Origin of the sequence: Vibrio owensii CAIM 1854 = LMG 25443, from assembly GCF_000817815.1 — a bacterium.
Lineage (GTDB): Bacteria > Pseudomonadota > Gammaproteobacteria > Enterobacterales > Vibrionaceae > Vibrio > Vibrio owensii.
Genome location: NZ_JPRD01000049.1, coordinates 1 through 57,671, shown reverse-complemented (window position 1 = coordinate 57,671; position 57,671 = coordinate 1). Strand labels below are relative to the sequence as shown.

Annotated in this window: 56 protein-coding genes and 2 pseudogenes (1 of these 58 running past the window's edge); 29 read left to right on the top strand and 29 right to left on the bottom strand. The window is 45.2% G+C overall.

The window, feature by feature from the left end:
• Positions 1-97: the 5' end (the start) of a nitrate/nitrite two-component system sensor histidine kinase NarQ gene (narQ, locus tag H735_RS23225; protein WP_020194138.1), read on the bottom strand. 1,640 nt of this gene lie to the left of the window's left edge; 97 of the gene's 1,737 nt are visible here — the first part of the coding sequence; it begins with the start codon at positions 95-97; its stop codon lies off the left edge, out of view.
• Positions 98-343: 246 nt separating this feature from the next.
• On the opposite strand from narQ, the gene napF reads away from it, so the two are divergent.
• The 6 genes from napF (at position 344) to H735_RS30435 (ending at position 4,956) form a co-directional block, all read left to right on the top strand.
• A complete protein-coding gene (gene napF / locus H735_RS23220) occupies positions 344-829 on the top strand; it encodes a ferredoxin-type protein NapF (protein WP_009704750.1) in 486 nt (161 codons plus the stop codon).
• 43 nt (positions 830-872) lie between these two features.
• Positions 873-1,181: a chaperone NapD gene (locus tag H735_RS23215; RefSeq protein WP_020194137.1), complete on the top strand. Its 309-nt coding sequence runs from the start codon at positions 873-875 to the stop codon at positions 1,179-1,181.
• Positions 1,178-3,667: a periplasmic nitrate reductase subunit alpha gene (gene napA / locus H735_RS23210; RefSeq protein ID WP_009704751.1), complete on the top strand. Its 2,490-nt coding sequence runs from the start codon at positions 1,178-1,180 to the stop codon at positions 3,665-3,667. Before H735_RS23215 ends, napA begins: the two co-directional genes overlap by 4 nt.
• A 76-nt stretch (positions 3,668-3,743) precedes the next feature.
• Positions 3,744-4,199 (top strand): nitrate reductase cytochrome c-type subunit, encoded by a 456-nt coding sequence (locus tag H735_RS23205; protein ID WP_033005082.1) that lies wholly within the window; start codon positions 3,744-3,746, stop codon positions 4,197-4,199.
• 28 nt (positions 4,200-4,227) lie between these two features.
• A complete protein-coding gene (locus H735_RS23200) occupies positions 4,228-4,806 on the top strand; it encodes a NapC/NirT family cytochrome c (protein ID WP_005435291.1) in 579 nt (192 codons plus the stop codon).
• Between the two features lie 15 nt (positions 4,807-4,821).
• A complete protein-coding gene (locus tag H735_RS30435; RefSeq protein ID WP_009704753.1) occupies positions 4,822-4,956 on the top strand; it encodes a TIGR02808 family protein in 135 nt (44 codons plus the stop codon).
• A gap of 297 nt (positions 4,957-5,253) precedes the next feature.
• Here the strand turns inward: H735_RS30435 and phaC are convergent, their stop codons facing one another.
• The 4 genes from phaC to H735_RS23180 all read right to left on the bottom strand — a co-directional run bounded on the left by phaC (position 5,254) and on the right by H735_RS23180 (position 9,448).
• The gene (phaC, locus tag H735_RS23195; protein ID WP_020194136.1) at positions 5,254-7,029 is read right to left on the bottom strand and encodes a class I poly(R)-hydroxyalkanoic acid synthase; all 1,776 of its coding nucleotides are present in this window, start codon (positions 7,027-7,029) and stop codon (positions 5,254-5,256) included.
• Between the two features lie 66 nt (positions 7,030-7,095).
• Positions 7,096-7,443 (bottom strand): phasin family protein, encoded by a 348-nt coding sequence (locus H735_RS23190; RefSeq protein WP_005435289.1) that lies wholly within the window; start codon positions 7,441-7,443, stop codon positions 7,096-7,098.
• A 44-nt stretch (positions 7,444-7,487) separates the two neighbouring features.
• Entirely contained in the window at positions 7,488-8,696 is a 1,209-nt protein-coding gene (locus H735_RS23185) for an acetyl-CoA C-acetyltransferase (RefSeq protein WP_020194135.1), read from the bottom strand.
• Positions 8,697-8,707: 11 nt separating this feature from the next.
• Positions 8,708-9,448 (bottom strand): SDR family oxidoreductase, encoded by a 741-nt coding sequence (locus H735_RS23180; RefSeq protein WP_005435287.1) that lies wholly within the window; start codon positions 9,446-9,448, stop codon positions 8,708-8,710.
• Between the two features lie 753 nt (positions 9,449-10,201).
• On the opposite strand from H735_RS23180, the gene H735_RS23175 reads away from it, so the two are divergent.
• Both H735_RS23175 and H735_RS23170 read left to right on the top strand, forming a co-directional pair.
• On the top strand, positions 10,202-10,822 hold the full coding sequence (locus H735_RS23175) for a LysE family translocator (protein ID WP_042980463.1): 621 nt from the start codon (positions 10,202-10,204) through the stop codon (positions 10,820-10,822).
• Positions 10,823-10,835: 13 nt separating this feature from the next.
• Entirely contained in the window at positions 10,836-11,102 is a 267-nt protein-coding gene (locus H735_RS23170; RefSeq protein WP_020194132.1) for a hypothetical protein, read from the top strand.
• Between the two features lie 92 nt (positions 11,103-11,194).
• Here the strand turns inward: H735_RS23170 and secF are convergent, their stop codons facing one another.
• From secF to H735_RS23150, 4 genes are all read right to left on the bottom strand, one after another.
• The gene (secF, locus tag H735_RS23165; protein WP_009704757.1) at positions 11,195-12,097 is read right to left on the bottom strand and encodes a protein translocase subunit SecF; all 903 of its coding nucleotides are present in this window, start codon (positions 12,095-12,097) and stop codon (positions 11,195-11,197) included.
• 2 nt (positions 12,098-12,099) lie between these two features.
• Positions 12,100-13,938, bottom strand: a complete 1,839-nt coding sequence (gene secD, locus H735_RS23160) for a protein translocase subunit SecD (RefSeq protein ID WP_020194131.1) — start codon at positions 13,936-13,938, stop codon at positions 12,100-12,102.
• Between the two features lie 166 nt (positions 13,939-14,104).
• Positions 14,105-14,584: a hypothetical protein gene (locus H735_RS23155; RefSeq protein WP_020194130.1), complete on the bottom strand. Its 480-nt coding sequence runs from the start codon at positions 14,582-14,584 to the stop codon at positions 14,105-14,107.
• Positions 14,585-14,728: 144 nt separating this feature from the next.
• Positions 14,729-15,397: an SH3 domain-containing protein gene (locus H735_RS23150; protein WP_020194129.1), complete on the bottom strand. Its 669-nt coding sequence runs from the start codon at positions 15,395-15,397 to the stop codon at positions 14,729-14,731.
• Between the two features lie 165 nt (positions 15,398-15,562).
• On the opposite strand from H735_RS23150, the gene H735_RS23145 reads away from it, so the two are divergent.
• Entirely contained in the window at positions 15,563-16,114 is a 552-nt protein-coding gene (locus tag H735_RS23145) for an ATPase (RefSeq protein ID WP_227741521.1), read from the top strand.
• 175 nt (positions 16,115-16,289) lie between these two features.
• Positions 16,290-16,520 carry a hypothetical protein gene (locus tag H735_RS32040; protein ID WP_078609136.1) on the top strand — a complete coding sequence of 77 codons (231 nt, stop codon included), beginning with the start codon at positions 16,290-16,292 and terminating at the stop codon, positions 16,518-16,520.
• Between the two features lie 56 nt (positions 16,521-16,576).
• Here the strand turns inward: H735_RS32040 and H735_RS23140 are convergent, their stop codons facing one another.
• Both H735_RS23140 and H735_RS23135 read right to left on the bottom strand, forming a co-directional pair.
• A complete protein-coding gene (locus tag H735_RS23140; RefSeq protein ID WP_020194127.1) occupies positions 16,577-17,191 on the bottom strand; it encodes a class I SAM-dependent methyltransferase in 615 nt (204 codons plus the stop codon).
• Positions 17,192-17,235: 44 nt separating this feature from the next.
• Complete coding sequence (locus tag H735_RS23135; RefSeq protein ID WP_020194126.1) at positions 17,236-17,691, bottom strand: Lrp/AsnC family transcriptional regulator; 456 nt, start codon at positions 17,689-17,691, stop codon at positions 17,236-17,238.
• 149 nt (positions 17,692-17,840) lie between these two features.
• Here H735_RS23135 and H735_RS30425 point away from each other — a divergent pair.
• A pseudogene (locus tag H735_RS30425) lies at positions 17,841-18,152 on the top strand (EamA/RhaT family transporter); the annotation flags it as partial.
• A 16-nt stretch (positions 18,153-18,168) separates the two neighbouring features.
• Here the strand turns inward: H735_RS30425 and H735_RS23130 are convergent.
• The 5 genes and pseudogenes from H735_RS23130 to H735_RS23110 all read right to left on the bottom strand — a co-directional run.
• Positions 18,169-19,332: pseudogene (locus H735_RS23130) on the bottom strand (LuxQ periplasmic sensor domain-containing protein); the annotation flags it as partial.
• Complete coding sequence (locus H735_RS23125; RefSeq protein ID WP_027726543.1) at positions 19,332-20,429, bottom strand: autoinducer 2-binding periplasmic protein LuxP; 1,098 nt, start codon at positions 20,427-20,429, stop codon at positions 19,332-19,334. The pseudogene H735_RS23130 and the gene H735_RS23125, both read right to left, overlap by 1 nt.
• Positions 20,430-20,790: 361 nt before the next feature.
• Complete coding sequence (locus tag H735_RS23120; RefSeq protein WP_020194123.1) at positions 20,791-21,105, bottom strand: GIY-YIG nuclease family protein; 315 nt, start codon at positions 21,103-21,105, stop codon at positions 20,791-20,793.
• Positions 21,102-21,755: a YceH family protein gene (locus tag H735_RS23115; protein ID WP_009704768.1), complete on the bottom strand. Its 654-nt coding sequence runs from the start codon at positions 21,753-21,755 to the stop codon at positions 21,102-21,104. Before H735_RS23115 ends, H735_RS23120 begins: the two co-directional genes overlap by 4 nt.
• Positions 21,756-21,848: 93 nt before the next feature.
• Positions 21,849-22,052, bottom strand: a complete 204-nt coding sequence (locus tag H735_RS23110; RefSeq protein ID WP_009704769.1) for a hypothetical protein — start codon at positions 22,050-22,052, stop codon at positions 21,849-21,851.
• A gap of 238 nt (positions 22,053-22,290) precedes the next feature.
• Between H735_RS23110 and H735_RS23105 the strand changes: the two genes are divergently transcribed.
• Entirely contained in the window at positions 22,291-22,605 is a 315-nt protein-coding gene (locus tag H735_RS23105) for a DUF496 family protein (protein ID WP_005442423.1), read from the top strand.
• Between the two features lie 123 nt (positions 22,606-22,728).
• Entirely contained in the window at positions 22,729-24,054 is a 1,326-nt protein-coding gene (locus H735_RS23100; RefSeq protein WP_027726542.1) for an MATE family efflux transporter, read from the top strand.
• A gap of 78 nt (positions 24,055-24,132) precedes the next feature.
• Here H735_RS23100 and H735_RS23095 read toward each other — a convergent pair whose 3' ends face one another.
• Positions 24,133-25,122 (bottom strand): Gfo/Idh/MocA family protein, encoded by a 990-nt coding sequence (locus H735_RS23095; RefSeq protein WP_020194121.1) that lies wholly within the window; start codon positions 25,120-25,122, stop codon positions 24,133-24,135.
• Positions 25,123-25,181: 59 nt separating this feature from the next.
• A complete protein-coding gene (locus H735_RS23090; protein ID WP_020194120.1) occupies positions 25,182-27,818 on the bottom strand; it encodes a hybrid sensor histidine kinase/response regulator in 2,637 nt (878 codons plus the stop codon).
• Between the two features lie 631 nt (positions 27,819-28,449).
• Between H735_RS23090 and H735_RS23085 the strand changes: the two genes are divergently transcribed.
• Together H735_RS23085 and H735_RS23080 are read left to right on the top strand one after the other, a co-directional pair.
• The gene (locus H735_RS23085; RefSeq protein ID WP_005442427.1) at positions 28,450-29,883 is read left to right on the top strand and encodes a glyceraldehyde-3-phosphate dehydrogenase; all 1,434 of its coding nucleotides are present in this window, start codon (positions 28,450-28,452) and stop codon (positions 29,881-29,883) included.
• Positions 29,884-30,139: 256 nt separating this feature from the next.
• Positions 30,140-30,361 carry a hypothetical protein gene (locus tag H735_RS23080; RefSeq protein WP_005442428.1) on the top strand — a complete coding sequence of 74 codons (222 nt, stop codon included), beginning with the start codon at positions 30,140-30,142 and terminating at the stop codon, positions 30,359-30,361.
• Positions 30,362-30,520: 159 nt separating this feature from the next.
• Here H735_RS23080 and H735_RS23075 read toward each other — a convergent pair whose 3' ends face one another.
• The 4 genes from H735_RS23075 to H735_RS23060 all read right to left on the bottom strand — a co-directional run bounded on the left by H735_RS23075 (position 30,521) and on the right by H735_RS23060 (position 32,977).
• Entirely contained in the window at positions 30,521-31,135 is a 615-nt protein-coding gene (locus tag H735_RS23075; protein ID WP_005433441.1) for a LysE family translocator, read from the bottom strand.
• A gap of 108 nt (positions 31,136-31,243) precedes the next feature.
• Positions 31,244-32,158, bottom strand: a complete 915-nt coding sequence (locus tag H735_RS23070; protein WP_020194119.1) for a LysR family transcriptional regulator — start codon at positions 32,156-32,158, stop codon at positions 31,244-31,246.
• Entirely contained in the window at positions 32,148-32,525 is a 378-nt protein-coding gene (locus H735_RS23065; RefSeq protein WP_020194118.1) for a nuclear transport factor 2 family protein, read from the bottom strand. The genes H735_RS23070 and H735_RS23065 overlap by 11 nt, the downstream gene beginning before the upstream one ends.
• Positions 32,522-32,977: an Lrp/AsnC family transcriptional regulator gene (locus H735_RS23060; protein ID WP_005442432.1), complete on the bottom strand. Its 456-nt coding sequence runs from the start codon at positions 32,975-32,977 to the stop codon at positions 32,522-32,524. Before H735_RS23060 ends, H735_RS23065 begins: the two co-directional genes overlap by 4 nt.
• 176 nt (positions 32,978-33,153) lie before the next feature.
• Here H735_RS23060 and yjeH point away from each other — a divergent pair, with 176 nt between their 5' ends.
• Positions 33,154-34,416, top strand: a complete 1,263-nt coding sequence (gene yjeH / locus H735_RS23055) for an L-methionine/branched-chain amino acid transporter (RefSeq protein WP_020194117.1) — start codon at positions 33,154-33,156, stop codon at positions 34,414-34,416.
• A gap of 61 nt (positions 34,417-34,477) precedes the next feature.
• Here the strand turns inward: yjeH and H735_RS23050 are convergent, their stop codons facing one another.
• Complete coding sequence (locus tag H735_RS23050) at positions 34,478-37,528, bottom strand: efflux RND transporter permease subunit (RefSeq protein ID WP_020194116.1); 3,051 nt, start codon at positions 37,526-37,528, stop codon at positions 34,478-34,480.
• Entirely contained in the window at positions 37,528-38,625 is a 1,098-nt protein-coding gene (locus H735_RS23045; RefSeq protein WP_020194115.1) for an efflux RND transporter periplasmic adaptor subunit, read from the bottom strand. Before H735_RS23045 ends, H735_RS23050 begins: the two co-directional genes overlap by 1 nt.
• 179 nt (positions 38,626-38,804) lie before the next feature.
• Between H735_RS23045 and H735_RS23040 the strand changes: the two genes are divergently transcribed.
• Positions 38,805-39,410 carry a TetR/AcrR family transcriptional regulator gene (locus H735_RS23040; RefSeq protein WP_020194114.1) on the top strand — a complete coding sequence of 202 codons (606 nt, stop codon included), beginning with the start codon at positions 38,805-38,807 and terminating at the stop codon, positions 39,408-39,410.
• Positions 39,411-39,430: 20 nt separating this feature from the next.
• Here the strand turns inward: H735_RS23040 and pdxR are convergent, their stop codons facing one another.
• A complete protein-coding gene (gene pdxR, locus H735_RS23035) occupies positions 39,431-40,861 on the bottom strand; it encodes a MocR-like pyridoxine biosynthesis transcription factor PdxR (protein WP_020194113.1) in 1,431 nt (476 codons plus the stop codon).
• A gap of 100 nt (positions 40,862-40,961) precedes the next feature.
• Between pdxR and H735_RS23030 the strand changes: the two genes are divergently transcribed.
• The gene (locus H735_RS23030) at positions 40,962-41,618 is read left to right on the top strand and encodes a pyridoxamine 5'-phosphate oxidase family protein (RefSeq protein WP_020194112.1); all 657 of its coding nucleotides are present in this window, start codon (positions 40,962-40,964) and stop codon (positions 41,616-41,618) included.
• Here the strand turns inward: H735_RS23030 and H735_RS23025 are convergent.
• Positions 41,599-42,921: an ATP-binding protein gene (locus tag H735_RS23025; protein ID WP_020194111.1), complete on the bottom strand. Its 1,323-nt coding sequence runs from the start codon at positions 42,919-42,921 to the stop codon at positions 41,599-41,601. The two genes, H735_RS23030 and H735_RS23025, sit on opposite strands and share 20 nt — an antisense overlap.
• Before the next feature lie 3 nt (positions 42,922-42,924).
• On the bottom strand, positions 42,925-43,617 hold the full coding sequence (locus H735_RS23020) for a response regulator transcription factor (protein ID WP_009704784.1): 693 nt from the start codon (positions 43,615-43,617) through the stop codon (positions 42,925-42,927).
• Between the two features lie 369 nt (positions 43,618-43,986).
• Here H735_RS23020 and H735_RS23015 point away from each other — a divergent pair, with 369 nt between their 5' ends.
• Together H735_RS23015 and H735_RS23010 are read left to right on the top strand one after the other, a co-directional pair.
• A complete protein-coding gene (locus H735_RS23015) occupies positions 43,987-45,315 on the top strand; it encodes a hypothetical protein (protein WP_020194110.1) in 1,329 nt (442 codons plus the stop codon).
• 12 nt (positions 45,316-45,327) lie between these two features.
• The gene (locus H735_RS23010; RefSeq protein WP_020194109.1) at positions 45,328-46,017 is read left to right on the top strand and encodes a VV20781 family protein; all 690 of its coding nucleotides are present in this window, start codon (positions 45,328-45,330) and stop codon (positions 46,015-46,017) included.
• 72 nt (positions 46,018-46,089) lie between these two features.
• Here the strand turns inward: H735_RS23010 and H735_RS23005 are convergent, their stop codons facing one another.
• Positions 46,090-47,091 (bottom strand): AraC family transcriptional regulator, encoded by a 1,002-nt coding sequence (locus H735_RS23005; RefSeq protein WP_027726541.1) that lies wholly within the window; start codon positions 47,089-47,091, stop codon positions 46,090-46,092.
• Positions 47,092-47,198: 107 nt separating this feature from the next.
• On the opposite strand from H735_RS23005, the gene H735_RS23000 reads away from it, so the two are divergent.
• From H735_RS23000 to H735_RS22975, 6 genes are all read left to right on the top strand, one after another.
• Positions 47,199-47,525: an MFS transporter gene (locus H735_RS23000; RefSeq protein ID WP_005442452.1), complete on the top strand. Its 327-nt coding sequence runs from the start codon at positions 47,199-47,201 to the stop codon at positions 47,523-47,525.
• Entirely contained in the window at positions 47,525-48,748 is a 1,224-nt protein-coding gene (locus H735_RS22995; RefSeq protein WP_005442453.1) for an HlyD family secretion protein, read from the top strand. Before H735_RS23000 ends, H735_RS22995 begins: the two co-directional genes overlap by 1 nt.
• A 101-nt stretch (positions 48,749-48,849) precedes the next feature.
• Positions 48,850-50,172 (top strand): ABC1 kinase family protein, encoded by a 1,323-nt coding sequence (locus H735_RS22990; RefSeq protein ID WP_020194107.1) that lies wholly within the window; start codon positions 48,850-48,852, stop codon positions 50,170-50,172.
• A gap of 74 nt (positions 50,173-50,246) precedes the next feature.
• Entirely contained in the window at positions 50,247-51,593 is a 1,347-nt protein-coding gene (locus H735_RS22985) for a magnesium transporter (protein ID WP_020194106.1), read from the top strand.
• Between the two features lie 850 nt (positions 51,594-52,443).
• Positions 52,444-53,682, top strand: coding sequence for a cytosine permease (gene codB, locus H735_RS22980; protein WP_005442458.1), 1,239 nt, complete (start codon positions 52,444-52,446; stop codon positions 53,680-53,682).
• 9 nt (positions 53,683-53,691) lie between these two features.
• Positions 53,692-54,969, top strand: a complete 1,278-nt coding sequence (locus H735_RS22975) for a cytosine deaminase (RefSeq protein WP_009704790.1) — start codon at positions 53,692-53,694, stop codon at positions 54,967-54,969.
• Positions 54,970-55,019: 50 nt separating this feature from the next.
• On the opposite strand, the gene H735_RS22970 is transcribed toward H735_RS22975, so the two are convergent.
• On the bottom strand, positions 55,020-55,202 hold the full coding sequence (locus H735_RS22970; protein WP_009704791.1) for a hypothetical protein: 183 nt from the start codon (positions 55,200-55,202) through the stop codon (positions 55,020-55,022).
• 535 nt (positions 55,203-55,737) lie between these two features.
• Here H735_RS22970 and H735_RS22965 point away from each other — a divergent pair.
• The 3 genes from H735_RS22965 to H735_RS22955 form a co-directional block, all read left to right on the top strand.
• The gene (locus H735_RS22965) at positions 55,738-56,508 is read left to right on the top strand and encodes a hypothetical protein (protein WP_005442462.1); all 771 of its coding nucleotides are present in this window, start codon (positions 55,738-55,740) and stop codon (positions 56,506-56,508) included.
• A gap of 106 nt (positions 56,509-56,614) precedes the next feature.
• On the top strand, positions 56,615-57,268 hold the full coding sequence (locus H735_RS22960) for an HD domain-containing protein (RefSeq protein ID WP_020194105.1): 654 nt from the start codon (positions 56,615-56,617) through the stop codon (positions 57,266-57,268).
• A gap of 1 nt (position 57,269) precedes the next feature.
• On the top strand, positions 57,270-57,671 hold a 402-nt coding region (locus tag H735_RS22955), incomplete at its 3' end, for a helix-turn-helix domain-containing protein (protein WP_042980460.1).

Sequence of the window (57,671 nt, the reverse complement as noted above, 5' to 3'; positions counted from 1 at the left end):
AAATAGCAAAGCCAGTGGTTGCGACAGAAAGAAGCAAAATCAACATCATGGCAGACGCAATCGTGCGCGTTACTGACTTTTTCACATTTTTAAACAACTCTGAACTCCGCTCATTTGATAACCATGTTTGCCTTTATACAACACGTATTATCTTTCAACTTTATCAATATGTGATCACCTGCGACGGAATTTATTGATCCAAAACAATATTGCGTCCTAATTACCCCCTAAGAGGTATTTATAGATATATGTCAAAAACTACAATTTCGTGTACTTAAATGACAGTTTATTAATGAAATTGTGGACTATGCTTAGTTTGGGTTTCAATTTCCGAGGTGACTAAGTGGTAGACCTTTCTAGAAGAAGACTTTTTGCACGTAAAGCGCAGCCAGATAATTCGGTACGTCTTCCTTGGTTAGCTAAGCCGACTCAATTCACAGACGATTGCACTCGCTGCGGTAAATGCATCGAGGCTTGTGAAACTAAGATTATAACCAAAAGCGACGGCGGATTTCCTGCGGTCGATTTTTCGATTGATGAATGCACGTTTTGTTACCAGTGCGCTGAAGCTTGTCCAGAACCGCTATTCTTAGCAGAAGCTGAACAACCATGGCACGCAAAAGCAAGCATCAACGAAAGCTGTTTAGCAAAACAAAATGTCGAATGCCGAAGCTGTGGGGACATGTGCGACCCGATGGCAATCCAGTTCAAGTTAGAACTTGGCAAAGTAGCACAACCAAATTTAGACCTTGATGAGTGTAACGGCTGCGGCGCCTGTGTTTCAGTGTGCCCTACTTCATCCATCAATGTGAGCAATATAACAGCCTAGCCGTTAGTGGTCGGCGCGAAAGGCGATAAAACGAGAGAGATGTATGTCACTAAACGAAGTGCACATTTCGAGTCTGGTAGTCCATGTTCTGCCTGAACATCTGGCTGAGGTCAAAACCCAGATTGAAGCGTACGAAAACGCGGAAATCTACGGTGACAGCCCAGAAGGCAAAATCGTGGTGGTGCTAGAAACTGAGAACCAAGGTTTCATCACCGACACTATCGATGCGATTAATAATTTACCGAATGTCTTGAGCACAGTACTGGTTTATCACCAAATCGAAACTGGGCTTGGAGAAACGGAAGAAAAAGACACTGGAACACAACATTCCCAAATCGAGGGTGAAGTATGAAAATGACAAGACGTGCGTTTGTGAAAGCAAACGCGGCTGCATCAGCTGCTGCTGTCGCAGGTATTACACTACCGGCTTCTGCAACCAATCTGATTGCAAGCTCTGATCAAACTAAAATCACATGGGACAAAGCGCCTTGTCGTTTCTGTGGTACAGGCTGTTCTGTTCTTGTTGGTACACAAAACGGCAAAGTGGTAGCAACTCAGGGTGACCCTGAAGCACCAGTAAACAAAGGCCTTAACTGTATCAAAGGTTACTTCCTTTCTAAGATCATGTACGGTCAAGACCGTCTGACTCAGCCTCTTCTTCGAATGAAAGATGGCAAATACAACAAAGATGGCGACTTCACTCCTGTATCTTGGGATGCGGCTTTCGACATCATGGCTGAGAAATGGAAAGCTTCTCTAGAGAAGAAAGGCCCAACAAGCATCGGTATGTTTGGTTCTGGTCAATGGACCGTAATGGAAGGTTACGCTGCCGCTAAAATGATGAAAGCGGGCTTCCGTTCTAACAACATCGACCCGAACGCACGTCACTGTATGGCGTCTGCAGTAGTAGGCTTCATGCGTGCATTTGGTATCGATGAACCAATGGGTTGTTACGATGACTTCGAGAACGCAGATGCCTTCGTTCTTTGGGGTTCAAACATGGCAGAAATGCACCCAGTTCTTTGGACTCGTATTACCGACCGTCGCCTAAGCCACCCTCACGTTAAAGTGAACGTGCTTTCTACTTACTACCACCGTTCATTTGAGTTGGCAGACCACGGCTACATTTTCAATCCTCAGTCTGACCTTGCGATTGCTAACTTCATCGCAAACTACATCATCGAAAACGATGCAGTAAACTGGGACTTCGTGAACAAGCACACGAACTTCACTCAAGCAGATACTGACATCGGCTACGGTCTACGTGACGATGATCCGCTACAAAAAGCAGCGAAGAACCCGAACTCTGGCAAGCTAACTTCTATCTCTTTCGAAGAGTACAAGAAGTCAGTTGCACCATACACTGTAGAGAAAGCATCTGAAATCTCTGGTGTAGAGAAAGAAAAACTGATTGAGCTTGCGAAGCAATACGCGGATCCAAACACGAAAGTTATGTCTCTATGGACGATGGGTATGAACCAACATACTCGTGGTGTATGGATGAACAACTTGGTTTACAACATCCACCTACTAACCGGTAAGATTGCGACTCCGGGTAACAGCCCATTCTCACTAACAGGTCAGCCATCAGCGTGTGGTACGGCTCGTGAGGTTGGTACGTTTGCTCACCGTCTACCAGCAGACATGGTGGTTGCTAACCCTAAACACCGTAAGATCGCAGAAGACATCTGGAAACTACCAGAAGGTACTATTCCACCAAAACCTGGCTTCCACGCAGTACTTCAAGACCGTATGTTGCATGACGGCGTTCTTAACTGTTACTGGGTTCAATGTAACAACAACATGCAAGCAGGTCCGAACATCAACACTGAACGTCTTCCTGGTTACCGTAACCCAGAGAACTTCATCGTTGTATCTGACCCATACCCAACAGCAACAGCGCAAGCAGCTGACCTTATCCTTCCTACAGCAATGTGGATCGAGAAAGAAGGTGCTTACGGTAACGCAGAGCGTCGTACTCAGGCTTGGTACCAACAAGTTGAGACTATTGGCGATGCGAAGTCTGACCTATGGCAGGTAATGGAATTTGCAAAACGCTTCAAGATGGAAGAAGTGTGGCCAGAAGAGCTACTTGCAAAAGCACCAGAATACCGCGGTAAGACAATGTACGACATGCTGTTCAAGAACGGTCAAGTCGACAAGTTCCCTATTGAAGAAGCGCGTGAGATGAACGATGACGCACACCACTTCGGCTACTACGTACAGAAAGGTCTGTTCGAAGAGTACGCGACGTTTGGTCGTGGTCACGGTCACGACTTAGCACCATACGATGTTTACCACACAGTACGTGGTCTACGTTGGCCGGTTGTTGATGGCAAAGAAACACAATGGCGCTTTAAAGAAGGCTCTGACCCGTACGCGAAAGCTGGTTCAGGTTGGGACTTCTACGGCAATGCTGATGGTAAAGCGAAGATCATCTCTGCACCATACGAAGCGCCACCAGAGGTGCCGAACGAAGAGTTTGACCTATGGCTATGTACTGGCCGTGTTCTTGAGCACTGGCACACCGGTACTATGACTCGTCGTGTACCAGAGCTTTACAAAGCGGTTCCTGACGCGGTGGTTTACATGCACCCTGCGGATGCGAAGAAACGTAACGTTCGTCGCGGAGAAGAAGTTCTGATTGCAAACAAACGTGGTGAAGTACGCGTTCGCGTTGAAACTCGCGGCCGTAACCGTCCACCTGAAGGCTTGGTATTCGTACCGTTCTTTGATGCCCGTATTTTGATTAACAAGTTGATCCTTGATGCGACTGACCCACTGTCAAAACAGACAGACTTTAAGAAGTGTCCAGTCAAAATCACCAAAGTCGCTTAACCGTCAAATAACGAATGCAAGGGCCGTCTACTCGGCGGCCTAAAAAGAATTTAAGCCATAAGGCGGAGATGAAATGATGAAAAAATACCTTATCGCACTTTTATCTGTAGGTGCTTTGTTGACAGGCGTTGCACAAGCTGAGCTGGACAATCCAGGTGGCACAGGCGGTCTAGACTCGCTACGTGGTACTGCACAACTTGAAGACACGCGTCCTGCAGATGATTTCAAAGACTTTCCAAAAGACCAAATCGTTGCAGACAGCTTTGTATATCAGCCGCCACTGATCCCACATAGCATCCGTAACTACGAAGTGTCTTTGAACGCAAACAAATGTCTAGCATGTCACAGCTGGAAAAATGCTAAAGACGCAGGCGCTACCAAAATCAGTGTAACGCACTACGTTAACCGTGAAGACGCGGTACTGGCAGATATGTCGCCACGTCGTTACTTCTGTTTGCAATGTCACGTTCCACAAACAAGTGCTACTCCACTAGTGGAAAACGAGTTTAAGGCAGTCGATTCGCTTCAGTAATTGAAACGCGAGTACTAAGAGGTTACTTATGAAAATACTTAAAGCGTTTTGGAAGAGACTGTCGAGCCCGAGTAAAGCTGCCGCTGGTATCGTTTTATTCTTAGGCTTTACTGGTGGTCTTCTATTTTGGGGCGCGTTCAACACGGGTATGGAAGCGACCAACACAGAAGAGTTCTGTTCTGGCTGTCACGCTCCAATCGTTGCTGAAATTCAAGAAACGATTCACTACTCGAACCGCTCTGGTGTTCGTGCGATCTGTTCAGACTGTCACGTACCACACGAATGGACTGATAAAATCGTTCGTAAAGTTCAGGCATCTAAAGAGCTATTTGCGCACTTCGTAACGAAGACGATCGACACGCCGGAGAAATTCCAAGCACGTCGTGAGCACTTGGCAGAACGTGAATGGGCACGAATGAAGAAAAACGACTCACTTGAGTGTCGTAACTGTCACGAGTTCGACTTCATGGATTACTCTCAACAGGGTAAACGTGCAGCTGAACAACACTCAACCGCTCTGGCTTCAGGCGAGAAAACGTGTGTAGACTGTCACAAAGGTATCGCACACAAACTGCCTGACATGCACGGCGTTGAAGGCTGGCAATAAGGAGAAACAAAGACAATGAGTAATCTTGAATCCTTTATCTGGCATTTCCTTGGGTACAGTGCAATGCCAGTCATTATTCTTTCCGGCTTTGTCGGAGTAGCAGCAGTCTCTCTATGGCTACTCTCACTAGGTAAGGATAAAGAGGTTTAATCTGCCTCAAATCAGTCGACATTTTTGCCTATTTTGTTGACGGAAAACGCCAAGCATTTGCTTGGCGTTTTTTCTTTGTGGTTCTGACAATTCAATTCCGCTGACAATGCTCTAAGAAGTTCTGTTTTCAATCCCCTCCCACCGACTCAAACTCTCATTACCACAACTCAAGCTTCCGTGCTTCACTCCTTCACTCCTTCACTCCTTCACTGAGCCTCTTCAGCTTCCTTGAGGTACGCCAGAAACAAAAAAGGCGACCATGGTAGGCCGCCAAATGAGACTGCTGTGAGGAGCAGCTTAGGACTCTTTGATTGGCAATACTTGTCTTACGTACTGACCAGGAGCGTCTTCAATCACAGGATTCTGCTCTGAACCCACTGGGAACGGCTCCACTTGCTCTTCTGGGTTGAATTGCAACAGCCATTGATGCCAATGCGTCCACCAAGAGCCTTCCTGGTGATTAGCGTTGTTAAACCATTCATCAGCCGAGTCATCAAGGTTGTCATTTAACCAGTAGCCATACTTGTTTTTAGCAGGATGGTTAACGATACCCGCGATGTGGCCAGACTCACCCAACACAAAGGTCTTGTTGCCGCCAGTATTGAGTGCACCACGATAGGTTCCTTGCCACAATGCGATATGGTCTTCTTTAGTCGATACAAAGTAGCTCGGGATCTTAATCTTATTCAGGTCGATCCACACGCCACCGATCTTCACGCCCTTGTCTTGAACAAGCTTGTTCTCTAGATAGAGTTCACGCAATAAGAAGTTGTGGGAAGCTGCACTCACATTGGTGCTATCGCTATTCCAATAAAGAAGGTCGAAGTCTACAGGACTGTTGCCTTTGAGGTAGTTATCAACGTAGTAGTTCCAATATAAGCTGTTCTCACGCAGCAAACTGAACGTCACGCTAAGAGAGCGACCATCCATGTAACCTTTCGCGTTGTTTTGCGTTTCAATTGCACTGATGATGGTATCGTTGATGTACGCCCCTACTTCGCCCGGCTGAGAGAAGTCCAGTAGCGTGGTAAAGAAGGTTGCCGACTTAATGCGCTTCTTCATACGCTTCGCCGCGTAGTAAGCGACCGTGCTCGCCAGAACCGTACCACCGATACAATAACCCGCTGCGTTGATCTGCTCTTGACCCGTAATGTCTTCAATTGCCGTGACCGCTTTCGCCACGCCTTCCGTTACGTAATCGCCAAACTCAACGTGAGCCTGCTCTTTACCCGGATTGCGCCAAGACATCATAAATACGCTGTGGCCTTGCTCTAGCAACCAACGAACCATAGAGTTCTTCGCCGTTAGATCAAGGATGTAGTACTTATTGATAAACGGCGGGACGATCAGCAGTGGCGTTGCATTCACTTTTTCTGTCAAAGGACGATATTGAATCAACTCAAACAGTTCGTTTTGGAAAACCACGTCACCCGGCGTTGTCGCAACATCATCCCCCACGCGGAAGGCATTATTGTTGGTCATGCGCACTTTGAGAATATCGGCACTCGACTCAACATCTTCTTTTAGCTTTTCCAGCCCCTTCAGCAGGTTTTCACCATTTTGCTCAAGAGTGAGTTTAAGCAGCTCTGGGTTAGTCGCAATGAAGTTAGATGGAGAGAGTGCATTGATAGCTTGGCGAGAAAAGAAAGTAATACGTTCTTTCGTCTTCTCATCAAGACCTTCGATAGAATCGAGCGTGTCGAGGTATGTCTTGCTGAACAATAAGTAGGATTGTTTGATGAAGCTGTACATGGCTTCTTGTTGCCAAGCATCGTTTGAGAAACGCTTGTCGCCCTTCTCGGCTTCGATGATTTGTGTTTGGTTGCCCGCCAGTGCCACGTTCTGCCATATTTGAAGCTGTTGCTCCCACCATTCGGCTTGTAACTTTAAAATCGCCGCTGGCTGGTTTGCCGCTTGCTCGAACAGTTTGGCAGTATCTTCGAAGTTCACTTCTTGCATGGCCTTATTCAAAGGAGAATTCACGACTGCCTTGTTCACTTCGAAATCATGCCACCACTGATGATTGGTTTCCTGAAGCTTTACAAGATAGTCCGAAAAGAAGTGTTGAAACATAGTCTTACTCCTGTATTCGGAAAAAACAACGCCGCCCAAGATCTCGGGCGGCGATAAGCGGACGTATTACGCAGGAGTAACAGTCTTAAGGTTTTCCGAAGTCATTTGCTCAACGTCTTCTTTGAATTCTTTCGCGATAGATTGCAGCTTGTTGCTGTCGTCCATCATTTGCTGAGAAAGCTTAGTAAGAACAGCTAGCTGTTGGCTGTTGAAAGCCGTTAGAGAAGTCACGTCTTTGATTTCAGACGCTGCTTTCATCTGGTTTAGGCCAACTTCACTGTAAGTGCGGATTGCGTTCAGTTGAAGCTCTGTAAGAACTTCCACGTTCTTTGTCACTAGCTTGTTGAACTTCAAGTATGGTTCTAGATTCTTTTCAGTTTGATCGCTAAAAGTTTTGAAGAAATCAGTGTACATGGTTTATCTCCTAGAGAAAGAATTAAAAATGTCCGTTTAAATAACTACTTAACTGCTTTTACAACCACAGCCGTGCCCATACCGCCGCCTACACAAAGTGAAGCAACACCGTACTGACCGTCTTGTTTGTGAAGTTCGTGTACTAGCGTAACCAGAATGCGGTTACCCGATGCACCGAGTGGGTGGCCCAATGCGATAGCACCACCATTAAAGTTGGCTTTATCTTGAATTGAGCTCACTGGTACTTGGTTGGTTTCTGCCAGTTTATGAATCACACCTAGTGCTTGCGCAGCAAAGGCTTCATTCAGTTCATAAACATCAATGTCGCTGGTTTTCAGCTCGGCTTTTTGCAGCGCCTTGTTCACTGATTCCACAGGACCAAGACCCATAATCTTAGGATCCAAACCGGATTGAGCGTAGCTCACCACTTCAGCAATTGGCGTTAGACCATGCGCTTGAACAGCGCTTTCTGAAGCTAAAATGATGGCACTTGCACCGTCGTTGATACCTGAAGCATTACCTGCGGTTACTGTACCTTCACGGTCAAACGCAGGACGTAGCTTGCTCAAACCTTCTAACGTCGCGTTCGCTTTTGGATATTCATCCGTGTCAAATACCAAGGTTTCGCGGCGCTGCTTGACTTCTACTGGGACAATTTCATCTTTGAACTTACCCGCTTCAATCGCAGCCACGGCTTTCTGTTGGCTTGAAAGTGCGTATTCGTCTTGTTGTTGACGCGATAAGCCCACTTCCTTAGCCACATTTTCTGCGGTTACGCCCATGTGGTACTGGTTATAAACGTCCGTCAAACCGTCAGCAATAAGGAGATCTTTCAACTCCATGTTGCCCATCTTATTACCATCACGTACAACGCTAGGCACAATGAATGGGATTTGTGACATCACTTCTACACCAGCGGCCACAACGATTTCTGCGTCGCCACTGCGAATATGAGAAACGCCATCCATGACAGTTTTCATACCACTGCCACAAACCATGTTGACGCCGTATGCAGGGACTGACTCTGGAATGCCAGCAAACAATGCCGCTTGACGCCCAACACCCATGCCTTGCCCTGCAGCAATCACGTTACCAACGATGACCTCATCAACTTTCTCGCCAGATAGTGATGCGGCCTCAAGAGCACCTTTGATCGCAACCGCAGCTAGATCGCCTGCTGATGTGTTTTTTAAGCTTCCGCCAAACGCACCGATAGGTGTGCGTTTCGCTGCAACGATAAATACTTTTTCCATCATCCCACTCCTTAGCTCATGTATAGGCCGCCGTTCACTGACAATGTCTCGCCAGTGATGTACGCGCCGGCATCACTCACTAAGAAGCTTACTGATGCTGCAATTTCTTCAGGCGTAGCTAAACGCTTCATTGGAATTTGGTTGGTAATAGACTCAAGCACTTCTGGCTTCATCTGTTCAACCATTGGCGTGCCGGTGTATCCCGGAGCAATCACGTTCACGGTTACGCCAGAACGAGCACCTTCGTATGCCAATGCTTTAGAGAAACCAATCATGCCAGCCTTAGCCGCTGAGTAGTTTGCTTGACCGAACTGACCTTTAAGGCCATTTACAGAAGAGATGTTAATGATGCGACCACCACCCTTTTCGCACATCGTTGCGAATAAAGGCTGTGTGACATTGAATAAGCTGTTGAGGTTGGTGTTGATTACATCGTTCCAAGCTTGTGCAGTCATCTTTTTAAACACGCCATCACGTGTGATACCTGCATTGTTGATCACGACATCAACGGTTCCCTCTTCCTCAAGCAAAAGTGCTAATTTTTCAGCACATTGCGCTGTGTTGGTGACATCCAATTCAAAAAGGCGTACCTGATCTTTCGTAAACCCTTTTTCATTAAACCATTCCAAAGCACATTCATAATTACCAGTATAATAAGTAGCTATTACTCGATAACCATCATTCACTAATTGAGAGGAAATAGCAGAACCAATTCCGCCTTTTGATCCTGTGATCAAAGCGACTTTCTTCATTGAAGACTCCATTCTTAACGGCATTAAAAAAGCGAATTAAGACACTGGCGAAATGTATCGCCAACTGACGTGTTAATTTATTCTTGTGGCAACAAATCCTCTGCTGCCTTTTATTTTAAGTTAACCTAGAAATATTACATTTCAAATAAAAAACTCATTCATTTGCATAAGATTGATTTAGATCTCACTCGCAATGAAATGTTATAAAAACGTTAACTCAACATAAACCCATGTTTTAAAAGAAAAAACCTTAACTACAAGGTCATTATTAAATTTAAAAAACACTGCTTATTCAGTAAATTGCACGCATTTTTATGTGCGTTACATTAACTAAGAGTTTAAGATCATCCTTCTTCAATCAAGTAATAAATTGCGATTAAATCATTAGAGCAATACTTCTAACCGACTTACTAATAAATATGAAATATATCATTTGGTTAGCATTTTATTGAGTATTTAATTTATTAAAACAAACGTCACTTGATGATAAATTTGTTTATTGTGAAAATATTAAATATCAAGTAAACATTCTTTTAACCTTAATTCCAATCAGCCACGTTTATTTATAAATGTCATTCTTTGGTGCAAAGTCGCACTAATATGTCGCATGCATTTAATTACTATTTAAGTTTTATTAAATAATTGAATGTTAACTCTATACTGGCGTGTTCAAGATTGTTTAGAGGTGGCATCTCTTCTCCTTTTGCACTATCTTTGTGGCCTAGTTGTTTACTTATACAATCATCAATATTCATGAATACAGCCTTGTTAACCATGTTCATCCCCACCTTCTTTTTTGTCTCTATTACGCCTGGGATGTGCATGACGCTTGCTCTAACACTAGGGATGAGTGTCGGATATCGACGAACCCTATGGATGATGGCAGGCGAATTAGTTGGTGTTGCTCTCGTTTCTGTCGCAGCAGTACTCGGTATCGCAGCCATTATGCTTAACTACCCTTGGTTATTTACCGCACTTAAATTGATTGGTGGTGGTTACCTACTCTACTTGGGTATCGAAATGTTGCGCTCAAGAGGCAAACTCGCGATCAATGTTGAGAACGTTGATATCCCTACCAGCGGCAACTGGGATTTGGTCTTGCAGGGCTTTGTTACCGCTATCGCGAACCCGAAGGGCTGGGCGTTTATGATCTCTCTTCTGCCTCCTTTTATCGATCAGAGTGCTGCTCTTGCACCTCAGCTTGTCATACTGGTTTCTATTATTTTGATGTTTGAGTTCATTTGTATGTCTCTTTACGCAACGGGCGGCAAAGGATTGAAGCGTTTACTGGGGCAATCAAAAAACGTACGCTTAATGAACCGAATCGCTGGCACCTTGATGATGGGTGTGGGTGTATGGCTATTAATGAGTTAGAAAAGCCTAAGTTATGAAGAACATTTTAAACAAGCTCAAGCAATCTATTGGTGAAGTGTTGGATTTTCAGGCCCGAGTGTGGGTTGTCAACGTCTACGCGGGCGAACATAAAGGCGAGTCTTATGTCGTCAATGAAGACAGTTTTTCTGAGCCATTACAATGGATGAAAAAGAAAGGATATAAAGAGGCGATGCTTACCAAAGTTGACTCAATGAAGCGTTCGCAAATCATTGAGTTTGATTTAGGTGCAGTCAAACATCGCTTGATGCGCGTGAAATAACCCCCCTCTTCTATTTCTTTTCTCGTTTCTCTAGATAAAAAAGCGCCACTCAAATTGAGTGGCGCAAGCACTTTTACCTTAAACACCAAGCATTATGGTGCAGTGTCGATCTCTACTGGTAGGTAGTGTTTTGGTTCTAGCTTCAACCATTCAGGAAGCACCGTACCAATCGAGATGGATGACCACGTACCTGAAAGTACGCCAATAAACATCGCTGTTGAGAAGCCAGCCAGAGCCGAGCCGCCCATAATCCACAACGCCCCAACAGTGATCAGAGTCGTACCTGATGTCACCATTGTACGAGAGAATGTCGCCAATACCGCTTCGTCGTTGATTTGCTCTGTTTTCCAGTTTTGCTTAGCCACCAGCAATTCACGAATTCGGTCTGCGATGATGATCGAGTCATTGAGCGAGTAACCAAGAATCGCCAGAATCGCTGCAAACACCGTTAGGTTGAACTCCATTTGTGTAATCGCAAAGAAGCCTAATACCAAGATAACGTCGTGGGCTAATGCGAATAGAGAACCACTCGCCAGACGCCATTCAAAGCGGAAACACAAGTAACCAAGAATCGTTAGTACCGATACTAATAGTGCCAAACCACCTTGATCGAACAGGTCTTGACCCACTTGCGCACCAACGATGCTGTTACTCACTACATCCACTTGGTGTGAAATAGGCTTAAGCACATCAGCTACGCTCGGTAGTGTTTGACCTTCTGCAGGCGCAGAGTAGCGAATCACCCAACGGCCATCTTCACCTGAGCGTGTTACTGATGTTGATTCACCAAGCTTAGGTTGAAGTGCGTTAAGCAGATCGTGGTTAGTCAGTTGTTTATCGACTTTCACTTCAGTAACCATACCGCCAGTGAAGTCTAGACCTAGGTTAAGCCCTTTCATACCAAGAGCAACCAGAGCAATAATTGTTAGAATTACCGATACTACAGTCGTGAAGTAACGAATCTTGCGGATATTTTGTTTTAACATTTCGACCATGATTAAACCCTCACATCACGACGGCCATCGCGGCCCCAAATTAAATTGATCATTGCACGAGAAGCGAATACGCCAGTAAACATACTGGTCATCAGGCCCAATCCTAGCGTTAGTGCAAAGCCTTGGATTGGACCGTTACCAATCGCGTATAGAATCACAGCAGTGATCATGGTTGTGATGTTGGCATCAAGGATAGTAGCGAACGCGCTGTCGAAGCCTAAGTCGATAGCTTGTGCAAAACTACGACCTTCACGCATTTTATCTTTGATACGTTCGAAGATGATTACGTTGGTATCTACCGCCATACCGACAGTTAGAACCAAACCGGCAATACCAGGGAGCGTTAGCACGGCACCAGGAAGCAGTGCGATTAGACCAAGCAAGCAAAGCATGTTTGCACACAAAGCCACGTTCGCAACCCAACCAAGACGACGGTACCAAAGTGCCATAAATGTCAGTGTTAGACCCATACCCAATGCTAGAGCAGCAAAACCGTTTTGGATGTTTTCTGCACCTAGAGAAGCACCGATTGTGCGTTCTTCAACAATGGTTACTGGCGCAGTTAGAGAACCCGCGCGTAGAAGCAATGCAAGTTGCTGTGCTTCATCCATGCTGCCCGCACCTGTGATGCGGAATTGGCTACCAAGTTGAGACTGGATAGTTGCAACACTGATGACGCGCTCACTACGCTCTGTCATACCACGTTCGTCAGTTTTGTACTCGCGGTATACGGTCGCCATTGGTTTGCCGATGTGTGTTGCAGAGAAGTCACTCATCTTCTTACCACCCGCGTGGTCTAGGGAGATGTTTACTTCAGACATGCCCATTTTGTCGACACCAGCACGTGCGTTTACGATGTGCTCACCCGTTAGTACTGGACGTTTAGTTAGGATTACTGTGCGACCATCGTTGTCCTTCAGAACGAGATCTTGGCTACTACGTGCTTGGCCCGCGTCTTTTACTTCGTAGAACGCAAGGCTCGCTGTTGCACCGATAACGTTTTTGGCTTGAGCAGGGTCTTGAACACCTGGTAGCTCAATACGAATGCTCTCTTTACCTTGGCGTTGAACCAACGCTTCAGTAATACCAAGCTCTTCGATACGGCCACGCATGATCTTCAAGTTTTGTTGAAGTGTCGTGGTTTGAAATTCTTGGATGTTCTGTTCACTTGGTTGAAGTTCAAAACCACGGTCTGAACTTGTCATTGTCCAACCTGGGTAGTTCTGACGAATGAACTGGCTCGCCGCTTTTAGGCCCGCTTCGTTTTCGCTGTTTACTGCGATGTGGTTGTGCGCTTCTGCACGAACTTGAACGCCACGAACACGATCTTCACGAAGGCTTGCTTTGATCTCGTCTACTAATGCATCACGTTGTTCTTCGAAAGCTTTGTTCACATCTACGTTCAGTAGGAACTGCACACCACCGCGAAGGTCGAGACCAAGTTTGATAGGGCTAAAGCCCATTTCATTCAACCATTCAGGCGCAACAGAAACGTAAGAGAACGTAATGTTGTCATCTTTGTCTAGTTGTTCGTTAAGTAATGCACGCGCTTTACTTTGTGCGTCTTCACCATCAAAAACGATGGTGGTTTTGCCGTCTTTCTCAATGATCTTAGACGCAGGAATGTGGTGCGTTTTCAGCAATTGGTCTAACTGAACCACAGACATTGCGCTGTTGTTTTGGTCAGCAAACGTCACCTGAATAGAAGGCTGCTCACCAAACCAAGTTGGAATAGCACTTAAGGTTAAAATGATAATGGTCGTGATAAGTACGACGTATTTCCATGCTGAGTAATGATTCAGCACTTTTCTGTTTTTTTGTGGTTTTGGTGTTTTCTTCATGTAAACATCATCCCTTCACTAAACAGTGAAGTTTTCAATAATTGGATTCAAGACACGACAAAACGCTCACCTGACTAAAATGCAGGTACAGAATGCCCAGAGCTTCAATCGCTCTGTCGAAGAGTTGTCGTGTTAAGAACGCACAAGATGTGCAGAGTGATGGTGCTTACGCAGAAAACTGACTATTGAGGGCGACGTACATGGCATTGGTTTCTTTCCAGCCGGAAAGACGATGGTCGCTAACGAAGTGATTAAATACGGATTGGTTTTGACGCCAGCTGATGTCCATTAGGCTATAAGCGTAGCCAGCATCAGCGTAGAAAGGTGCATTTAAATCGCCAATGAAATCAATGTGTTCATCGTCGATATTCTCACGCAGATGCGATGTCCAGCGCTGAGAATTAAAGATGGCCAGTGAATCTTGAAGCGCATGCCCTTCAGAAACTGGAGACTGCGTGCTTTCTTCCGTCAGTTCAGAGAAATCAACCGGAGAGTTCGACGCAGAGCTGCTCGCCGTAAATGGCTGCAGTTTAGAAAAGTGAGGCAAATAGGATTTTTGTTCTGTTTGTGCAGCCGACGCCTGCATTGGCGACAAAGCCATTGTAAGAAGCAACAAAAACAGTTTTCTAACGTAAATCCAAGGCATGATAGCTCACTTAAAACAAAACGAGCCGAGTTCTTCAACTCAGCTCGGAGATAGTATTCCTATTGCTTATACTTAACAACTAAAAAGTTATAAATCTCTGTTTTCAATCGTGGAAAGCAATGGCCATAAGGGTTGAGGCTATATTCATCGATAAAATATTTCGCCTTTATCCACATCTAAGTAGATTTTGTTTTCTTGTTCCAGCCCGCCACAATAGATGAAGTACACGTTACGCTTCTTATAGGTAACTGAGCGAACCCAACCACCGAGTTCTTCGAAATCACTAGGGTCACAGGTTTCATCATCAAGCAATTGCTGCGTTTTGTTGCGGAACATGTCCAAATGCGTTTTTAAATCGTCTGATTTTTGCAGGTAGCCATCTAAGATTTCCAAACGCTCTTGTTCTTTGATAACTGGCTCTGCATCAGACAAGCCTTTTGAATCGACCCACTCAGCGGTTTCTTCCCCACCCTCTTCATACACGATGTAATCTGATAGGCGGAACCAACCATCGGCTTTTTCAAGCACAGAGACTTTCTCACCTTTGTAGAGAGTATCAACGATTAAGGCTTGGTGCTCCGGCTTGTTGTACACGTTAATGCGTCGCTCAGTCACGTAGTATTCGGTGATTTCCGGTGCTGGAGCTTCGAGATCCATGATCGGCTTTGGCTTTTCTTCTGGCTCGCTTGGTTGCTCAGGCTCTGGCTTTTGCTCAACCACTGGCTCGTCTTTTTGCATAAAGAAAAAGTAATACCCGGCCCCTGCTCCGCCTAATAGAAGCAAAATGGCCAACGCTATCAGGGCTTTCTTCATGTTCAATTCCTTTTTTGTTCCTTATGCAGTAGACGCTTCCACACTAACTATACTGATAGAAGATGCATAGCTGACGCGAAACCAATTAACGTGAAAACAAATAATTTCAAAACCAATAATCGTAAAACCATTCATTGCAAAACAATGAACCTGAAAGCCGTAAGCATGAAAAGAATGATGAACAAGTTCAGTTGGATATTGTTACTCCTGCCTTTTCCCGCTTTGGCAAATCTTCAATGTGATCACGCATCGTGGAATGACAATCTTACCCAATTCAACCGTTTAGAGTCCAACTACAATGAGCATGCAAATTTGTTTAATGAGAGGTTGAGAGAGCACAATGAGCACCAGTTGCTCTCGCAAACCTTCTCAGTTGATGAGCTCACCAATCTTTGGCGAACCCCTTCCAATAAAACCATGTTGAAAAAGCAATTGTTGGAGTCCAAAGAGCAACAACAAGAGTTTATTGAGATGTCGCGTTCCATTAATGCCTTGATGCACCACTCACAAAACATCGCAGAGAATTGGAAACGTATTGTTTTTTACTGCCAGAAAGGTGGCTCCAAATCGAATGAAATTTCCGCCAACTGGTATCTCACCAACACCCTTGAGATGCAGGAAGAGTTCCGCGTTTTAGCGGGTAAATATCTCACCTTAGCTAACCAATACGGTAAAGAAATCGAAGTGATAAATTACGCAAAAAATGTTTCCGATTAAATCTGTTCATATTGGGATTGTTCCCTTTTTAAAATTGAGCAATTAATAGACAAACAGGTCAAATAATAGAGATGTACGTCACAATAACGCTTTACTTGCGACCAGTTTTTGGGTAATTTACCCATTAACAAAATTTAATATAAAGTCACATTTGGCTGGAGATGATGCTAAACCAATGGTTATCAATCGTTTAAGTAACAGGGATTGTCCTAATGCTACCAGAGCCAAGTTTTTGTCAGTAGTTAGGCACGTTAAAGAGTTTGGTTCAATCAGTGATTTGGACCTTTGTAAAATCTTTGGAGAAACAATTTGGAGCGATGGGAGGGAATACCATTCAGCCGCGTTCTCATTCAAGGTAGATAGACACACAGGCAACTGTGAGATCTCAAAATACAAATACCAATAAGGCTTAAAAGAATACGCAAACGGAGGCAGGAAACTGGCTCCGTTTTTTATTGCGCGCTATTTGTTCAGCTTAGGCATCACCACCGTGAAATCGTGGTCGGAATATCCCTCGATGAGATAACTCCTCTCACTCAACAATTTGCAGTAACGCAACACGCCCTCTTTGTTATGAGATTCTAGTAATCTCATGCTCGGTAATTTGGCCTCATCCAGAAGATTAAACGTACATGCGATGTTCGCCGCATGATACATCTTCTCTATCATCTCTACTGTATGATTCGGGTTTGCGGACTGGTAATTCAATGAGCCCGAAGCAATCACGTAGTCCGACTTTGGCAACACCAATTTCGAAAAGTCACTACGAATAAATTGAGTCTTTGTCCGGAAACTGCGCTTGCGAGACTCCGCGACAAACTGTTTTTGCTGATCGATGCCAACATAAAGGCTTGGGCTGCTGCCCTTTTGTTCGATGAAGGTCAATAAGTCTCCATAACCACAACCAATATCGAGAACGCTTTTACCATCTAACTCTAGATCCCGGCATAGAGCTTCAAAGCGCGTGATTTGGCTAAAAGTGTCTTGCCAACCAAGTGTTCTGGCTTTGTCGTCGCCAAACTGCTTGTGTCTTTTGCGGTGATAGTGTGCGATGCGTAATCTATCGAGCCACTTCATAATGCCTTTTTACCTTTGTATGGGTTAGCCGTGAATCGCCGTATTTATGAGTAAATTGGCAGGTTACCATTACCCTTCACTTGGCGGATGGCCAGATGCGTATGGATGTCTTTGACGTTTTCAAGTCGTTGTAGTTTACGCGTGAAAGCTTCGTACCCAGTGAGATCTTTACTCACGACCTCTAACAAGTAATCATAAGCGCCAGAAACTACATGACATGAAATCACCTCTTCCATATCGCTAATCGCTTGCTCAAAATCATCAATAGAGGTCGCTTGATGGTTGTTTAGACTGACTTCTACGAACACTGTCATCGCAATACCTGCTTGTTCGCGAGAAATCATTGCTCGGTAACCACTGATCACGCCCTCTTGCTCTAAGCGTTTTATTCTTCGCGCGCAAGGCGAAGCAGAAAGCCCAACCTTATCCGCGAGCTCGCTTGCCGTCATTGTGGCGTCTTGTTGGATCAAATCCAATAACAGTCGATCAATTTTATCCATTACGCCCTCCCTGCCAAATTTCACCAAACAATATTCATTCTAAGATTAAAATCGCTAAGTTCTAATTATATTCGGTCATATTTTGCCACCATTGAGCGTCACTTTCATTCGATAATTAACACATTATTTACAAACGCACGGAACGCCTTATGGCACTTGGATACGCCGCAATCATCACAACGTTATTTCTTTGGTCAGGCTTTTTTCTCTCACTACGCGGAGGCGCGATATCAAACCTCCTACCCGCCGACATTGCGTTAGCGCGCTTTCTTATCCCTGCCATTGTGCTGCTACCATTCGTTCTAAAGTCTATGGATAACATCCGTGCTGTACCGAGCAAATACTTACTGGGTATCGTTGTGGGTAGCGGTCTGCCTTATCTCCTTGTCGCTGGTACAGCGATGCACTTTGCGCCCGTATTAGCAACATTATTAGCGATCCCTGTCTGTAACGAACAACCTGATAGTCTCACTTGGTGCGCGCTGCTGGGTTCATTTGAATCAAGATGCTTTCTTCAGACCAAACCATGATTGGCGATAGCGCAAAATTAAACAGGTCTCGGAACGACTTTTTCTGAGCTTCTAGCTCTTCAAAGGTACTTTCTAGGGTTGAGCCTATGTGATCAAACTCTTCGATATCCGAGCCACCAAATCGTTCAAACCCCTTCTCCTCTCGCGCAGAGCGGGTATAGGACATCAAAGACTCCAACTGAGCCGCCACTTTGCTTTCAATCCATTCTTTGGTCATGAGCGCAATCATGATCATACCGATGATAGAAGCGAGCATGGCCAAAATGTGTTGGATCTGTAACGTCACGACGCTCTGGTTATCTTGTACCGTCAGCAGGTAAAGCTCGGTCGTCACAGCATTCACTTCAATTGGCGTTTCAATCACCAACAGCTTATCAAGTCTTCTGTCTGAAGCTTTACGGTGAAGGACATCCACCACATCATAAGGCTCATCACCAATCAAAGAGTTAGCCAGAGGCACGTTATTGGCAATCAAGACGACGTTATCGACGTTACTCTCACTCTTGAGTTTTTCCATCAACGCAAAGTTGTTGTCCAACACAACGGCATTGAACGAAAAGCCAAGCACCTCGCCAGTTGGTGGGTCTAATACAGGAACTCGACGAATCAGCATGTGCCTTGACCCAATGGAAGTCATCACATTCACGTAGTACCAGTTGTTGCTAAAGGTCACTCGATTCGCAAGGCTATCCAGAATCAGGTCATTCACACCATAGAAGTGTGCATTGCCATCGTCCCAAATAATGCCTTTGTGATCGGTCAGAAAGCGAAATTCTGGTGTATGTGACGGGTCACTCTGGTCGATGCTGAGGAAGAAGAAGTTGAGCGCATCCGTATTTCGACTGGTGTAAAAGTCACGAATCACTTCACTTTTGGAATTGCTGTCATGATGTATTTGAATCGCCGCAAAGTGGCTATCAAATATATTGTGGATCAGTGCAGAGGTTTGTTGCTTCGTCCTGTCTACTTCTTGCCAGATTATCTGCTTGGAGAAGTAGTAGCTCTGAATGAAAATCCCTAGAATGATCGGAGCAAGAACAAGGATGATGATCTTTGTAATGAGCGTCGCCAGAGAGCGACGCTTTTTTATGTTTGATCGCGTTGTCGTCATCAATTATCTGAATATCTAAATGCACGCTTTTTAAGCGCTTCGATTCGTTCCGGTGAATCCGCCTTTGTGACAATTTCAAAGTCACCGGAGTATACGGTTGGCACTGGCTTTCCTTCCAAGTCCCACTTAATGGCTTCTGCCATGGCGATGCCAGTATCGTCATTCATACGCATGACGGTAATGTCTAAATCGCCTTTTTGAATAGCGTCTAGCTCAGCAGAGCCTCCACCCCATCCATTAACCATAATGTCGTCACGACCCAACTCAGCCAATGCATCAACAGCGCCTAAAGCCACATCGGTCGAACACGCATAAATAAAGTCAACGTCTGGGTGTTTCGCTAAACTCGCCTTCGCGGCCTCATAGCCGGATTGCTTGGTTGCTTTCGTGTAGTACGCTGATTGTAGCTCAAAGTTATTGTCACGGTTAACTTGGTGAATGAAAGTGTCACCTCTTACGTCGCTAATGTACCCTTCAGAAAAGTAAAGCACACTGTAATATGTGTGTTTTGGGAAGTACTTTCCGAATTCTGTTGCGAGTTCACGACTGCCTTCTGCGTGGTCAAACCCAACATATAAAAATGGCTGATGTTTATCCCATTCACGCACTGGCGTGGTGATATTTTGTAAGATTAATTTGGTGTTGGTGGAATCTAATACGTGCTCAACAAATTTACGGTGTCTTGTTGTATCAAGCGTGAAAATCAAATAATCGGATTTGCTCTTCAGCGCCTCCATTAATGACAAGCTCTGTTGCTTAATATCGGCATTTGGTCGTGTAAATACTTGGTTGATTTGATAGTTGATATTCAACTTGTCTAATCTTTTTTCAAATGCAGCGATGTTTCTTACCCAATAATCGGACACTTGTTGCCCTGGATAAACAACCGATATTTTGAGTGGACGCTTTTTGGCTTTAGAAAGCGGAACAGGACGCTCTCGAACGGCTTCCGCCAACGCATTGGTCAGTTTTCTCTGCTCAGGAAATTCATCTAAGAATTCTTGATATGCCCAGTACCCATTCAACACTTGAGTGGAGTGGGTAACTGGAGAAAAACTCACCATAGAAATTAAGGAAAATAGTAACGCTTTATTCATTTGTTGCTCATTTAGTTTTTTATGGAGCATGGAGCTGCTCTATTTTATTACCTAGCCGAGTCATCCTTTACCCTATTAATTTCATCTTCCATAAATTGTCCGTTTCTATATAAATATTTTTGATATAAAGCCGAACGGACATCAACGTATTATGTGGTACAAGCGCCCGAAATGATACCCACAAGCGCCAAAAATAAACCGCCATTTGAAGGCGGTTTATTTTTTGACATAATTAGGTATTAATTTAGAGGACAAACGTTGAACTAGCTGCACAATTTTGCACTTTTTGACCGATTGAGGGTTGTACTTGCTAGATTTAACTCAAACGCCTATCAAGCAACTGGATGATCTCTTAGCGTTGTTATTTACGCGTTTGAAATGCAAGCAATTGGTCTTCACCTACCTGAATATCCGCGCTTTTTTGCACCAACAGTTCTTTCTTCGTCTTGGTAAGCTGCTTGATGAAATATTCAGCCTTCATTGCCATGCTTTTGTTCTCAAAAGAACAGGACCACTCTAACGTTAGTGGCCCTTTTCCTTTTAAGGCTTTCGCGCCTTTCCCACTCTCGTGCTGCTTGAAGCGTCGCTCAACATTGTTCGTCACACCGCAATACAATGCATTGCGGTTATTACGAATCAGGTAGACGCTCCAATTCTGCTCGGCAGTCTCACTCATGAAAGTAGAGATTCAACCTGCTCTTTTAGCGCTGCAAGCTCTTCACGAAGTTCCGCGACTTCTTGTTCTAATTGAGCAATACGCTCAGAACCCGCAGAAGAAGGGGCTGCACTTGCTACTGCTAACTCACTCACATCCACTTCACCACAGAATAGGTGCATGTAGCGTGACTCACGTTTGCCAGCTTCACGAGGAAGTTTAACCACAAGCGGGCCTTTCTCATCACTTGCTAGATGCTCAAGTACGTTTTCGACTTCTTTTACATCATTGAAAGTAGCTAGACGATTAGTACGAGTGCGGATTTCACCTGGAGTTTGCGCACCACGAAGCAACATGCAGCATACGATGCCCTTTTCTTGTTCCGTCAGTTTTAGATCGCCAAACTCAGTATTGCAGAATCGGTGTTGGTATTTGCTCACGCGGCTGTTAAAACCACTTTCGTCGCTGACTAGACGGCGTTCAATTAGCGCATCAACCGCATCCAGAACATCGGCTTCGGATAGCGACATTACTGGTTCGCGGTTACTTTTTTGGTTACATGCGTTAGTCAGCGCGTTAAGGCTTAGAGGGTATTGGTCGGGGGTGGTCACTTCTTTTTCGATTAAGCAGCCAATTACTCGTGCTTCAATTGCCGTTAGCTCAACTTTCATAATGCATTTCCTTATTATTGTTGCATTTGAATTTGGGTATCAGGCTAAAGCATAGTGCATGGACCTGACACCCTTTGCGAATCGGGTTAGGTCTTAATGCTCTGAGAGAATCGACACCTTGGTCATTTTTCCATTCTCATCAATCATCATTATCTTCGAACGATTGAGTTCGACTTCAGTGATTTCAAGTTGCGTTCTCGCCGCAACATAGGATGCTTTGAGCTTGGCCGCCAGAGAGTCGTTTTGGGTTTCGACATCTTGGCTTTCAACTTGCTCCGCAATAGTCCCAGAGTTCATTTCGAGCTTCATATTTTTGTATTGAATGACGCTGATAATATAGCGAAGGCATCACCATGACAACGAGTCCCTGCGTTCAAGTGAGCAACATTCACGCTTTTAACACTCGATTGTTAATAGCTCATCAGAATTGATGGATAAATGCTCAACCCAGCATGACGTTTGATCTAAAGACTGTTATGCCACGAGATGTTGTGCTTTAATCGAGTCAGATATTCACAAATTAGGAAAGGGAACCATGAGTAGCGTATTTGAAATCGTGAACCAAGCTCGTCGTAAAAACAAACTAAAACGTGAGCTGCTTGATAACGAGAAAAAAGTTCGTGACAACCGTAAACGTGTAGATCTACTAGAAAACCTACTAGACTACATCAAGCCAGAAATGACTCACGATGAAATCCTAGCAATCATCAAAAACATGAAAGCAGATTACGAAGACCGCGTTGACGATCACATCATCAAGAGTGCAGAAATCTCTAAAGCACGTCGTGACATCAGCCGTCGTATCCGCGAACTGACTGAAGAAGACAAGCAAACTAGCGGCAAAAAATAAGTCGAATTAGTTTCAGAATTCAACCCCGAGCAGGGATAACTTGCTCGGGGTTTCTTTTTGTCTCTTTGTTGTACACTGTGTACAATAAAATCAATTTCTGTTCTAAACACACTCAACGTTCCTATGCCTTCTACTTCTTCTAACGCACAACCGACGTTAGCAAAACAACTGTTTACTATGACATGGCCAATGCTCTTTGGTGTGTTGTCATTGATGAGCTTTCAACTTGTTGACAGTGCCTTCATCGGTCAACTGGGCATTTTGCCACTTGCGGCTCAAGGCTTTACTCTGCCTTTGCAAATGGTGGTCATTGGCATTCAGGTTGGCCTCGGTATTGCTACCACCGCTGTTATTTCAAAAGCGCTAGGCGCAAATGACACTCGCTATGCAAAACAGTTAGGCGGTCTCGTCCTGATGATTGGCTCTGTGGGCGTGGCTGTATTTGGCTTGCTTATCTGGCTATTGCGCTACCCTATTCTCTCGCTGTTGAGCGCACCTGATACCGTGATGCCAATCATCGACAGTTACTGGCCTTGGTGGCTATTGAGCTCTTGGGTAGGTGCGGTGCTGTATTTCTACTACAGTATCTGCCGCGCCAATGGCAACACCATGCTACCTGGCACCATGATGATGGTCACCAGCGGTGTGAACTTAGTGCTCGATCCGTTATTTATCTTCACGTTTGATTTGGGGATTAACGGCGCAGCAATTGCCACTATCATCGCCTTTGGTTTCGGTATATTGGTCGTCGCACCTCGTGTTCAAAAAAACCATTGGGCAACCTTCCAGTGGCAGGATTTGAATGTGGTTAAGAGCATCACTTCGATTGGTAATATCATGGGCCCAGCGATGATCAGCCAGCTTCTGCCACCGCTATCATCTATGTTAGCGACCAAGCTACTTGCAGGCTTTGGTACTGCCGCTGTCGCTTCTTGGGCCTTGGGATCTCGCTACGAGTTCTTCGCCATCGTTTCTGTATTGGCATTAACCATGTCTATGCCACCAATGGTTGGTCGTTTATTGGGTGCGAAAAACTATACTGATATCCAATCGCTGATTTCTATCGCGGTGAAATTCATTCTAGGTTTCCAGCTATTGATTGCAGTGATTACATTTATCGCCGCAAACCCACTTGCGCTGCTGATGACTAGCGATGCAGAAGTGACCAACGTACTTGAAATGCACCTGATGATAGTGCCAATTAGCTTAGGCTCTTTGGGCGTGTGTATGCTGATGGTGTCTATCTGCAACGCTTTAGGCAAGTCATACACCGCGTTAACGATTTCAGCATTGCGTCTGTTCTTGTTTTTCCTTCCTTGCCTGTGGGTCGGTGCACAAATGGGCGGAATCAAAGGACTACTTATTGGTGCATGTCTCGGTAACATAATGGCTGGCATTGCCGCTTATATTACGTATCGCAAAACCATTCATAAGCTTGCATCCGCTTAAAAATAATTTAAGAATATCGCACAAAACAAAGCCCTCATAACGAGGGCTTTTTAGTGTTTGATGAGGAAGTTGAGTAAATTAACCTAATGCGATTTTATCGGCAGGAAACACAACACCAGTTTGTCTTCTCACTTCAGTTAGTACTTTGGCGACAGTCAATGAGCGCTGCTTCATTTGAGGGTCAATCGCGCCAAGTTTTAGTTGCTTAGCAAACGCCTGCGCTTCATAGAACATGTGGTTCTCTTCTTGAGGTTGCGTGAGAACCTCTTTGTCTTCGCCACGTAGAATGCGTTCAACGCCACGACCTGTGGCAATCATATCCACCAGCACACTGCCCTGTTCACCTTGGAATTCGCTTGGGATAAGTGAATCACTCACCTTCGAGTGCAATAGGTTCACATTAAAGCCATCGTAAGCGAGCGTCACGCTGCCACAACCATCAACGCCTGAGGGCAGAACATGAGCACTTGCTTGTACGCTGTTAGGCTCTCCAAACAACTCAACAGCAGAACCAACACAGTAGTAGCCAATGTCCATGATAGAACCGTTGGAAAACTCTGGATTGAAGGTATTTGGGTTCTCACCGTTGAGGTATTTCTGGTAACGAGAAGAATACTGACAGTAGCTAATGGTGGCATGACGAAGAGGAGCAATCGTCGGAAGGCTATCTTTTAGCACTTGGAAGTTTGGTGTGTATGGCGACATGAAGGCTTCAAACAATACGACGTTATTTTCTTCAGCCGTTTTGAACATCGCTTGAGCAAGAGAATAATTAGACGCCATTGGCTTTTCACAAATCACATGCTTACCGGCTTTAAGCATTTGCATTGCTTGAGGCGCGTGAAATGAGTTAGGGCTTGCAATGTACACTGCATCAATGTTCTCATCGGCACCCAGCGCCTCTAGGCTGTCGTAGTATGCTTCTGCGTTGTAAGGTGAGCCAAATTCTCGCGCTTTCTCTACATCGCGTGAGTAAACAGCTTGAAGGCAAAATTCTTTGGTCTGAATCGCGGCTTCAACAAATTGTTGAGAGATCCAGTTTGTCCCGATTACAGCAAGTTTGAACATGTTACTTCCTTTTCTTTATCGTTCTAAAAGCCGTAAAGAGTCCGGCTTTCAAGTGCGATTTAAGCAAGCTTTAGTTCATTAAACAACTCAAATAGTTGATTCGATTTGTAAGGTTTCGGTAAGTATGCATCCATCCCTGCAGCAAAACAGTTTTGGATATCTTCTTCTAGCACGCTAGCTGTAAGAGCAATGATTGTGATTTTGTCGCTCCCGACTTCTTTCTCCCAACGACGAATCTCTTTTGTCGCAGTCAACCCGTCCATTACTGGCATCATGCAGTCCATCAAAATGGCATCAAACTGCTCGCCTGTAGTGATTGCCTCCAGAGCTTCCTGCCCATTACTCGCGATGAGATAATCGTATCCAGCTTTATCTAGAAAGAAACTGGCTATCTTTTGGTTCATCAAATTGTCTTCGGCAATCAAAATGCGACGGTGCGTGCGTGACTGATTAATATTGTGAATCACAGCCGATTGCGTGACATGGTAACTTTTAGCATTCTGTTCAACTTGAGCAAGCTCATCAATGGCATGCCTAAAGCGATTACCAAGAAATGGCTGAGTCAGCACCGCATGAATTCGTTCTGAGTTGGTATAGGTGGTGGTAAGGTGATGTTGGCAAACAATGATTCGGCTCGCGTCGACGTAATTCTCTAACTCATCAATAGCTGAATCCAGCTTACTTTTGCCATCATGACAGTAAAAAATGACTTCAGATTCTCTTGCGGAGGAGGTCAAATCCTCAATGTGCTTAACCTCTGAGAGTTGTATTCCTGCCAAGCGGCATTCTTTAACGATTTGGTCGGTGTAAGGGTATTGGTCTGCGATGAGTATACCGGTTCGGATTATTTCTGAACGCCAGCCAACAATTGGAAGCACTTCCACTTCGATTGAGAATTCGAAACTGGTTCCAATCCCTTTAGATGATGTCGCAGTGAGTTTGCCCCCCATCATGGCAACCAATTGACGACAAATCGCTAAACCTAATCCGGTGCCACCAAACTGGCGTGAGATGCCTTCATCTTCCTGAGTAAAAGGTTCGAATATGGTATTCAGTTTGTCTCGCTCAATACCTACCCCTGTGTCTGTCACTCTGAACGTTAGGAAAACGCTCTTTTGCGTCGTCGACTCTTGATAATCAACATCGACTGAAATGTGCCCTTCATGGGTGAACTTCACCGCATTCGAAACTAAGTTCATGATGATCTGTTTGATGCGGTGATCGTCGACCATAATGCGCGGAGGAATACGTTCATCCAGGTTGATGTTTAATTCCAATTGCTTAGACGTTGCCTTGGATTGAAATAAAATCATCGACTGATAGACGACCTCGCGAATGTCCGTCTCTATTAAGGAAAGTTGCAAGTGTCCGGATTCAATTTTCGATAAATCAAGAATGTCGTTTAGTAGAGTCAACAACGTATGAGACGAAGTATCGATATCGGTTAAGACTTCTTTCTGATGATCGGAAAGATCACTTTGCGACAGTATCTCCGTCATCCCAATAATGCCATTTAGCGGAGTTCGTATTTCATGGGACATGCTGGCAAGAAAGACCGATTTTGCGCGGTTTGCAGAGATGGCTGACTCTTTGGTTTTAAGAATCTCTTCTGTTTGTCGGTTTTGCTCTTCCATCATGCGATTGACTTGCTGCGCGAAAATGGTGAATTCATCATTACCGTCAACGGCAACCTTCTCTCCTTTCACATGCTCATGGATGAGAGTGTTGAGAGAGTGAATGATAGCGTCCAGTTTGCTGTGCACTCGATACCAAGTACCAAATCCCAACCAACACAATAAGACGATGATAACCATGACTCCCGATGTCATCAACGTGATGCTTTGTTTTTGAGAGCTGACTTGGACTAATAGCGCACTCTCAACTTGCTGAGTGAACCCTTCAGTCATCACTTGTAAACGTTGCACGCGGTGGTCAAGGTCTCTCAGATAAGTCACATAGTCCGATTGCGACAACTCACCAGCCATCAAACGTCCACGAGCTTCAATGCTAGAGAGATAGCGCGGCGATGTGTACAAGCTCAGTAGTTTATCAACTTGCTCATTTGAAGCCCCTAGCTTTAGGAACCCTTCCAAACTTTGCTGTTGTCGCTCAATGGCTTGGAAAAACATCCCTTGATTCGGCTTGCTTTCTGGCTCTAACACCAAGCGATAGGTCAACCATGCCTCTTTTTGCGTCCAATAAGAAAGCTGTGCGAGATAAGCAATGAAGTCTTGCATCCAATGCGCCTCGTCACTTTCGAATAGATGGTAATGCTGAACCAGCGCTTCAGACATTTCCTGTAAGAGACGAAATGACCAATCTCCCGCATCCACACTGTCACTTATGTCACCAGAGATCACATCTAACATGGCTCGCTTTAAATCATCGGAGTACTCCAAGGTGTGGCTGTTTTTCATGAATTTGTCATAAATGGCGAGCGCTTTATCTCGTTGAACTTTGACTTCAATAGGAAGAGGCTGTTCTTCTCCATATTGGTGCCGCTCTTTCTCCATCTCGTATACAAAGTGAGAGGCTTCTGAAATCAGCTTTAAGCCTTGAATATTACTGACGGTTTGGTTGAGTCTGACGACTCGTTGGGAGTTAACAGAGAATTGGTGAACGGCGAACACAGAAATAACCACCGCAGGTAACAGTGCGAGTAGAGCTAAACGTAATTTTATAGAAAGTTTTATCATCCGTTCGCCCGAGTTAAGAAAAGGCCCTCGAATTAATACTAGACTACTTTCATAGATTGAATATGAACTTATGCGAAGGGTTTTATTGGCGCTTTTGCTTCGCTTATCTGCTCAAATAGGCAAAAACAACACTTAGAGCCCTTTGTTGCACCAAGGTTAACCAAACAAAAAGTGTGACTACTTGCAAAATTTTGCAGCATCATTTTTAAACAGATTTGGTTAAATCGACTCATACCATTGGTGAATCCCGATCTACCGCTAAAAAGCGCCTAAAACGTTTACTATTTTCGTGTTAAAGATAACAAGAATCACAAAAACCAAATGCACCCTATCATTGTTACAACCTTCATATTTGAAACGATCCTTTATCATCGCGAATTAAGTTTCATATTTGTAAAAAGTCAATCCCCATCAAACCCTGCCTTAGTCACATTAATCGACCATCAAAAAGACGATTCACGACACTTTAAACTGGATTTATTTTTCCTAGCAGAATAAGACCTCCACCCGTACAATCCGCACACATAATTATTACAACCCAATTACAAAACACCCTCACTTCACGCTCTACCGTTGAGGTAACAGCAGAAAGTAAGGTCAGCCCCCAAAACGTGAAAGGTCCAAAACAACAATGAGTCCAGAGAAATATCTCCAAGACTGGCAAACTAGCCAAACGATTGCTGAATCTATCTCCCCTCTTATTGGTAAGCTGTATCGTCAAAAAGGAATCGAAGTGGTTCTGTTTGGTAAAACACTTATCAACGCAACAACCATCGACATTCTCAAAACTCACCGTATTGCAAGACGTTACACCGGAAGCCCTCTCTCTCTAGAACAAACCATGCCAATCATCCAAGCATTGTGCGAAATGAGCATTTCATCTTGCAGAGTAGATGTTGGTCAGCTTGCTGGTATGTACTGGAAAGATCACGAAGACACAGCTGCACTTAACGACTTCTTACACACCGCTTTACATGGTGCTCGCGATGCAGATTCATCTCTGGCTGCTCGTGATGTGGTTCTTTATGGTTTCGGTCGTATCGGTCGCCTATTGACTCGCCTGCTGATTGAAAAGAGCGGTCCTGGTTACCCACTGCGTCTGCGTGCAATTGTTGTGCGTGGCGGTAAGAAAGGCGACTTAGAAAAGCGTGCTAGCTTGCTGCGTCGTGACTCTGTTCATGGACAATTCAACGGCAGCATCGTGATTGACGAAGAGCGTAAAGCGCTAATCGTGAACGGTAACTACATTCAAATCATTTACGCTAACAGCCCAAGTGATGTGGACTATTCTGTTTACGGTATCAACAACGCACTTGTTGTTGATAACACAGGTGTTTGGCGTGATGCCGAAGGTCTTAGCCAACATGTGGCATGTAACGGAGCAGAGAAAGTACTACTTACTGCACCAGGTAAAGGTGACATCAAGAACGTCGTATTTGGTGTGAATGAATCTGTGATTCAAGAAGATGACACTATCATCTCTGCAGCGAGTTGTACGACTAACGCCATCACTCCGGTTCTAAAAGCACTTAACGATAAGTACGGCGTGCTTTCTGGCCACATTGAGACCGTTCACTCTTACACCAACGATCAAAACCTAATCGACAACTTCCACTCAGGCGATCGTCGTGGTCGCAGCGCTTCATTGAACATGGTTCTAACATCAACAGGTGCAGCGAAAGCGGTAGCAAAAGCACTGCCGGAACTTGCAGGTAAGCTTACAGGCAACGCAATTCGTGTACCTACTCCAAACGTATCAATGGCAGTTGCGAACCTAAACTTAGGTGAAGATGTAGACCGTGATTCGCTAAACGAATACCTACGTGAAATGGCATTGAACTCTGAGCTTTCTGCGCAGATCGATTACACAGATTCGACAGAAATCGTATCAAGCGACCTAGTTGGCTCTCGCCACGCAGGTGTGGTAGATGGTCAAGCGACCATCGCTCAAGACAAGCGTTGTGTACTGTACATCTGGTACGACAACGAATTCGGTTACAGCTGCCAAGTTGTGCACTGTATGGAACAAATGATGGGCGTTCGTTACCAAACATTCCCTCAATAAGGTGAACCTTGCTCCACAACGTTAACCACAATGTGTAACGAGCAACACCCCAGCATTTGTTTTAAATAATAAGCGCCTTGCGCATTACTAATATACTTCCCCGCTTATACGCCTGATGACCCTCAGGCGTTTTTTCGTTTTTAAGACACTTTGACATTCCTCAGACAAATCGATGCGAAATTGAACGGTATATTCATGTTTCGTTCATATTCAAACTCGTAATATGAACCCATAGATTGAAAGAGAGGTCATGATTATGAATCGAATTATCGTTACTGCACTAGCACTGATTACTGGCTTTTTTACTTTGGTATTCAGCCTAATCATGGCGATTCCATTGACCATCGCTGCACTGATTACTGGTAAACGTATTGAAAAGCGCGTGAAGCAAATGCAACAAGAAATGCATGAAGAGTATGAATTCAATACGGGCAAATCCGACGCGATTGAAGGCGAGTTTGAAGAAGTTCGTCGCTAACGCTTCTGAAGGTTCCACACTCCCCCTATGTTCCTGAGCAACCTTCTTTGCTGACATCCTATCTCGTTAAGAGTTAGGATGTTTTTTTGTCTGCCATATACAAAAAAAGGCTACCATCGCGGTAGCCTTTTTGCTTTTTATACAATGCGTTCGACTTAGTTAAATCGTCACAACCACTCGCACAGCTAATAGCATCAAAACGATGCCAGATAGTCGGTCAATCAGTACCGCTTTTGAGCGAATACGGTCAACGACGCGCGAGTTCGACAGCACCAATGTGATGAACGTGTACCACAAACCATCGACGACAAACGGTGTCGCGACGATAATCATTTGGTTGCTCAGATCGTTACCCAGTGCCACAAACTGACTGAACAATGCGATGAAGAACAGAGCAATCTTCGGGCTTAGAATCGAAATAAGAAAGCCTTCTCGCGCCGATTGTAAAACCGTCGTCTCTTCACCGGATTCGAGCTTCGCTGCCACACCTCCTTTTGAGCGCAATGCATTGAAACCGAGATACGCCAAGTAAGCAGCACCTGCCAAACTAATAGTCTTAAATAGCAACGGGCTTTGTTGAAGTACCACTGCCAAACCTATCAAGGTAATGAACGCATAAATACCAATACCAAACGCGTGCGCCCATGCGGTAGCCAAACCATTCACGCGGCCACCAGCTAATGAGTGCTTAGCGACAATCGCTAAACTTGGACCTGGCGACATTGCCCCTAATAAACACACGGTAAAAAGTGATAACCAAACTGTTAGTGTCATAAGAATCTCCCCTCTTTGACGCTAATCTATCAACGGAACAGGTATAATTAGAAATCAAAGTTTTTCATACTAAGCATGATTTCAAATCATAACCTAATAAGGCATTTATTATCGGATGGAATACTCTGAAATCTGCATGACCGAACGAATCTCTTCGCGCACCCATTTATGCGCAGGATCGGTATCGTATTTTGGATGCCACATTAACCAATACTGATGAATAGGCGTTTCGAGAGGCAGTGCTTTATGGGCTAAATCCCAATGCTTCGCAAGATTGACCGCAATATGCTCTGGAACCACCATCAGATGTTCACTAGAAACTAAGCGATTGATGGCAGCAGAGAAGAAAGGCACTTTGAACGTAATATGACGTGTATGCCCTAGTTCTCTTAATGCTAAGTCGGTGTAGGAATCTTTATCTCCACCGCCTGTGACTTTAATGTGGGAGTAAGAAATTAAATCTTCAACACTGATACTGTCTTGCTTTGCTAACGGATGAGCAGCTTTCATCAAACAAACTGATGAGTCTTCACCAATCTTCACACTAGATACCCCCTGAGGCTTTTCTGGATACATGGAAGACGCGATATGAATACCAGTCTCGTGAAGCTTATCGAGAAAGTCTGGCTGCCACAGTCGGTACGCCATATCTAACTGAGGAGCAAAGCCACTCAAATGAGAGGCAATGTCAGGGAGGACGTATTGAGCGACATAATCACTTGATGCAAATACTAACTCCGCTTTCCAATCCTCAGGTTCAAAAGGCTTGTCATCGAGAAGGTGATCGAATTCCGCTAATAAGTCATCTAACTTCTCTTTTAGAAGCAATGCTCTTGGTGTTGGAATGAGTTGGTTACCCTGCCGAACCAATAAAGGGTCGCCGCACAATTCACGTAACTGCGCTAATTGACGGCTTACTGCGGATTGGGTGATGTGCAAACGCTCGGCAGTTCTGCTCACATGGCACTCTTCAAGTAATACATGTAAAGAGCGCAGCAGATTCAGGTTAATGTTATTTAGCACGTTCTACCCACTTTGAGCGCCAATCTGCTGCTGCATACTCTTCTGGCCAATATTCAACTTGCTTGCAAATCAATCCATCTCGCACAGTGTGGAAAGTAATCGCGCGATCAGAGCGAACCCCATCGCTAACAATCACATCAGTGACCACCTGTTCGCCTTCCCCCACAATACGCTCAATCGTAAAAGTCCACTCACCTTCTGCTGGGTAAGCAGAATTCAATTGGGCAAAATTCCTTCTGCCACGAATCACTTCTTTTGTCAGCGGCCAAACAACTTCACAATCGGGCGCAAGGAGTTCCGCTGCCGCATAGAAGTCATTGCTTGCCATTACTTTCCAGAAATTGAGGACGATGTCTTTCTCGGTCATTTTACGAACTTGCTCCCTGTGGTATTGAAAAACTCCGTTAACACGGTATGTGTCATCACGTTACGAAGTTCTGGATAACTTTGGATATAGTCTCGAATCTCGTTGAGGCGAGCGATATTTGGCACTTCGACGAATAACATCATATCGGTTTCACCACTGATCGCATGGCACCATTTCACGCCATCGATTTTGTACAGATCATTCGCGTAGTTATCACAGTGATGGCTAGAAGCTGATGTATCAAACTTCAGCGCCATATACGCGCAAATCGTCGACTCTTTCGATGTTGCAATATCGGCATGATAGCCAAGGATCACTTGGTCTTTTTCTAGCTTTTTGATTCGTGCGGTCACAGCAGAACGTGACAAGTTAACTTGCTCTGAGATTTCAGTAATAGAGAGACGGGCGTTCTGCCGTAAGAGGTCTATGATCTGATGATCAAATTTGTCCATAACATCACCAAGCTTTCCTTAATTTTGTCATTCTACTCAATTACAACTTATTGAAAACCGACAATTTGCGGTTTATCGGCAAAACAACCGTCATTTTGACGGTCGACAACATCATTTTGCTGTGCAGAATTTAGATATGCTTGTGGCTTGCATTACCTAGACGTTCAGAGGTCGTTATGGAACAACTCAAAAAAGACATTACGCTGATATCCGGAATCGGTCAGCTCTCAACAACCTTAATGGGCACGGGTCTATTTATGATCCCAGCGATTGCCGCTGGCATTGCAGGTCACTTTTCGCTTTGGGCTTGGATTATTCTATTTATCGCTATTTGCCCTATCGCCCTTACCTTCGCTCAATTAGGCAAACGCTACCCAAGTGCTGGCGGCACAGCATTTTTCGTCCGCAAAGCCTTCAACAGTAAGCTAGAGAGCAGCGTGGCGTGGTTGTTCGTTAGCGTCATTCCTGTTGGTGTGCCTGCCGCTGTCGCACTTGCTGCAGGCTTTTTACAACAACTGTTACCAGAGTCCATTAGTAATCACCTTTTCGCTCAAATTCTCACGGTCGCTCTGTTAATGGTGGTCAACTTGCTCGGCACCAAGTCATCTGGTCGCTTACAAACCATTATCGCACTGAGCATTTTTGCTCTAGTCGGTGCATTTCTGTGGAAAGGCGATGTTGGTTCTGTCGATTTAACCATGCCTGTCATTACGATGGATTCAACGTGGTCGATTGCAGCAGCTTTGGGCGTGATGTTCTGGTGTTTTGTTGGAATAGAAGCTTTTGCTCATATGGGCGAAGAGTTTAAGAACCCACAGCGAGACTTCCCAATTGCGATTATCGTTGGCTGTTTTGTCGCCGGCGCGACCTATTGGGCATGTTCTGTTGTGATACTAAAATTTGGTGCTTACGGCAGTGCAGAGTTCGACAGCGCATCAATTCCTTGGCTAAGTGCCCATCTATTTGGTGATCACGCCAAATGGCTAATCAGTGTTATCGGTTTCTCTGCGTGTTTTGCGAGTGTGAACCTCTACACTCAAAGCCTAGCTCGAATGGTGTGGGCGCAAGCAAGAGAACACAAGCCAACCAGCGCCATCGCGAGAGTGTCAGTTCGAGGCGTTCCAGCAAATGCCACGTTAATCGTCGGCGCTATATTGCTTGCTTCTTGTATTATTGGCTCGCTATCCGGATTAGATTTGGAGTTCTTCCTTAAGCTTGCGAATGGTATTTTTGTGCTGGTCTATCTTTTAGCCATGCTTGCTGCTTACAAATTGCTACAAGGTTGGGGAAAGATCCTCGCAGGAATTTCTCTTGTATTGTGTACAGCAGTATTCATTTGTTTGGGTTGGTCTATGCTCTACGCCGTTACTATTTTTGCCATGCTCTCTTTACCGTGGAAGCAATGGCGAAAAAAGCACACTAGACGGGTGACTGAATAAGCAAAACAAGTACCCAAAAAAGAAGGAGCCAAATGGCTCCTTCTTAAGTTTTAACGGTATTTTATGCCGTCTCTATTTTTACGCGGAAGAAAATGGCGTAAAACAGCGGGATGACAACCAAAGTAAGAATCGTGGCAAACAATAGACCGAACATAATGGTCACCGCCATGCTCTTAAAGAACGGGTCAACCAACAACGGGGCAACACCCAAAATAGTCGTGAATGCGCCCAGTAGAACCGGACGGGCACGACTTAGTGCTGCATCAATAATCGCGGTATACGGCGTTTTACCTTCACGAATTTCAACATCCGCTTGGTCCACCAATACAATCGCGTTTTTCACCATCATACCAATCAAGCTTAAGAAGCCGAGAATAGCCATAAACTCAAACGGTGTTTGGAAGATGATAAGCCCCACGGTGACGCCGACAACCGCGAGCGGTGCCGTTAGCCAAATCACCAATGGCTGACGCAGTGCGTTGAACATAAAAATCACCGAAAGGATCATCGCGGCAAACCCATATGGCGCTGAGATTACCAGTCCTTCATTGGCATCTTTCGACGCTTTATATTCCCCATACCATTTCAACTCGTACCCTGCTGGCAACTCGATAGCTTCAATTTGAGAACGTACTTGCTTGAATGCATCCGCTGTTAATACACCCGGAGCTGGATCCGCTTGCACCAGAATCGTCGGCATGCGGTCAATTCGACGCAAAATGGCATCTTGGTATACCACATCCACAGAGTTCACTAGTTGACTTACCGGAATATAAGCACCGACCGTTGGGCTAAAAACTTCTGTATTTTCAATCGCACGTTGGTGGCTGCGCTCATTTTCTGGCGCACGGACAACGATTGGGATCAAATCATCTCCCTCTCGATACACGCCCACATTTCGGCCTGTTAAGGTTTGTGCAATGGCTTGATTAATTTCCATCGTTGTCAGCCCGTATCTTTGCGCTTCTTCGGCAGAATATGCCGGGCGAAGCACAGGAACTTGTTGACGCCAATCATCCTGAACCGCTATCAAGTTGCTGTCTGCTAGCATGATAGCTTTCGCTTGCTCTGCTAGTTGGCGCAACACCGCACTATCAGGCCCTTTGAAACCGGCTTCTATCTTCTTACCGCCTCCGCGACCAAGCATGAACTTCCACACTTTGATGGACGCATCTGGGTATTTGGCTTCTAACTCGCTTTGTAGCTCACCCAGTAACGGGGCGATCTTTGTGTAATCGTCAATATCAATCAGCAGTTGACCGTAACTTGGGTTACGAGCTTCTGGCGCGTAGGTCAGCATGAAACGTAAGCCGCCGCCACCAATAAAACTGGTGATGTTGGTAATTCCCTCTTTGGCTTTCACATCTTGCTCAATACTCGCGACCACAGCTTCAGTACGTTTGATATCAGAGCCTTGCGGCAAGTAAACATCCACAACAAATTGCGGGCGTTGAGACTCTGGCATAAAGCCCGGTGGTACAAACTTCACGCCCCAAATTGCTGCTGTCATCATTCCCAGCAACAGTGCACAACTGATGATGCGGTATTTTAATACCCATGCGAGCAGTGACTTGTAGCTTGCCACGACGCGACTAGGCTTCTTATCTGCATTTGCCGCTTTTACTTTGAGGAAATCGTGACACAGCATTGGTGTTACTGTGACTGCGAATACCCAACTAAGGAGCATTGAGTAAAGGATCACCCAAAACAGAGAACCTGCGTATTCCCCCATGCCTGAAGGCGATAAACCAATTGCACTGAATGCACAGATACCAACGACGGTTCCTCCTAACAACGGCCACTTGGTTGCATCGACAACTTCAGACACCACAGCGTTGCGATCAGCGTCTGGATCTTGTTGAAAACGAACCAAGATACCGTCGGTCACTACAATGGCATTATCCACCAGCATACCCAAGGCAATGATCAACGCCCCAAGAGAGATTCGCTGCATTGCAATATCTTCAATGAGCATGATGCACAGGGTACCTGCGACCGTTAGTAGAAGAACAAAGCCGATAATGACGCCCGAGCGTCCCCCCATAAACAGCAGAAGCACGACGAATACAATGCCAACCGCAGCGATCAAGTTGTCGATAAAGTTCGCCACCGATGCGCGCACCGAGTCTGACTGCATCGAAATCACATTCAGCTCCATCCCCAATGGACGCTGACTTTCCAACTCAGCCAAACGTGCTTTAACTGCGTCTCCCATATCCACAACGTTACCGCCGGATACGTTGGAGATACCAAAGCCCACAGCTCGCTCACCATTGAAACGCATCAACATGGTTGCTGGCGTTTGGTAACCGCGAGTGATGTCTGCAATGTCGCCTAAACGAAGTACAGTATTGTTGTTACCCAGCCCTACCTGCAGGTTTTTCAGGTCAGCAACTGAGTCAATATTGGAACTTGGGATCACAGGAATGCGCATCGCATTGGTTTCGATGCTGCCAGCTACTGTGACTAAGTTTTGCTTTTGCAGAACCTGAAACACTTTCTCAACTGATACACCAAATTCGGCTAACCGCTCACTTGAGATTTCTACGAAGATGGTTTCTTGCTGTTGTGCCAGCGTCGCTGTTTTCGCTACACCCGGAACAAGTACGATTTCACGACGTAAACCATCGACATAATCTTGCAATTGCTTATCGCTGACCCCTTCACCAGTAACGGCAAAGAACAAGGCATACACATCCGCAAAGTCATCATTCACAATTGATGGCCCTGCTCCCGGTGGAAGCTGGCGCTGTGCGTCTGTCACTTTACGGCGAAGTTTATCCCATACTTGCTGTAGCTCTGCGGCGCTGCCTGCAAACTCCAACTTGATCTCGACCGTGACCTCTGACATTCCTTGCATCGAGACGGATTTCACTTCTTTGACTTCTTGCAAAGCCTGAACAGCACCTTCGATAACATCGGTCACTTCATCAGAGACTTCCTGTGCCGTCGCACCTGAGTATGGGGTTGCAATCACCGCCTGACGAATAACAAACTCAGGGTCCTCAAAGCGGCCTAGTTTGAGGTAACTGATGTAACCGCCTAACAGTATCAGAGCAATCAGCACCCAAACACTCGTTCGCTTGGCTATGGTATAACGTGCAATGTCCATCATTGTGCTCCAGCGCGATCATCCGTGTAAGGGCGAACTTCCATCCCCTCTCTCACACTTGATACCCCAGCAATGATCACCTTCTCACCCAACGAAAGGTGTTCCGTGACAATAATGCGATCTTTGCTGAGCGCACCAATTGCCACATAACGCTTCTGTGCTTTGTTGTCATTACCAACAACCCAGACAAATTGCTTGCCTTGGTTATCTGGGACAATAGACGTCAGCGGTAAAGTAATTTGTTGATTCTGAGCTTTACCAGAGGAAGAAACAGGCAACACTTTCACCGCCATTCCCGGTAATACATGGAAACCATTCAAGTGTTCGAAGCCCAACACAACTGGATAAGTCTGAGACACAGGGTCTGCAACGGTCGCCACTGTACGCAGCTTTAATGGAAAAGATTGACCTGGAATGGCTGAGATTTCAGCAATCGCTTTAGTCTCCTCTTTACCAGAGAGCATCACTTTATGCGGAATGTGGATGACCACCTCAAGATCATTAATATTATGAACAATCAAGATCGGTGCATTTGCTTGGACCTGAATGTAATTGTCAACCAACTTGCGTCCAACCACACCATCAAAAGGAGCAAAGATTTGGGTGTATTCTAGATGACGTTTTGCATCTTCCACACGTGTACGAGCAAGGTTATAGCGTGTCGTGATGGTATCTAGGTCAGCCTTTGAAATTGCTTGGCTTTTCTTAAATACAGCTTGAGCTCGCTCGTACTCACGAGACACATTCTCAAACTCTAATTGCGCTGACACCAATGCGTTTTTTGCATCTCGATCATCTAAGGAAGCAAGCAGTTGCCCCTTGCTTACTTCATCTCCTTCCTTAACGAAAATATTGGTCAGTTTTCCACTTACTCGGAAAGAAAGATCTGCACTATCTGCAGCACGCACGATGCCATTAAAGCTGAGCTCCGTTGCTGACTGGGTACTAACTACCTCCGTAAGTGCAGGCTTAGCAGTAGGGACAACCACTGAAGGATTCGCCTCACTACCACAGCCGCTAAGGTTAATAACGGACATCAACAATGCCGAGGTTACACTCAATTTAAGAACTTTTTGGCCAACTTTTGCTACGACCATAGATACTTCACTCCAAGAGCGTGACCGATAAACCTACCGGCCAACAGTTATGTGACATTTTTGTAAAAAGGTAAACTTCGGAGTTTATTTTAAGGCCAATTCAACAAAGGGTAAACTCAAAAGTTTACCTGTTTGTATCAATTTGTTAGATTGGCCGGAACGCATAAAGGAGAGAGACCATGGCACTCATAGAAGAAAAGCGTTTAGCCATTATTATTGCGGCTAAAGAAGAGTTTATTGAACATGGGTTTACCAAGGCGAATATGGATAGAGTATGCGCGTCTGCAGGGGTATCAAAGCGAACTCTTTATCGTCACTTTAAGAGTAAGGAAGTATTGTTTGAGTCGATACTTGCCATCATCAAATCAAGCGTCGATGAAAAAAATCATTATCCGTTTGATGCACATAAGAGCCTAGCTGAACAACTGACAGCCATAACTCGGAATGAAGTGGAAATTCTTTACAAAACTTATGGAATTCCGTTTACTCGGGTGGTGATGGCTGAGTTTTTGCGCCAACCAGAAATGGCTCAACAAATCATAACAAAGCTGTATCGTTCTCACGTCCTAGCGAAATGGTTTGAGGAAGCACAACAGGCCAATGCAATACAACACATTGATAGTGCTTTGCTTTCTAATACATATTCTAGCCTGTTCAATGGTCTGTTTTTGTGGCCATTCGTATTCAACATGAAACCACTTCCATCCTCAGACGAAATAGAGCAGAAAATCGAACATCTTGTTTTTGTTATCTCAAGCACCTGTGAAGCATCAATTCAACGTTAGTTAAAGTGATACTTCAGCAACTAAAACAACTCAGAAAGCTGTTCAACCAGAGCATCAATCTCACACAGCGCGACATTGCCGTAGCCTAAGACTGCACCTTGCCAATCTCGCGTTCTAAAATCTGAATGCTCATAAAAACTCATCGGACGCAGCACAATACCTTTTGACTGAGCACGCTGCGTCCATTCGTGTTCATCAATACCCTGCTGCCACTTTAAAGTGATATGGAGACCAGCAGCCTGACTGATCACCGCAACTCTATCGCCAAAGTGCTTTTCAACCGCCAAATACATCTGCTCATGCTTAGTTTTGTACAGTCGGCGCATTTTTCGGATATGACGTAATAACCCACCTTCAGTAATAAAATCTGCCAACGCTTCTTGTGTGTGCGTAGGTGAATCACCACTTAACGCATCTTTAACCACTAAACATTGCTCCACTAAACGTTCAGGAACCACAAGGTAGCCAAGCCGTAAGCCATTAAACATCACTTTACTGAAAGAACCCACATACAACACGCGATCATCTCGCCCCATTTGAGCCGCTAGCCCTTGTAAGCTGGTATAGGGGCGATGAGCAAACTGGAATTCGCTGTCATAATCGTCCTCGATGATCCAGCGTGACTGTTCGACTGCCCAGTTGATGATCTTCCCTCTTTGCTCAGTATTGAGTGTGGTGCCCATCGGATATTGATTACTTGGGGTGATATACAGCGCATCGACATCGCTTGTGGTCACCGCTTCTACATCAAAGCCTAGTTTCTCTCGGACGAATAAAGGCTCAAATTGATACTGCTGGAATTGAATCAACTTCCGCATTTGCGCGTAACCCGGTTGCTCCATCAGAACCTTATCACCTTGCTTGAGAACAACCATCGTCGCAATAGACAACGCCTGCTGCGCCCCAGAGGTAATAATGATGCGCTCTGGGGAGCAATTCACTGAGCGGCTTGATGCAAGGTAGTCAGCTAAAGCACTGCGTAATGTCCAACTGCCCTGGATATCTTGATTCCCCAACAAGCAGGAACGGGAGAGATGGCGAGCAAGTAACTTTTGCCATTGCGCCATCGGAAACGCTTCCAAATCAGGCACACCCGGTGCAAATGCGCAGTTGATATCAAAGTTGGTTTTCGGTGAAGAGTCCGTCTTGATTGAACTCGGTTCAGGTAGATACTGCTCCGGCAGTTCTACGGCAACATAAAAGCCCGAACCTTTCTGACTGTTCAAGTACCCTTCCGCCACTAACTGCTCGTAGGCTGAAATTACGGTATTCCGACTAAGGTTAAGCTCTTGTGATAGCTTTCGTGTAGAGGGTAATTTCCCATTCTTCGCCCACAACCCTTGAACAATCTTCTCGCGGATTGCAAAAAACAACGCTTGCTGACGCGTTCCATCACTTTCTTTTAAATGCAGGTCACCGATATCAATCAAAGACAAACTGGATCCATCCATTAGTTAAAACTGGCTCTCTTTAAGCTACCAGTTAAACGCTACATTGCAATCAGAGATTGAGGAGCAAGTGCTCGTCCATGTGAGCAAATAAGGAGAGAAAATGTTATCCAATACCAATAGAACGGAAATTAAGAAAGGCGTACATAAAGCCGTCTCTGATGTTAGCAAACTGCACGCCATCATAGATGAAAGCCTAATCGCTCATGTTGCAATAACCAACGAGTCTGGCCCTGTAGTTATTCCCATGTTGGCATGGCGTGTCGATGATTACGTGTATATCCATGGTGCCAACAACAGTCGATTGTTACGCTCACTCAAACAAGGAGTGCAAACGTGCCTTACCTTTACTTTGTTTGATGGTTGGGTATTGGCTCGAAGTGCATTTCATCATAGCGCGCATTATCGTAGCGCCGTGGTCTTTGGTCAGTTTGAGATTGTGGATTGTAACCAAGAGAAAGACAGATTACTGAATCACTTTATCGAACAGATCGCTCCGGGGAGAACCGAAGAAATCCGTTTGAGTAATGAGAAAGAGCTCAAAGCCACTATGCTACTGCGCATTCCACTCACAGAAGCATCCGTGAAAATCAGCAATTTTGGCGTCAATGATGATGCGGAAGACATGGACATTCCTGTTTGGGCTGGTGTCTTACCCTACCGAACCGTCGTAGGCCCACTGCAAGCTTGTGACGATTTGTATGAAGGTATTGCTGAGCCAGATTACCGCAGTGCCTATCCTAATCGTTGGCAGAAATAAGTACCGTAAAACGTGCCCCGCCTAAGTGACTCTCGCCGACGGAAAGTTCCCAACCTAATTGCCTCGCTGCACTGGTAGCGATGGCAAGTCCTAAACCAAAACCTTTCACGTCGGCGTTGCGGCTTTTGTCTAAACGAGAAAATGGAACAAACACTTCTTCTCGCATTGCTTCAGGGATGCCCGGGCCATCATCTTCGATATCAACAATCCAGAAATGCTCAACCGATCGAATCGTCACCTCAACGCAAGATTCACCGTAACGTTTTGCGTTCTGCAGCAAGTTATCGAGGACAAGGTTACCTAAAGTCGGTTGCAAGTGAATGGATTGATACGCGAGTTCATTTTCTACCGTCAGCTTGGCGAACTCTAAGCCTCGGTAATTCATTCGGCTTTTGCACCAAAGCGGCAGTTCAATAGTTTCAACAGAATCGCTCAAAGAATGGTTTTTTACGCTCAAACGAGACAGCATGACAATGTCGGACGTTAAATCCGTCACGACATCAACGTACCGTTCAATATCATCATGCAGCTCAGCCTGCATTTCACCGCTGGTGCGCCTTGCTAAATCCGTCGCTAACTGAATTCGGCTGAGCGGAGTGCGAACTTCGTGAGGGATAGCTTGGGTAAAGATGTGTGTCTGGCGTACTCGCCTTTCTATGTCTTCTGACATGCTGTTGAAGCCTTGGGCAAGTTCTTTCACAGGTTGCGAAAATTGCTTTAGATCGACTCGCGTATTCAACTCACCAGATCCAAACTGTTGTTGTGCGGCTGTTAGTTGTCGGATCTGGCGATCAAGGCGACGCACAGGTATGTAAACCATGACACCTAAACTGCACACCACAGTAAGTAACAGAGTGAGAACGAAAATGATCTCGGAATCTTCATCCCAATCGATATCTGGACTGAAAAAGTCACGCTTTTCTTTAAAGACCAAGCTCTCTGACGTATTAGGAAGCGGGAATACCGCAGCGTAGATACTGTCATCGATTAAATAAACGGGTACCCCTTGCATACGATAAAGCAACTCGCAGTCCAAGCACGGGGGTGAACCATCCCAGTTTTTCAACAATGTGAGATCGAAGATAAAGAAATCTTGTTTTCCGTTGGCGGTGAGCTTTTTGTACAGTGAGTCGGGTGAGCCTCGTTGCTCGATATATTGGTCAACAAAGTAAGCACCATCACTTAAGAAAATACCTGCTTCTGTTTTACGCATGTACTCGTCGCCCATGAAAAGGAACAACGCGACCGTTAACGCGAGGCCAGTCACCAACCCCACGTAAAGACGAGTAAACATGGAAAACATGCGCTACTTCCCTGTAAGCATATAGCCGCGATTACGCACGGTTTTTATGGTTGCGGTATGGATATGAGCCTTGGAAAATTTTTTCCTGAGTGAGGAGATTCGCATGTCAATGGAACGATCGGTAATGCAATATTCAATACCTCGGGCAAGGCGGCAGCATGACTCTCGAGAGACAGGCTTATCGACGTTGAGCATTAGGAGCTCTAGGATCTCAAATTCAGAGTCCGTGAGATCGATGTCTTGTTCCAAGTAGTAAGCTTTGGAACGACGGGTGCAGAGGTCAATACCATATCGACTCAATTCAGTCTCTTCTACAGTATCAACTTGACGGCGATAGCGGCGCAATGCGGCTTCAATGCGAGCGAGCAGAATATTACCTTTGATCGGTTTGGTCAGGTAATCATCAGCCCCAAACTTAAACAAGCTGACTTCACTCATCTCATCATCCGTTGCGGTTAGAACAATAATGATTCCGTGGTAGAACTCTCGCGCCTCTTGGCATATTTCCGCGCCATTTTTGCCGGGTAGCATCAAATCCAACAGCACTAATTCCGGCTTGAGTTCTTTAATTGCCTCTAACGCGTTTAGACCATTATCGACCACTGTAACTAGATAGCCTTCCGCTTCTAGATACATTTTGGTTAGTCGAGCAATCTCAGAATCATCCTCTACTAGCAAGATTTTATTGCCACCCATGAACCATTCACTCCATCTATAAAACAGGAGAAGTATATCGTTCGTTTTGTAGGGCGCAACCCACATACACGGCACTTTTTCCTACAAGAGATCGCTTACAAACACTTACAAACCATACATTTATAAAAGCCAACCACACTAAAAATAAGACAATTAGAGTAAAAAACCAATTTATAAATCAAAGACAGAACATTAAATAATTAAAACCAACCATGGCGATATATAAATCCTTTATTATTTTGGATTTATCGAATTAAAAACCTTACAACAAAACATTTCTAATCATTATGACTCAGCTTGCTCATATAGACAGATTTTTCTGTTCCCCCTAAATTCCCACCGAACCCTCAGCCTGTGAGTAATACAAGAATGAAATTCGCTCGATTAACGCCTTTAGCCATGTTGTGTGCGGTTAGCCTAACAGCTTGCGGTGGTAGTGACTCAAATTCGAAAACCTCGACAACCACACCTCCAACGCCACCAATCCCAACATTGAACACCGTTATTATCCCTACTGTCGTTTCTACAGAATTTCCAGCCGAGTTAAAAGTAGCTGCAGATGCTGGCTTCACCCACTATGTAAAAATCTCCCTTTCTGAAGCAAACAGCGACGATGCATTTCACATTGTGGCGGTTGATGACGGTGTGAATAATGAAAAAATCTTTCGTGCCGCAAAAATCATCCAACACCTACTCACAAACCAACCGGATTCTAAGTACGGCGCCGACAAGTCTGGTATCGCTAAGACATTAGCCGACCGTGATGCGACACTAATGAGCAGCAAAGACACGCCAAACTGGCTCATGAACAGCCAATCTCTAATGTACCGAGAACTCACGGTTGAAGGCGACTGCCATTACATGAACAACTTTGCTGATTACTGTGCCAATCTTGGCAACCACGCCGACCGTGATGCCGCTTTTGAAGAAATTCTACACTTGGTCCAAGCGCAAGGCATTGCACCTAACGCGTCGACTGCGACACTGCAAAACGACATTCAAGCTCATGCGTTAAGCATCTATAACGATATCCAAGCTAGCAAGCCAACGGTATGGCGCCCTACACAAGATGATTGGGAAGATTGGGAATCAGACGACTTCGATCCAGAACGTGTTAAGCAAACAGGCCCTTCTTACTCTCACGAATATTTTGCTGCCGCTTTTGAAGCGTACATGGGCGTAGCAAAAGCAAACGGGCAAGGCTTAGACGGCTACCAAGCATTAACGCGTGAGGAAATGCAAACCCAAGATCCACAAGCGGTTGATTGGATTAGCGGCTTATTCCACGGATATCTGCAATACACTGCGAACATCGATTCTGCAGGCGTCAAGCTTTACACAGAGAAGACGAATCCGGGCACAGTACCTACCTTCCGTATGTCACCAAACAAAGACCGTTTGGTAGAAGCGTACACCTACAAATCTCAGTGGCTGACAAAAGTGAAAATCGTTGGCGACGACGCAATCAACGTCATCGGTAATGACCAAGACAATACGTTTGAAGGCAACAGCAAAGACAACAGTATTTATGGTGAAGGCGGCGTCAACACCTACATCGTGCCGCACAAACTGGCGGAATGTATCGTAATCAAAGCGAAGAACGTCTCTGTTGAGTGTCCTAGCACAGGCACTGACGAGCTATACGACATTCAGAACATCCAATTCACCGATCAAACTTTAGATGTAACCAAGCTATAAAAAATGAAAAACATGAAGAAACTTACTTTACTCGCTCCCCTATTCCTTGTTGGTTGTGGTGGCCTTGCTGTCATGGATCGTACTGATGCAGTAAAAGCGCAACCAGAAATGTTGGTGAAAACCGACGGCGATTTTTGGGGATTCGGTGCGGACGGCCATTTTGATTTTGCTGGCAAGTACAAAGGCAAATATTCACGCAGTGCTTCAAACTCAAGCTGGTTCAATCGCATCTCATTTAAAGAAGGCACAATGGGCGCAGAAGTGACTCGCATAGACAGCGGTGAAACTTGGCTCCTAAACTGCACAGGCGGCGGCATGTCGGTTAACTACATGGGCGTTGATTTTGGTGGCAACGATCCATACACCTGTGACATTACTCAAGATGGTAAAAAAGTCGGTGAGTTTGCGATGGAGCCAAAATCTGCACTTATCGACATCAGCCTTGAGAAAAAAGAGACAGGCGTCGTTCGAGTTGGCAACACACATTTCAATGTGGAAACCGTACACACGAGCCCTGATTCCATGATGGCGGTAGACATTCCATTGGGTTACAGCTTCAAGCAAGGCACACAAGAAGTAGCAGCAGTGCAGACGAACGGCACAATTGCCGTACAGATGTTGCCAGAGCTTAACGATAAACAAAAAGATGTGGTTGCCATCGGTGCTGTTGCGAGTGCACTCAGCTGGCGTCCTGAAGAATAAGCGTCTAAATAACGCACAAAAACCAAAGCCCTCAACCTAGAGGGCTTTTTTGTTAATACACGCCTTGTCAGACTATTTTTCTAGTCGCGCTGCATACTGTTTCGGTGTTAAGCCTCGGTGCTTTTTGAACATGCGATTGAAACTCGCCACATTGGTGTAGCCAAGCCGCAGTGCAATATCGTCAATACTATTCTGCTTACTCAACAACTCTGCCGCGACATTACTCAGTACATAGCCAGACACGGTTGAAAAGTTAAGCCCTAATTTGTGTAAGCGGCGTTGAAACTGCTGCTCAGATAAACCCAATAACGTCGAAACGCGTTCAAGTGTAGGAAGTCCATAGTGGCTACTGTAATTCACCACTTCATAAATCACTTTCAGCTCATCTTCTGGATCGGGCATGTTAAGTAAATCATCCAAATCGGAAAAACTCATCGCTAAACGGTTGTCTTCACGATGATTTACCTGCCGCGAAGCAAGACGGTCATCGCCGTTAATCCATATTTCTGTCTTGGGTTGGCTCCATTCCACTTCACAGCCGAAGTACTCTTTATAGATCGCACTGTTTTTCCTAGAGCCAGAAATCATCACTCGCAAAGGTTGATAATCTTCACCCAAAAACTCGCGTAAGATTTTGATCATGAATATTGCACAACGAATGCTGTCGTGCACTTTGACTGAGGTTTCAATAAAGGGATTATGATAGGTCCATTTGATGATTTTTCCGGATTGTTCACCCGCAAAGAAGGCACCAGATTGAAGATTACTCGTACCATAATTGACTCTTCGAATCGTGCTAGCTAAGTCATTGCCAGAAAACAGCCAACGCCCCACAGGGCCAAGCTTTTGCAGCTCGATGTCTCGGCTAAGGTTCAATATCACATCAGGGTCATTGCTTCGCTCTTCAACACGTCGATACCATTCGGACACCGCCCTCAAAGGAATTAAGCCCATCGGGTTATGAAACACCGAAGCAGGTATACCAAGCTCATCTGAGCTCAAATTGTACTTAGATAACGCAAGGTTATTCATGTTTAAAATACCCATAGCGCGAATAAACCGAACTGTTCTCATAACCAATCACATCAAATTTAATCCTCTAGTGATTGAATTTGTCACAAAGACTCACCTATTTCAATTCCAGATCACAATAAGCCAACAGTTTGATAGAGGAGTGTTTAATGAGTTTACTGAGTGTCCCATTTGTCGGAACCGGCGCAGATACAGCGTTGCATGTCGTTGCTGCCGTCGTTTTAATCGCGAGTGTTGCAGGCGCGTGTTACGGCTTTTGGAAAATCCATGAGTTACCAATTAATAAGGCACATAGCAAAGACCACCACCAGATAGGGTTGATCACCGCCCTCACCTGGATAGGTTTTGTCTGGCACTGGGTATGGGTGCTAGCCGTGATTTTTGCATTCGTTGATATGGAAAAAGCCATCATCAATCTGCGTGATACATGGAAAAGTAAACCGCAAACAGAAGCACAGCCACAAGAGGAGGCGTAATGTTAGAAGGTTTAGCGGTTTGGGCACTCTTCATCTATTTACTGCGTTTAGTCGGCATGCCTTGGAACAAAGCGACCAAATCGTTCGCTTATCTTGGCGGTTTGGGTTGGCTGATGTTTGTATGGGTGGGCTTGATTAACTTCACACCGATGGATTTATCCGGCGGTTCAGTGGTGCAATCTCCTCATGTTCAATTGCGTCCAGATTCAACGAACGTGAAAGGCAAAGTTGACCATATTTACATCAAGCCGAATCAACAAGTTGAAAAAGGTCAGCTCATTTATGAACTTGACCCAACGCAATACGAAATTGCATTAAATCAAGCGAACGTATCCGCTGATTCTGCTCGCGTTGCATTAGCGACGGCCAAAGGCGACATCGAGATTGAAGAAGCTAACCACGAAGCGCTAGTGCAAGATCTGGAAACATCAAAGAGCCAATTGGAAGCCGCGAAAGTTGACTACAAATTGCAGAAAAAGATGCTAGATCGTTATGTTGAGCAAAACCGAGTGGTGCAAAACACCATTACGGAAAGCGACATCGACAAACAGTCGAGCACGGTAGACATGGCTCGCCACAATGTGTTGACTCTTGAATCTCAAATCAAGAAGAAACAAGTCGATATTTCACGTGCGAAGCTAGCGATTCATAAAGCGGAGTTAGCGGTTGAAACGAAACAGGCGGAATTGCGTCAAGCGGAAGAGCAAATTGCAAAAGCACAATGGGATTTGAACAGCACCAAAGTGCACGCTCCTAGCGATGGCTTTGTGACTAACTTTATCTTGCGTGAAGGTCAGCGCGTATCAGCGATGCCACGTATTAATATGTACACCAACGAGAAGTACGTACTGATGCGAGTGAACCACCAAGCGATTCGTAACATCAAACCGGGTCAACCTGCGGAATTCTCCTCTTCGGTTTATCCAGGTAAGATCTTCTCAGCGACTGTCGAGGGCATTGTTGAGGCAACAGGTGAATCACAAGGTAACCTAATGGGCTTCGATGACTCTGTTCGCGTCACAACCGGTAAGAACTTGCAGAACAAACACCACTTTGTTCGTCTTAAGATTGATGAGCCAGAAGGCTACGACATCCCTGTTGGCTCTGTTGGCCTTGCATGGGTCAGCGGTGAAAAACCGATAGGCTTCATGGCCTTCTTGGATGTGATTCGCGGGATCATCATCCGAATGAAGTCTCAACTGTACTTCTTCTACTCTATCTAAACTCACAAACCGCCAGTTACGCTGGCGGTTTTCTTTTCATTTGTATCCAAGCACGTACTTTTCCCGTATAACAATTAGTTAGTAAACAACGGAGAAGATTCATGTCGGCAAAGGAAAGAAGCCTACCTACCCATCGTATCTCAAGATTCAGCAAGTTCGCTTCACTTGCTACCCGTGTCGCAGGCAATGTGATTGCAGAAGGCACGAAGCAGATCGCCAAAGGCAACAAACCAAAAGCGAAAGACCTATTGCTGACGCCACAGAACATCGCGCGCTTAACCGACCAGCTCGCCCATCTACGTGGCGCAGCAATGAAGCTCGGTCAAATGCTATCAATGGATGCTGGTGATGTACTTGAACCTGAACTCGCTGATATTCTTTCCCGTCTTCGCTCCAACGCAGACCCAATGCCAGCGAAGCAACTGAACGGTGTTATGGAAGGTTCGCTTGGTGCTAACTGGAAAGCCGAGTTCCTGTCCTTTAACTTCAAACCTATTGCCAGCGCCTCAATCGGACAAGTGCATCAGGCCTACAGCGATGCAGGTGATAACCTAGCCGTCAAAGTACAATATCCTGGCATACGAAAAAGTATCGATAGCGACGTCGATAATGTCGGCACACTACTTAAAGTCGTTGGGTTGATTCCAGAGTCCGTTGATTACAAAGGCTTGCTGGAAGAAGCGAAAAAGCAACTGCATGATGAAGCCGATTACGCACGAGAGGCGCAATTTGCCATTCGTTATCATGACGCTTTGAAGGAGCACCCTCATTTTGTGGTGCCGAAGATTCACACCGAAAGCAGCTCAGACTCCGTTCTCGCGATGGAATTCATTGATGGCAGCCCGATTGAGCAAATCGAACATTATGATCAGAGTACGCGAGATTTTGTCATGCACAGCCTACTCGAATTACTGTTTCGAGAGCTGTTCGAATTTAAGATGGTGCAAACCGATCCCAACTTCGCCAACTACTTATATATCGAAAACACTCGTCAAATCGGCTTGCTAGACTTTGGTGCGACCCGCGAATACAGCGAACGATTCAGTACTGGCTATCGTCAAGCTTTTGCATCTGTCGTAAATAATGACGAACAAGGCTTGAATGATGCGCTTGAACAAATAGGTTTCTTCAGCCAAACCATACTACCAGACCAGCGCCAAGCGATTCTCGATCTAGTGAAAATGGCATGTGAACCTATGTTGGTCGATGAGCCGTATGATTTCAAAACTAGCGGCTTAGCACAAAAGCTTCGCGAGGCTGGCACTATTCTGAGCATGGAGCAAGAGTACTGGCACACGCCACCAGCCGATGCCCTATTCCTACACAGAAAAATTGGCGGTATGTACTTACTCGCCGCTCGTATTGGCGCAAAAGTGAACATTCGCCAATTGGTCTCACCTTACCTACAGATAACTGACCAATAGGCTATTGTTTTTCTGCTATTTTCGAGTACCTTGATCAGCTGCCTATAAGAATAATCTGACTGTCGGGGTGCTCGGTGAGTAAGTTTCAAGACCTCTCCACTCTAATCGAACAAATTGTCCAAGCAGACGAAGCGGAACAAGTCACCGCTTTGAATGATTCTATCGAATGCGGTCTCGAGCCCGGTGCGGTTGCATTGATCCTCGAAGCCTTCCCGATCGATGATCGTGTGCGCTTGTGGCGTGCGTTACCTATGGAACTGCACATCGATGTGCTAACCGAAATGCGTGCAGAAGTGCGTCTTTCGATCATCGAAGCGCTTTCTGAAGTTGAGTTAAAGCTTACCTTAGCCAAGCTAGATAACTTATCTCTGATCGAATGGGCAGACTCTCTGCCTGAAGAGTTTATCAATGAAGCGTTAGAACTGATTGAGAAAGATGAACTCGACCTCTACGATCAAGCAAATGAATACGAAGACGAAGAACTTGGCCGCTGGGCTGAGCGTAAGATCATCACCCTCCCTTTTAATATCACGGTTGGCAAAGCTCGACGCCTAATGGAGCGTTACAGCTACGATACACCGCAACAAGTGTATCTCATCAACCGTAAGAAACAGTTTCGTGGCGCGGTGAACTACTATGAAATCTTGCGTAGTGAGGAAGACGTTCGCCTTAAAACCTTAGCGATAGAAACCGTCACAGTACTCGACAGTAAAATGGAGTTACCAGAAGCGGTCGAAGCGCTAGAGCACAGCCCTCTTCCTGCTTTGCCAGTGACGGATGCTGACCAAACCTTAATTGGGGAAGTAGATTGGCAGTTTGCTCTGAGCACGCAACGTGAAATCTACGAAGCACGCTTGATGGCGGGTACCGGTATGGATGAGGGCGATGACTTGTTCGCGCCTACTCTAAAGAGCTCGCAAAAGCGCGGCGTTTGGCTCGGTATCAACTTACTGACTGCAATTCTAGCCTCTGTCACCATCGGTTTGTTTGAAGACGTGATTTCACAAGTGGTTGCTCTTGCTGTTCTGATGCCAATCGTCGCCTCTATGGGGGGGATTGCGGGCAGTCAAACACTGACCTTGATGGTTCGTGCTATGGCATTAAATCAGATCACCCCAGGTAACCGTTTTGCGCTGCTTAAAAACGAACTGGGTATCGGCTCTCTTAACGCTTTGTTGTGGGCGCTGATCATCGGTGGGTTAGCAGGACTTTGGTTCCAATCTCCCGTTCTAGGTGGAACCATCGCGTTGGCCATCATCGTCAATATCGTTACCGCAGCATTATTTGGCGTTCTGATCCCTATTGTTCTGGATAAACTAAAGCTAGACCCAGCCTTGGCAGGTTCAGTCATCCTGACGACCGTTACTGATGTCGTCGGTTTCTTTGCTTTCTTGGGTACTGCCAGCCTAGTAATGTTGTAAAAATGATTGCCCTTGTTAATTAATTCATCATTAGCATATTAATTACAAATTGCAATCCGCATTTGCATTTTGCAATTAACACAATAAATTAGGCAACCTATATCACAGAAACCGCGTTTTTACGGTGGTTTTAAAGTTGGCACGCTAACTGCATTATCTATAGTGACCCTTCTTAAGCCGAGGGTCACCTAGCCAACTGACGTTGTTAGTGAACTTGAATTTGTTCACAAGTATATAAGCCATTCGCACTCTTTGCGGTTGGCTATTTTTTTATCTGTGTTTTCCTGATTCCTTTCTTCGCCTTCCTCCTTCTCGCACTCAGTACTCTCTATTCAAGCTGCAGCAAAATCCCAGTATCAAAGTCAAAACCCCTAAAACTTACAAACGATTTCACTCCAGATTTCGCCAAGTTAACCATTAAAAATAACCACCTGAGACTATATTCCTTATTTAAGCCGCATAAACATCAGTGATTAAACTTAATTATGTTTAATTTATGCGCAACACAACACCCAACCAGAAAGAAAACGTTTGCTTAAAAAACATAAGAGGTAACAATGGTTGAGTTTATAAAGAAAGCGTGTAAAGCAAAGGTGATATAAGAAAGTGCTCAATGATACCGATTTCATGACAGATTACTCTTGCATGAAGCAATCAATTAACAAACTTTTTTGCTCTTCAAATAAAACATAACCTTATGTTTTTAATGGAATAAAAAAACACAAAGACTTGAGTGAACGTTTAAATGACAAAAAACTCATTGACTATGAGATTTACATCACGATAATACGCGCCGTTTGCCCAGAAATTGGGATCTATAATTAGTTTTAATTTTTATGCGGAGGTAAAAATGGCTGCAGACAATAACTACAGTCTCGGACCGGTTCCTAACACTGCCAGAAAGGGCGTGGCATCATTAACCATGGTTATGTTGGGACTCACTTTCTTCTCCGCAAGTATGTGGACGGGCGGCTCGCTCGGTACTGGCCTTTCTTTTGATGATTTCTTCCTCGCTGTTCTCATTGGTAACCTAATCCTCGGTATCTACACTTCTTTCCTCGGTTACATCGGCGCTTCTACTGGTCTCTCCACTCACCTCCTTGCTCGTTTCTCTTTTGGCTCTAAAGGCTCTTGGCTTCCCTCCGCACTTCTTGGCGGTACACAAGTTGGTTGGTTTGGTGTTGGCGTAGCAATGTTTGCGATTCCAGTAAACAAAGCAACAGGCATCGATACAAACACGCTTATAATCATTTCTGGTCTACTCATGACCGCAACGGTTTACTTCGGCATCTCTGCGCTTATGGTGTTATCTGCGATTGCAGTTCCGGCGATTGCCCTTCTTGGCGGTTACTCTGTGATTGAAGCAGTAAACAGTGTTGGCGGCGTGGCTGAACTGCAAAAAGTACAACCGGCACAACCTATCGACTTTTCAGTAGCGCTAGCAATGGTGGTTGGCTCGTTCATCAGTGCGGGTACCCTAACCGCAGACTTTGTTCGATTCGGCAAGAAGCCAAAAGGCGCAGTGATGGTCACGATGGTGGCGTTCTTTATCGGTAACTCACTAATGTTCATCTTCGGCGCAGCTGGTGCAGCGGTAACCGGTCAATCGGACATTTCAGAAGTGATGATCGCGCAAGGTCTTCTTATTCCAGCTATCATCGTTCTTGGCTTGAACATCTGGACAACCAACGACAACGCGCTTTACGCATCGGGTCTAGGCTTTTCCAACATCACTGGTTTGCCAAGTAAATACATCTCAATGGCGAACGGTTTAGTAGGTACATTGTGTGCACTATGGTTGTACAATAACTTTGTAGGCTGGTTAACCTTCCTATCGCTTGCAATTCCACCAATTGGCGGCGTAATCATTGCGGACTTCTTCATGAACCGTAAACGTTACACAAATTTCGCAGCAGCAGAGTTCCAAACGGTTAACTGGGCTGGCATTATCGCTGTGGCGATTGGTGTTGCAGCAGGTCACTTCCTTCCGGGTATCGTGCCTGTGAATGCGGTACTAGGCGGCACAATCAGCTACCTGATTCTAAATCCTATTCTTAATAAAAAGACACTGGCACAACAGCCAGCGTAAGGAACCATCATGACGACACTATTGATCAAGAACGCAACGCTAAAGGGACAGGAAGGTCTCCAGCAAATTTTGATTGAGGATGGTCAATTCAAGCGTATTGAAGACAATAATGTAGAACTAAATTACACAGGTGATGTTCTTGATGCGGAGGGCGGCATGGCTGTCGCTCCTTTCTGTGAGCCGCACATTCACCTAGACACCACGCAAACCGCCGGTGAACCAAGCTGGAACATCTCTGGTACGCTTTTCGAAGGTATCGAGCGTTGGGCTGAACGCAAAGAAACGCTGTCGATTGAAGACGTGAAATCACGCGCAAAGCAAACACTTAAGTGGCAAATTGCAAACGGCGTACAGCACGTTCGTACTCACGTTGACGTTTCTGACCCTACCCTAATTGCCCTAAAAGCGATGGTAGAAGTTCGTGAAGAAATGAAAGAGTGGGTAGACATCCAAATCGTTGCGTTTCCACAAGAAGGCATTTTGTCTTACCCGAACGGTAAAGAATTGCTAGAAGAAGCAGTTCAACTAGGTGCTGACGTTATTGGTGCAATCCCTCACTTTGAATTCACTCGTGAGTACGGCATCGAGTCTCTGCACTATGTTTTCGAACTGGCACAGAAATACGACCGTTTGATCGACGTACACTGTGATGAGATCGATGACGAGCAATCACGTTTTGTTGAAACGCTTGCAGCGCTAGCGCACAAGTTCAACATGGGCCACAAGGTAACTGCAAGCCATACAACGGCTATGGGCTCTTACAACGGTGCTTACGCATCTCGCCTGTTCCGTCTGCTACGCATGTCTGGCATCAACTTCGTTGCAAACCCATTGGTGAACATTCACCTTCAAGGCCGCTTCGATGATTACCCGAAACGCCGTGGTGTGACTCGTGTGAAAGAAATGCTGAATGCCAACATCAACGTCTGTTTTGGTCACGATGATGTATTTGACCCTTGGTACCCACTAGGTACTGCAAACATGCTACAAGTGCTGCATATGGGTCTGCACGTGTGTCAGGTGATGGGTTACGACCAAATCAACAACTCACTGGATCTGATCAGCACGAATTCAGCACGTACACTGAATATTCAAGACAAGCACGGCATTGAAACAGGTAAGCCAGGTAGTTTACTGATTCTTCCTGCAGAAAATGGGTTTGACGCAGTACGTCGCCAAGTTCCGGTTCGCTACTCTGTTCGTCACGGTAAAGTGATTGCAGAAACACAGCCTGCGACAACACACATTCACCTTGGTGAGCAAGAGCAAGTGACTTACAAGCGCTAATCACTGAGCTTTTAAACAAAAAAAGGGTCTGATTAAATCAGACCCTTTTTTTATTTCTTCACGCGCTGTGTTAGGTGTCTACGGCAACTAATGACATTCCTTAGCAACGAAGGCGTATTCCCTAAATAGACAACCTTGCCATCTTCATCAACAATGGCAGGTACAACCTTTAAGCCTTTCATATCTGCGCCGTATTCCACCAACTTACGTTCTAGCTCATATAAATCCTGCATATCTCGGACTCAATTTATAATTATCAATTTTCGCGTGAATGCTATCCCTCTAAAGAGATATCAATACTGATCTGGATCATGAAAGATAGATCCTAATTATGGTGGGCTCAAACTTGAGACACTTCGTGGTTTGAATGTGTTTTTGAATGTGAAATTTTGTGAATTGCATTCAAATTAAATTTCAAAATATAGACAGTTTGCGTAATAAATATTTGCACTCCTTCGTAACAAACACTAAAGTTAGGGAGTTAGTTGAGCTTTATACTAAAAAGCCACAAATCGCCCAAACACAGATTTAACACTAACAACGTCAAAATTAGTGCTTATAAAATAAAGAATAAAACAAAACCTAGGGTCAACAGCAATGTTGACCCTTTTCTTTGCTTCCCTCAACTCGAGCCAAACAGAAAAACTTTGAGCCCTATAGTAAACAAAACTTTTGCGTGATAACTGTCGGTTATCAGCGAGATAAGTGGATTCCTAATCAAACAGCGTTCAATAATAGCTTCGAACCAAACATCTCGGAGTGAAATACATGAACATTTTCAACAAAACTACATTGGTCGCGGCGCTATCTCTTCCCCTACTTGCAGGATGCGTGACTCCGGGAGAAGATGATCCAAACGCATTAACAAAACAAGGCGCTGCAGGTGGTGCACTTTTAGGTCTGACTATGGGCGCTTTGACGGGTGATGCTGAGCTCGCCGTGAAAGGCGCAGTTGCGGGTGGTGTAGCCGGTGGTGTCGCAGGTGCTGGCGCGGATATTCACAATAACCGTGACAACATTCGCCACGACAGCCGCAATGACGCGATTAGTGGTATTAACGGTGGTCAGAACACAGCAGCAACCAATGCCCCGCAGCAGTGGCAAGAGATCGATAACTTTGTTGGTGATTGGAACGTAAATATCCAGAACCACAATCGCGACTTTAAAGGTTTAGAAGGTCTGTCGGCACACGGCTCACTAGCAAAAACAACAGAAGCAAATGTTAAGGTGACCAACTCGCAAGGCGTTGACCTTAATGCCGCGTTCACGTTCGATCCACAAGCAGGCTACCAACTAACGCTGACTAATGAAGCAAAAGATGTATCGGTTGCTTTTGCTGGTGAACAACAATCACAAAACCATCGCTACAACTTCTACCCGATGAACATTAACGACGTCATTTACCAAGGTATTCCAACGGGTGATGTGCGTGTCGAGCTAGGTTTTGCAGGTCCAAACGTTTGGACCATCGATAGCTACGCTTACATCGACGGAGCAGAACAAAAAGTACAAACGTTCCGATTCACTCGCACCCAGTAAAACAACAAGGCTTTCTTCGCAACATCTCAATAACAACGTCTCATTTGGCAATTTAATAAAGGCTTAGGCATACTCTGTCTAAGCCTTTATTTTTTAGAAGAAATCCATGTCTCAACTTAACCTAGCTGAGCTCAGCCAATTTGAGCCTCAGTTCCTACAGTTTATGCAGCAAGAGATGCAAACTGATGCCGCTCACGACCTCAGTCACGTCCGACGCGTAGTCAAAACCGCTCGTCAGCTAGCAGAACAAGAAGGCGCAGATTTAGCCGTTGTATTGCCTGCTGCGTATCTGCACGATTGCTTTACTTACCCAAAAGATCACCCGAACCGTAAGCAAAGCTCAACAATTGCGGCAACCAAAGCGATTTCGTTTCTAGAAAGCATCGACTACCCTGCTCAATACCATGACGCTATCGCCCACGCTATAGAATCTCACAGCTTTAGCGCCAACATTACACCTAATACTTTGGAAGCTCAGGTCGTCCAAGACGCAGACCGCTTAGACGCGCTTGGCGCAATTGGTGTGACACGTTGTATTCAAGTGAGCACGTTGTTTGATGCCGTCTTATATAACGAACAGGACATGTTTGCAGAGCATCGAGAATTGGAAGATAAACGATTCACCATCGATCATTTCCAAACCAAATTGTTTAAAATAGTCGAGACGATGAACACCAAAGCAGCCTATGAAGAAGGTTTGAAGCGTAAAGCGTTTATGCAGTCTTACCTAGATCAGTTGCGCCAAGAAGTAGAAGGTTAATATGTCGGAAAGTCACGACCTAATTAAAGAGCTCAAACGCCAGCTCAAGCAGTCTGGTTTGCACTATGTCGATGTCGCACAGCATTTGGAGCTAAGCGAGGGCTCAGTAAAACGCTTATTGGCAGAAGGCAGTCAAATCAGCCTCGACCGCTTGGAGCGTATCTGTCAGCTGATTGGGTTAGAAATGGCAGAGCTATTTAAACTGGCAGCAGCACACAACAAAGGGCTGGAGTCGCTCACGCTAGAACAAGAAAAACAGTTGGTTGATGATAAAGGCTTATTGTTGGTTGCGGTTTGTGTGGTCAATGGTTATCGCTTCGAACAAATCATCGAGCAATACACCTTTGATGAGTTAGAGCTGATACAAAAGCTAGCTCAACTCGACCGCCTCAATATCATCGAC

Coding starts and splice junctions, on each gene's coding strand:
- H735_RS23215 (WP_020194137.1), top strand. CDS start 873: ATGTCACTAAACGAAGTGCACATTTCGAGTCTGGTAGTCCATGTTCTG.
- napA (WP_009704751.1), top strand. CDS start 1,178: ATGAAAATGACAAGACGTGCGTTTGTGAAAGCAAACGCGGCTGCATCA.
- H735_RS23205 (WP_033005082.1), top strand. CDS start 3,744: ATGAAAAAATACCTTATCGCACTTTTATCTGTAGGTGCTTTGTTGACA.
- H735_RS23200 (WP_005435291.1), top strand. CDS start 4,228: ATGAAAATACTTAAAGCGTTTTGGAAGAGACTGTCGAGCCCGAGTAAA.
- H735_RS30435 (WP_009704753.1), top strand. CDS start 4,822: ATGAGTAATCTTGAATCCTTTATCTGGCATTTCCTTGGGTACAGTGCA.
- phaC (WP_020194136.1), bottom strand. CDS start 7,029: ATGTTTCAACACTTCTTTTCGGACTATCTTGTAAAGCTTCAGGAAACC.
- H735_RS23190 (WP_005435289.1), bottom strand. CDS start 7,443: ATGTACACTGATTTCTTCAAAACTTTTAGCGATCAAACTGAAAAGAAT.
- H735_RS23185 (WP_020194135.1), bottom strand. CDS start 8,696: ATGGAAAAAGTATTTATCGTTGCAGCGAAACGCACACCTATCGGTGCG.
- H735_RS23180 (WP_005435287.1), bottom strand. CDS start 9,448: ATGAAGAAAGTCGCTTTGATCACAGGATCAAAAGGCGGAATTGGTTCT.
- H735_RS23175 (WP_042980463.1), top strand. CDS start 10,202: ATGAATACAGCCTTGTTAACCATGTTCATCCCCACCTTCTTTTTTGTC.
- H735_RS23170 (WP_020194132.1), top strand. CDS start 10,836: ATGAAGAACATTTTAAACAAGCTCAAGCAATCTATTGGTGAAGTGTTG.
- secF (WP_009704757.1), bottom strand. CDS start 12,097: ATGGTCGAAATGTTAAAACAAAATATCCGCAAGATTCGTTACTTCACG.
- secD (WP_020194131.1), bottom strand. CDS start 13,938: ATGAAGAAAACACCAAAACCACAAAAAAACAGAAAAGTGCTGAATCAT.
- H735_RS23155 (WP_020194130.1), bottom strand. CDS start 14,584: ATGCCTTGGATTTACGTTAGAAAACTGTTTTTGTTGCTTCTTACAATG.
- H735_RS23150 (WP_020194129.1), bottom strand. CDS start 15,397: ATGAAGAAAGCCCTGATAGCGTTGGCCATTTTGCTTCTATTAGGCGGA.
- H735_RS23145 (WP_227741521.1), top strand. CDS start 15,563: ATGAAAAGAATGATGAACAAGTTCAGTTGGATATTGTTACTCCTGCCT.
- H735_RS32040 (WP_078609136.1), top strand. CDS start 16,290: ATGGTTATCAATCGTTTAAGTAACAGGGATTGTCCTAATGCTACCAGA.
- H735_RS23140 (WP_020194127.1), bottom strand. CDS start 17,191: ATGAAGTGGCTCGATAGATTACGCATCGCACACTATCACCGCAAAAGA.
- H735_RS23135 (WP_020194126.1), bottom strand. CDS start 17,691: ATGGATAAAATTGATCGACTGTTATTGGATTTGATCCAACAAGACGCC.
- H735_RS23125 (WP_027726543.1), bottom strand. CDS start 20,429: ATGAATAAAGCGTTACTATTTTCCTTAATTTCTATGGTGAGTTTTTCT.
- H735_RS23120 (WP_020194123.1), bottom strand. CDS start 21,105: ATGAGTGAGACTGCCGAGCAGAATTGGAGCGTCTACCTGATTCGTAAT.
- H735_RS23115 (WP_009704768.1), bottom strand. CDS start 21,755: ATGAAAGTTGAGCTAACGGCAATTGAAGCACGAGTAATTGGCTGCTTA.
- H735_RS23110 (WP_009704769.1), bottom strand. CDS start 22,052: ATGAACTCTGGGACTATTGCGGAGCAAGTTGAAAGCCAAGATGTCGAA.
- H735_RS23105 (WP_005442423.1), top strand. CDS start 22,291: ATGAGTAGCGTATTTGAAATCGTGAACCAAGCTCGTCGTAAAAACAAA.
- H735_RS23100 (WP_027726542.1), top strand. CDS start 22,729: ATGCCTTCTACTTCTTCTAACGCACAACCGACGTTAGCAAAACAACTG.
- H735_RS23095 (WP_020194121.1), bottom strand. CDS start 25,122: ATGTTCAAACTTGCTGTAATCGGGACAAACTGGATCTCTCAACAATTT.
- H735_RS23090 (WP_020194120.1), bottom strand. CDS start 27,818: ATGATAAAACTTTCTATAAAATTACGTTTAGCTCTACTCGCACTGTTA.
- H735_RS23085 (WP_005442427.1), top strand. CDS start 28,450: ATGAGTCCAGAGAAATATCTCCAAGACTGGCAAACTAGCCAAACGATT.
- H735_RS23080 (WP_005442428.1), top strand. CDS start 30,140: ATGAATCGAATTATCGTTACTGCACTAGCACTGATTACTGGCTTTTTT.
- H735_RS23075 (WP_005433441.1), bottom strand. CDS start 31,135: ATGACACTAACAGTTTGGTTATCACTTTTTACCGTGTGTTTATTAGGG.
- H735_RS23065 (WP_020194118.1), bottom strand. CDS start 32,525: ATGACCGAGAAAGACATCGTCCTCAATTTCTGGAAAGTAATGGCAAGC.
- H735_RS23060 (WP_005442432.1), bottom strand. CDS start 32,977: ATGGACAAATTTGATCATCAGATCATAGACCTCTTACGGCAGAACGCC.
- yjeH (WP_020194117.1), top strand. CDS start 33,154: ATGGAACAACTCAAAAAAGACATTACGCTGATATCCGGAATCGGTCAG.
- H735_RS23050 (WP_020194116.1), bottom strand. CDS start 37,528: ATGGACATTGCACGTTATACCATAGCCAAGCGAACGAGTGTTTGGGTG.
- H735_RS23045 (WP_020194115.1), bottom strand. CDS start 38,625: ATGGTCGTAGCAAAAGTTGGCCAAAAAGTTCTTAAATTGAGTGTAACC.
- H735_RS23040 (WP_020194114.1), top strand. CDS start 38,805: ATGGCACTCATAGAAGAAAAGCGTTTAGCCATTATTATTGCGGCTAAA.
- pdxR (WP_020194113.1), bottom strand. CDS start 40,861: ATGGATGGATCCAGTTTGTCTTTGATTGATATCGGTGACCTGCATTTA.
- H735_RS23030 (WP_020194112.1), top strand. CDS start 40,962: ATGTTATCCAATACCAATAGAACGGAAATTAAGAAAGGCGTACATAAA.
- H735_RS23025 (WP_020194111.1), bottom strand. CDS start 42,921: ATGTTTTCCATGTTTACTCGTCTTTACGTGGGGTTGGTGACTGGCCTC.
- H735_RS23020 (WP_009704784.1), bottom strand. CDS start 43,617: ATGGGTGGCAATAAAATCTTGCTAGTAGAGGATGATTCTGAGATTGCT.
- H735_RS23015 (WP_020194110.1), top strand. CDS start 43,987: ATGAAATTCGCTCGATTAACGCCTTTAGCCATGTTGTGTGCGGTTAGC.
- H735_RS23010 (WP_020194109.1), top strand. CDS start 45,328: ATGAAGAAACTTACTTTACTCGCTCCCCTATTCCTTGTTGGTTGTGGT.
- H735_RS23005 (WP_027726541.1), bottom strand. CDS start 47,091: ATGAGAACAGTTCGGTTTATTCGCGCTATGGGTATTTTAAACATGAAT.
- H735_RS23000 (WP_005442452.1), top strand. CDS start 47,199: ATGAGTTTACTGAGTGTCCCATTTGTCGGAACCGGCGCAGATACAGCG.
- H735_RS22995 (WP_005442453.1), top strand. CDS start 47,525: ATGTTAGAAGGTTTAGCGGTTTGGGCACTCTTCATCTATTTACTGCGT.
- H735_RS22990 (WP_020194107.1), top strand. CDS start 48,850: ATGTCGGCAAAGGAAAGAAGCCTACCTACCCATCGTATCTCAAGATTC.
- codB (WP_005442458.1), top strand. CDS start 52,444: ATGGCTGCAGACAATAACTACAGTCTCGGACCGGTTCCTAACACTGCC.
- H735_RS22975 (WP_009704790.1), top strand. CDS start 53,692: ATGACGACACTATTGATCAAGAACGCAACGCTAAAGGGACAGGAAGGT.
- H735_RS22970 (WP_009704791.1), bottom strand. CDS start 55,202: ATGCAGGATTTATATGAGCTAGAACGTAAGTTGGTGGAATACGGCGCA.
- H735_RS22965 (WP_005442462.1), top strand. CDS start 55,738: ATGAACATTTTCAACAAAACTACATTGGTCGCGGCGCTATCTCTTCCC.
- H735_RS22960 (WP_020194105.1), top strand. CDS start 56,615: ATGTCTCAACTTAACCTAGCTGAGCTCAGCCAATTTGAGCCTCAGTTC.